This window comes from Janthinobacterium sp. FT14W, from assembly GCF_009208755.1.
Classification (GTDB): Bacteria; Pseudomonadota; Gammaproteobacteria; order Burkholderiales; family Burkholderiaceae_D; genus Janthinobacterium; species Janthinobacterium violaceinigrum.
On the sequence record NZ_WFLL01000003.1, the window covers coordinates 170,701 to 213,563 of the forward strand.

43 protein-coding genes and 1 tRNA gene (1 of these 44 running past the window's edge) are annotated in these 42,863 nt (G+C 65.1%); 13 read left to right on the forward strand and 31 right to left on the reverse strand.

The genetic code is table 11. The features are described 5' to 3' along the window. The 5 genes from GCN74_RS04310 to GCN74_RS04330 all read left to right on the forward strand — a co-directional run. A protein-coding gene (locus GCN74_RS04310; protein WP_152255482.1) for a cytochrome c1 crosses the window boundary here: on the forward strand, positions 1-27 show its end. Its footprint begins 738 nt before the window's first position; the window shows 27 of its 765 coding nt (coding positions 739-765); its start codon lies off the left edge, out of view; it ends in the stop codon at positions 25-27. A gap of 120 nt (positions 28-147) precedes the next feature. Then, positions 148-759 (forward strand): glutathione S-transferase N-terminal domain-containing protein, encoded by a 612-nt coding sequence (locus GCN74_RS04315; RefSeq protein WP_010394154.1) that lies wholly within the window; start codon positions 148-150, stop codon positions 757-759. Positions 760-994: 235 nt separating this feature from the next. Beyond that, positions 995-1,507 carry a ClpXP protease specificity-enhancing factor gene (locus tag GCN74_RS04320; RefSeq protein WP_152255483.1) on the forward strand — a complete coding sequence of 171 codons (513 nt, stop codon included), beginning with the start codon at positions 995-997 and terminating at the stop codon, positions 1,505-1,507. Positions 1,508-1,533: 26 nt separating this feature from the next. Then, positions 1,534-1,609: transfer RNA gene (locus GCN74_RS04325), tRNA-Thr, on the forward strand. 224 nt (positions 1,610-1,833) lie between these two features. After that, the gene (locus tag GCN74_RS04330; RefSeq protein ID WP_071325761.1) at positions 1,834-2,040 is read left to right on the forward strand and encodes a dodecin; all 207 of its coding nucleotides are present in this window, start codon (positions 1,834-1,836) and stop codon (positions 2,038-2,040) included. A gap of 63 nt (positions 2,041-2,103) precedes the next feature. Here GCN74_RS04330 and GCN74_RS04335 read toward each other — a convergent pair whose 3' ends face one another. After that, entirely contained in the window at positions 2,104-2,412 is a 309-nt protein-coding gene (locus tag GCN74_RS04335; protein WP_152255484.1) for a hypothetical protein, read from the reverse strand. A 162-nt stretch (positions 2,413-2,574) separates the two neighbouring features. Between GCN74_RS04335 and GCN74_RS04340 the strand changes: the two genes are divergently transcribed. Then, positions 2,575-2,949 carry a hypothetical protein gene (locus tag GCN74_RS04340; RefSeq protein ID WP_152255485.1) on the forward strand — a complete coding sequence of 125 codons (375 nt, stop codon included), beginning with the start codon at positions 2,575-2,577 and terminating at the stop codon, positions 2,947-2,949. Positions 2,950-3,160: 211 nt separating this feature from the next. Continuing rightward, positions 3,161-4,147 carry an EDSAP-1 family PEP-CTERM protein gene (locus GCN74_RS04345; RefSeq protein ID WP_152255486.1) on the forward strand — a complete coding sequence of 329 codons (987 nt, stop codon included), beginning with the start codon at positions 3,161-3,163 and terminating at the stop codon, positions 4,145-4,147. A gap of 64 nt (positions 4,148-4,211) precedes the next feature. Here the strand turns inward: GCN74_RS04345 and GCN74_RS04350 are convergent, their stop codons facing one another. From GCN74_RS04350 to GCN74_RS04410, 14 genes are all read right to left on the reverse strand, one after another. Next, entirely contained in the window at positions 4,212-5,270 is a 1,059-nt protein-coding gene (locus GCN74_RS04350; protein ID WP_152255487.1) for a tetratricopeptide repeat protein, read from the reverse strand. 11 nt (positions 5,271-5,281) lie between these two features. Next, the gene (locus GCN74_RS04355) at positions 5,282-6,220 is read right to left on the reverse strand and encodes a type II secretion system F family protein (RefSeq protein ID WP_152255488.1); all 939 of its coding nucleotides are present in this window, start codon (positions 6,218-6,220) and stop codon (positions 5,282-5,284) included. Between the two features lie 117 nt (positions 6,221-6,337). Further along, the gene (locus tag GCN74_RS04360; protein WP_152255489.1) at positions 6,338-7,315 is read right to left on the reverse strand and encodes a type II secretion system F family protein; all 978 of its coding nucleotides are present in this window, start codon (positions 7,313-7,315) and stop codon (positions 6,338-6,340) included. 81 nt (positions 7,316-7,396) lie between these two features. Continuing rightward, positions 7,397-8,743, reverse strand: coding sequence for a CpaF family protein (locus GCN74_RS04365; protein ID WP_152255490.1), 1,347 nt, complete (start codon positions 8,741-8,743; stop codon positions 7,397-7,399). Between the two features lie 57 nt (positions 8,744-8,800). Next, complete coding sequence (locus tag GCN74_RS04370; protein WP_152255491.1) at positions 8,801-9,970, reverse strand: AAA family ATPase; 1,170 nt, start codon at positions 9,968-9,970, stop codon at positions 8,801-8,803. Positions 9,971-10,022: 52 nt separating this feature from the next. Beyond that, on the reverse strand, positions 10,023-10,628 hold the full coding sequence (locus GCN74_RS04375) for a TadE/TadG family type IV pilus assembly protein (RefSeq protein ID WP_152255492.1): 606 nt from the start codon (positions 10,626-10,628) through the stop codon (positions 10,023-10,025). Next, positions 10,618-11,088, reverse strand: a complete 471-nt coding sequence (locus GCN74_RS04380; RefSeq protein WP_152255493.1) for a TadE/TadG family type IV pilus assembly protein — start codon at positions 11,086-11,088, stop codon at positions 10,618-10,620. The genes GCN74_RS04375 and GCN74_RS04380 overlap by 11 nt, the downstream gene beginning before the upstream one ends. Beyond that, positions 11,085-12,515 carry a pilus assembly protein TadG-related protein gene (locus GCN74_RS04385; protein WP_193316959.1) on the reverse strand — a complete coding sequence of 477 codons (1,431 nt, stop codon included), beginning with the start codon at positions 12,513-12,515 and terminating at the stop codon, positions 11,085-11,087. Before GCN74_RS04385 ends, GCN74_RS04380 begins: the two co-directional genes overlap by 4 nt. Continuing rightward, on the reverse strand, positions 12,505-12,813 hold the full coding sequence (locus GCN74_RS28655) for a hypothetical protein (RefSeq protein WP_193316960.1): 309 nt from the start codon (positions 12,811-12,813) through the stop codon (positions 12,505-12,507). The genes GCN74_RS04385 and GCN74_RS28655 overlap by 11 nt, the downstream gene beginning before the upstream one ends. 16 nt (positions 12,814-12,829) lie before the next feature. After that, complete coding sequence (locus tag GCN74_RS04390) at positions 12,830-14,263, reverse strand: type II and III secretion system protein family protein (RefSeq protein ID WP_152255495.1); 1,434 nt, start codon at positions 14,261-14,263, stop codon at positions 12,830-12,832. Between the two features lie 27 nt (positions 14,264-14,290). After that, positions 14,291-15,148 (reverse strand): Flp pilus assembly protein CpaB, encoded by an 858-nt coding sequence (gene cpaB, locus GCN74_RS04395; RefSeq protein WP_152255496.1) that lies wholly within the window; start codon positions 15,146-15,148, stop codon positions 14,291-14,293. Then, positions 15,145-16,518: an ATP-binding protein gene (locus GCN74_RS04400; RefSeq protein WP_152255497.1), complete on the reverse strand. Its 1,374-nt coding sequence runs from the start codon at positions 16,516-16,518 to the stop codon at positions 15,145-15,147. The genes cpaB and GCN74_RS04400 overlap by 4 nt, the downstream gene beginning before the upstream one ends. A 93-nt stretch (positions 16,519-16,611) precedes the next feature. Beyond that, positions 16,612-17,145 (reverse strand): prepilin peptidase, encoded by a 534-nt coding sequence (locus GCN74_RS04405; protein ID WP_152255498.1) that lies wholly within the window; start codon positions 17,143-17,145, stop codon positions 16,612-16,614. Positions 17,146-17,199: 54 nt separating this feature from the next. Continuing rightward, positions 17,200-17,382 carry a Flp family type IVb pilin gene (locus GCN74_RS04410; protein WP_034752975.1) on the reverse strand — a complete coding sequence of 61 codons (183 nt, stop codon included), beginning with the start codon at positions 17,380-17,382 and terminating at the stop codon, positions 17,200-17,202. A 481-nt stretch (positions 17,383-17,863) separates the two neighbouring features. Here GCN74_RS04410 and GCN74_RS04415 point away from each other — a divergent pair, with 481 nt between their 5' ends. Next, entirely contained in the window at positions 17,864-18,910 is a 1,047-nt protein-coding gene (locus GCN74_RS04415) for a GGDEF domain-containing protein (protein ID WP_152255499.1), read from the forward strand. On the opposite strand, the gene GCN74_RS04420 is transcribed toward GCN74_RS04415, so the two are convergent. Then, entirely contained in the window at positions 18,907-20,133 is a 1,227-nt protein-coding gene (locus GCN74_RS04420) for an HD-GYP domain-containing protein (RefSeq protein WP_152255500.1), read from the reverse strand. The genes GCN74_RS04415 and GCN74_RS04420 overlap by 4 nt on opposite strands. Before the next feature lie 173 nt (positions 20,134-20,306). Here GCN74_RS04420 and GCN74_RS04425 point away from each other — a divergent pair, with 173 nt between their 5' ends. Then, positions 20,307-21,248 carry a LysR substrate-binding domain-containing protein gene (locus GCN74_RS04425; protein ID WP_152255501.1) on the forward strand — a complete coding sequence of 314 codons (942 nt, stop codon included), beginning with the start codon at positions 20,307-20,309 and terminating at the stop codon, positions 21,246-21,248. Positions 21,249-21,442: 194 nt separating this feature from the next. Next, complete coding sequence (locus GCN74_RS04430; RefSeq protein WP_152255502.1) at positions 21,443-25,039, forward strand: indolepyruvate ferredoxin oxidoreductase family protein; 3,597 nt, start codon at positions 21,443-21,445, stop codon at positions 25,037-25,039. A gap of 48 nt (positions 25,040-25,087) precedes the next feature. Here the strand turns inward: GCN74_RS04430 and GCN74_RS04435 are convergent, their stop codons facing one another. Then, on the reverse strand, positions 25,088-26,101 hold the full coding sequence (locus GCN74_RS04435) for a substrate-binding domain-containing protein (RefSeq protein WP_152255503.1): 1,014 nt from the start codon (positions 26,099-26,101) through the stop codon (positions 25,088-25,090). Between the two features lie 443 nt (positions 26,102-26,544). Here GCN74_RS04435 and GCN74_RS04440 point away from each other — a divergent pair, with 443 nt between their 5' ends. Beyond that, on the forward strand, positions 26,545-26,877 hold the full coding sequence (locus GCN74_RS04440; RefSeq protein WP_152255504.1) for a hypothetical protein: 333 nt from the start codon (positions 26,545-26,547) through the stop codon (positions 26,875-26,877). Positions 26,878-26,884: 7 nt separating this feature from the next. Here the strand turns inward: GCN74_RS04440 and GCN74_RS04445 are convergent, their stop codons facing one another. After that, positions 26,885-27,928 carry an MBL fold metallo-hydrolase gene (locus tag GCN74_RS04445; protein WP_152255505.1) on the reverse strand — a complete coding sequence of 348 codons (1,044 nt, stop codon included), beginning with the start codon at positions 27,926-27,928 and terminating at the stop codon, positions 26,885-26,887. Positions 27,929-28,097: 169 nt separating this feature from the next. Between GCN74_RS04445 and GCN74_RS04450 the strand changes: the two genes are divergently transcribed. Next, positions 28,098-28,721, forward strand: a complete 624-nt coding sequence (locus tag GCN74_RS04450) for a TetR/AcrR family transcriptional regulator (RefSeq protein ID WP_152255506.1) — start codon at positions 28,098-28,100, stop codon at positions 28,719-28,721. On the opposite strand, the gene GCN74_RS04455 is transcribed toward GCN74_RS04450, so the two are convergent. After that, entirely contained in the window at positions 28,694-29,800 is a 1,107-nt protein-coding gene (locus GCN74_RS04455) for a WD40/YVTN/BNR-like repeat-containing protein (RefSeq protein ID WP_152255507.1), read from the reverse strand. The genes GCN74_RS04450 and GCN74_RS04455 overlap by 28 nt on opposite strands. A gap of 4 nt (positions 29,801-29,804) precedes the next feature. Further along, positions 29,805-30,074, reverse strand: a complete 270-nt coding sequence (locus tag GCN74_RS04460) for a MoaD/ThiS family protein (protein ID WP_152255508.1) — start codon at positions 30,072-30,074, stop codon at positions 29,805-29,807. 92 nt (positions 30,075-30,166) lie between these two features. On the opposite strand from GCN74_RS04460, the gene GCN74_RS04465 reads away from it, so the two are divergent. Next, a complete protein-coding gene (locus GCN74_RS04465) occupies positions 30,167-30,478 on the forward strand; it encodes a hypothetical protein (protein WP_152255509.1) in 312 nt (103 codons plus the stop codon). A gap of 27 nt (positions 30,479-30,505) precedes the next feature. On the opposite strand, the gene GCN74_RS04470 is transcribed toward GCN74_RS04465, so the two are convergent. The 11 genes from GCN74_RS04470 to GCN74_RS04520 all read right to left on the reverse strand — a co-directional run bounded on the left by GCN74_RS04470 (position 30,506) and on the right by GCN74_RS04520 (position 42,740). Next, positions 30,506-32,185 carry a PQQ-binding-like beta-propeller repeat protein gene (locus GCN74_RS04470; protein ID WP_193316961.1) on the reverse strand — a complete coding sequence of 560 codons (1,680 nt, stop codon included), beginning with the start codon at positions 32,183-32,185 and terminating at the stop codon, positions 30,506-30,508. 116 nt (positions 32,186-32,301) lie between these two features. Continuing rightward, complete coding sequence (locus tag GCN74_RS04475; protein WP_152255511.1) at positions 32,302-32,589, reverse strand: 2Fe-2S iron-sulfur cluster-binding protein; 288 nt, start codon at positions 32,587-32,589, stop codon at positions 32,302-32,304. Positions 32,590-32,605: 16 nt separating this feature from the next. After that, positions 32,606-33,754, reverse strand: coding sequence for a Gfo/Idh/MocA family protein (locus GCN74_RS04480; RefSeq protein ID WP_226938859.1), 1,149 nt, complete (start codon positions 33,752-33,754; stop codon positions 32,606-32,608). 9 nt (positions 33,755-33,763) lie between these two features. Further along, entirely contained in the window at positions 33,764-34,816 is a 1,053-nt protein-coding gene (locus tag GCN74_RS04485; protein WP_152255512.1) for a sugar phosphate isomerase/epimerase family protein, read from the reverse strand. Between the two features lie 93 nt (positions 34,817-34,909). After that, on the reverse strand, positions 34,910-35,845 hold the full coding sequence (locus GCN74_RS04490; protein ID WP_226938862.1) for a substrate-binding domain-containing protein: 936 nt from the start codon (positions 35,843-35,845) through the stop codon (positions 34,910-34,912). Positions 35,846-35,933: 88 nt separating this feature from the next. Further along, entirely contained in the window at positions 35,934-36,959 is a 1,026-nt protein-coding gene (locus tag GCN74_RS04495; RefSeq protein WP_152255514.1) for an ABC transporter permease, read from the reverse strand. Continuing rightward, entirely contained in the window at positions 36,940-38,427 is a 1,488-nt protein-coding gene (locus GCN74_RS04500; RefSeq protein WP_152255515.1) for a sugar ABC transporter ATP-binding protein, read from the reverse strand. The genes GCN74_RS04495 and GCN74_RS04500 overlap by 20 nt, the downstream gene beginning before the upstream one ends. Then, positions 38,427-39,452, reverse strand: coding sequence for a LacI family DNA-binding transcriptional regulator (locus tag GCN74_RS04505; RefSeq protein WP_152255516.1), 1,026 nt, complete (start codon positions 39,450-39,452; stop codon positions 38,427-38,429). The genes GCN74_RS04500 and GCN74_RS04505 overlap by 1 nt, the downstream gene beginning before the upstream one ends. Before the next feature lie 149 nt (positions 39,453-39,601). Continuing rightward, a complete protein-coding gene (locus GCN74_RS04510; RefSeq protein WP_152255517.1) occupies positions 39,602-40,189 on the reverse strand; it encodes a hypothetical protein in 588 nt (195 codons plus the stop codon). Between the two features lie 24 nt (positions 40,190-40,213). After that, entirely contained in the window at positions 40,214-41,125 is a 912-nt protein-coding gene (locus GCN74_RS04515) for a glycerophosphodiester phosphodiesterase (RefSeq protein ID WP_152255518.1), read from the reverse strand. Further along, positions 41,100-42,740 carry a hypothetical protein gene (locus tag GCN74_RS04520; protein ID WP_226938860.1) on the reverse strand — a complete coding sequence of 547 codons (1,641 nt, stop codon included), beginning with the start codon at positions 42,738-42,740 and terminating at the stop codon, positions 41,100-41,102. The genes GCN74_RS04515 and GCN74_RS04520 overlap by 26 nt, the downstream gene beginning before the upstream one ends. Positions 42,741-42,863 lie beyond the last annotated feature (123 nt).

Genomic DNA, 42,863 nt, shown 5'->3' on the forward strand with positions numbered 1-42,863 from the left:
GCGTCGTTCTGGAAGGAAGTCAAATAAGTGAGGCGCCGGCCGCAGGCCGGCTGGTGCCTGTTTCTGCGTTGTCCGCATGAGTGGACAAGCGACCTGGGGTGAGCCGTTCGCGGCTTCACCCCCTTTGTTTCTAAGGAACTATAAAAAATGATGGTTCTCTATTCGGGTACAACCTGCCCATTTTCGCAACGCTGCCGCCTGGTCCTGTTTGAAAAAGGCATGGACTTCGAAGTGCGCGACGTCGACCTGTTCAACAAACCGGAAGATATTTCGACCATGAACCCGTATGGCCAGGTGCCTATCCTGGTCGAACGCGAACTGATCCTGTATGAATCGAACATCATCAACGAGTACATCGATGAGCGCTTCCCGCATCCGCAACTGATGCCGGCCGATCCGCTGATGCGTGCCCGCGCGCGCCTGATGCTGTTCAACTTCGAAAAAGAACTGTTCGTGCACGTGCACGTGCTGGAAAGCGAACGCGCCAAGAGCAACGACAAGGCCCACGACAAGGCACGCGCGGAAATCCGCGACCGCCTGACGACCCTGGCGCCGCTGTTCCTGAAAAACAAGTACATGCTGGGCGACGAATTCTCGATGCTCGACGTGGCTGTCGCGCCGCTGCTGTGGCGCCTGGACCACTACGGCATCGAACTGTCGAAGACGGCTGCACCGCTGATGAAATACGCCGAACGCATCTTCTCGCGTCCGGCGTATATCGAAGCGCTGACGCCTTCGGAAAAGGTCATGCGCCGCTAAAAGATATCCCCATAAAGCTACTGCGCAGCCCGCTCTCGACTTGGCGTTACTCGCCGTACTCAAGTACGGCTGCGTTACTGAAGCCGATATCGGGCTTGCTCGCTACGCTTTCTGGGGCATCTTGGGCCAGCTGTCATGCTTGGTTCCTGTATTGATAGTTGTCCCATCGTTTCATTGAACTACCGGTGCGCCCGCCTCATGCTGACGGGGGCGCTCCCGCCTCACCGTGCCTACCATGTCTGAAATCTCAACCAAACCTTATATGCTGCGCGCCATCTACGAGTGGTGCACCGACAGCGGCTACACGCCTTATCTCGCGGTCAAAGTCGATTCGCGCACCACGGTACCGATGGAATACGTGAAAAAGGGCGAAATCGTGCTCAACATCAGCTTCGGCGCCACCAGCGGCCTGAAGATGGACAACGACGCCATCCGCTTCCACGCCCGCTTTGGCGGCGTCTCGCGCGAAATCTACGTACCGGTCGACAACGTGATGGCCATCTACGCCAACGAAAACGGCCAGGGCATGGCCTTCGAGCCCGTGCTGGGCAACGATGACCCGGATGCGCAACCGACGGACAGCCCCGCATCCGCCGACGTCCCGCCGCCAGTGCTCGCCCCCGCCGCCAGCGGTCCCACCCTGTCGTCCGTGCCCACCGGTTCCCCCGAACAGCGCGATGCCGCCACGCCAGGCGACGACGAGCCACCAAAAAAAGGCGGCCGCCCGACCCTGACACGCATTAAATAGCGTATAATTCGCAACGCGCAGTTTTTGCCGACTTAGCTCATTTGGTAGAGCAGTTGATTTGTAATCATCAGGTGGCCAGTTCGAAACCGGCAGTCGGCACCAGAATTCAGCAGTAAATCAAAGGGTTACCCGCTCCGGCTGGTAGCCCTTTTTTCTTTTCCCCCGCCTGCATGGCACTCCCGTGAGCATGCAAACGCGTCACCATCCAGATCGGCCGCTGGCGTGCTGCGCCGCGCCATGACGTCCGGCACATTTAGGCGCAAGATGAGTACGTGCTTGCGCAAAGCAGGCTCCCGATGTCTGGCTTATCTACCTGGGGGAACATCATGTCCGCACACACTTACAAGCTGATCGAACTGGTCGGCACGTCGACCGAGAGCAGCGATCAGGCGATACGCGATGCCATTGCCAAGGCGGCGCTGACGGTCAAGCATATGGACTGGTATGAAGTGACCGATTCGCGCGGGCATATCGTCGATGGCAAGGTGGCGCACTTCCAGGTCACGCTCAAGGTCGGCTTCCGGCTCGAATAAAGCCATGCGGCATGGGCGGCACCGGCGTGCCAGCTGCGCGCCTTGCACTACCTTGCCCTTGCGCTACCGCCTGGCGGCTGACCTGCCCTGCAGCCACTCCCTGCCCCCCGCCTCCAGCGCGGTGTCAATGACCTTTTCCGGCAAGCTGTAGACGGTCGCCCAGCTGGCGCGTCCATCCTGCGTGTTGGCGGGGAAACTGTGGGTTTCAATCGGCCAGTGGTATTTGCGCTTCAAGGCCTTGACGATGGCGGCCAGCGAGACGCGGCCTTGCAGCGGTTCGGCGCCGGACTGGTCGCGGTTCGACAGCAGCACGGCCAGGACCTGGCCGCGGCCCGTGCGCGCGCCGGGGAAGGTGGGGGTTTTGTTTGCCATGGCCTATTTTACCGGGCAATGATCGGGCGAGCGGCGACGTGCCGCACCTTTGATATGCCGCAAGCACCGCACCGGCGTTGCGGCCACCATGAGCATTTCGCCAGGCGTGCCAGCGCCCCTCTGGCTGCCTGGGCCTATGATCAAGGGGCGCAGGAGCCTATCATGCACAGCCTGAACATCCACGCCATGCAATGGCAGCCCGTAGCCAATATTTCCGCCGTCGATCCGCTGCTGCCCGAGGATCTGGCCTGCTTTCGCGAAGTGCGCGACGTGCTGCAACGCTATGGCGCGCTCGACCGCTTCAGCATTTCCCTGATCCACCGCCATTTCGACATCGCCGACGACGAGGAGCTGATGGAGTACACGGATGTGGAACAGCGCACCTTGACGGTGAAACCTGTCAAGAAAAGCGACATCGACTGGAATCACACGACGATTACCAACTGGAAATTAACGCAAGACGAGGAAGTGGCGCGCATCGCTTGCGGTTGCGCACGCAATTCCGGTGGGCACCTGGGCTATCACCGCGGTACCTGAGGCCGGCCGACGCCGCCCGCCAGGCGGCGTCGGCCTTTCTTACACTGTCCCCTATCCAGCGCAGTTCGCTTTGCGCAAGTGCTTGATTCAATGTAATTTTTTTGTGTGGCATGCAAGCTGCTTATCTGTGTCTACGAGATGAATCCAGGCAATTCCTTCTGGATTCTTTGTCCCCCGGATTTTCCGAGACTGACCACGACAAGAGGCTGCGATGAACGTCGATCACACACGAAACAAGACTCTGGGCTGGCTGGGCGCACTGGCGGCGGCCAGCCTGCTGGCCAGCGGCCAGGCGCAGGCCGGCGCGTACGGCCTGGCCGTCAATGAGTTGAACAATTTCCGCATCACCACCAGCGCCGGCACGCTGTCGCTGGCCGGCGCCAACCGCAATGCCAGCGACAGCGCCTTTTTCGAAGGCGGCGTGGCCGTCAATCCCCGCGCCGTCAATACGGGCCCGGCCGCCAACGCGGACGTGCTGCAAGTGTGTTCGGGCGGCGGCTGCAACGGCTTGCCGCAGAACCATTACGCGCCCACCACCGCGCTGGAATTCGCGCGCGGCGACGCGCATGCCTTCGGCAACATGCTCAATGGCGGCGCCAGCGTGAGCGCCGTGGCGGAAGCGCAGCGCAACACCATCGGCGCCGCCACGGCCACGGCCGGCGACACGCTGACCGGTTCCGTCAACCTGACCCTGTCGAGCGCCGGCTTCATCACCTTCAGCTTCATGGGACGGCGCGACCTGCGCACCAGCGTGACGACCATGGGCGACAAGTCGAATGTGTCGATCATGGATATCTTCAATATCTCGTGCAACAGTTCCAGCCCCGTCGGCTGCCTGTCGCACGCGAACGCGGATGGCGTGATCTTCCAGTTCGCCCCCGATGGCGACCCGAACAATGGCAGCGACGTCAACGGCAACCATGGCGCAGGCAGCCTGGACCCGTTCAGCCTGAACATGACGGCCGGCACCAACGACCCCGCCACCTCGCGCGCGTTCACGAACGGCTTCGCGATGTTTTCCCTGACCTCGAATTTCGCCCTGCCCGCCGGCAGCTACACCTTGAACTTTTCCAAGTCCACGCGCACCGACATCGTCGTCATCGATCCGCCGCTGGCCGTACCGGAACCGGGCACCTTGTTCCTGCTGGGCACGGGACTGGCGGCCCTGGCTGTGACGCGGCGGCGGCGGCCGCAATAATCGGCGGCATGAAAAAACGCGGCGCCCATGAGGCGCCGCGTTTTTTTGCATCAGCAGCGGCGTTTTACCCCAGCCGCGCCAGCGCCTGGCGCGCCAGCTGCAATTGCTGCACATAGTAACGGTGCAGCATGGCCGGGTCGCTCAAGTCGCGCCCCAGTATCAGGCGCAGCTCGCTGGCAGGACAGTCGGCGGCCAGGGTCTGCACCTGGGCGCCCAGCTGGCGGGCCAGCCGGCGCGCCGCCTGCTCCTGCGCAGGCCGGTATTCGACACGCGTGCGCGCCACCTGGTAGCTGCTTTCATTGGCCAGGCGCACCACCTGCACGGCATTGCCGGCCAGGCTGCGCGCCAGCGCGGCGGCCAGGCCAGGCACGCCGTTGCCATTCACAATTTCCAGGCGCGGCGGCGTACTGGCCGCAGGCGCCGATTGCACCAAAACGCTAACCGGCCCGTTGCGCGCCGCCGGCACGCGCCGCAGCCGGGCCATGCCATCGCCCTGCGTGATTTCCACGCGCGCCATGGCGGGCGCATCCGGCACTGCCTCGACGGGCTGGGGCGGCGCCTCGGGCGGCGCGGCGCGCAGCAAGGCCAGGTCGCGCCGCAAGTCGTGCTCCTGCAGGCTGGCCGCCTGGCGCCGCATGACGGCGGCCCGTTCATGCTGCCCCAGCCGTTCCAGCACTTGCGCCAGGTGCAGCCAGGCCAAGGCATTGAGCGGGTCGAGCAGACACGCCTGTTCCAGCGCCGTCAACGCTTGCGCGTCGCGCCCGCTCAGATAATAAGCACGGCCAAGATTGCTGAACAGATAGGCCTGCTGCGGCCGCGCCATGCCCGCCTCCTGCGTCAGCGCCTGCCACTGGGCAATGGCGGCGTCGTGTTCTCCCCGCTGCGCATGCAGCACGGCCAGGCCGTTGCGCGCGTTCACGTGGCGCGGCGCATGGCGCAGGGCGTGTTCATAGGCCGCCTGCGCAGCGGCCAGGTCGCCCGCGTCAAAATACCGGCGCCCCGCCACGTAGGCGGCATCGGCGTCGGGCAACAGCGGCAGCGGCGCGTGGGCCGGCGGTGCGGTACAGGCGGCCAGGCCAAGGCAGGCACAGGCGGTGGCCAGGCGGGAGAGCGTCAAGCGCATGGTGACTCCTTTCAGCGGCTGGCCATGGCCGGCACGAGCACGCGATAGACTTCGATCACGGCCGGCCCCATGAGCACCAGCATCAGGGTGGGAAAGACGCAAAAAATCAGGGGGAACAGCAGTTTCAGGGCGATCTTCGCTGCCGCCTCTTCGGCCAGCAGGCTGCGCTTGCTGCGCAGGTTTTCCGAATGCACGCGCAGCGAATCGCCCATGCTCGTGCCGAAGCGTTCCGACTGGATCAGCATGGCGACGAGGGTGTCGACATCTTCCACGCCGCTGCGCAGGGCCAGGTTGCGCAGCGCCTTTTCCTTGGAAAAGCCGGTGCGCATTTCCATCAGCACCAGCTGCAATTCCTGCGCCAGCACCACGCTCTTGATGTGGATCTCGCCCGACACCTTCACCAGCGCGCGCTCCAGGCTCAGGCCCGCTTCCACGCACACGGTCAGCAGGTCGAGCGCGTCGGGGATGTTTTCAAAGATGTCGCGCTGGCGCCGCTTGGCCGTGCTGGCCAGCACCAGGTTCGGCAGGTAATAGCCGACGGTGGCGCTGACGCACAGCAGCAACAGCAGCACGCTGCGCAGCTGCGCCGCCATGGCGCTGGCCGCGTACAACCCCAGCACGGTGGGAAACAGCAGAGCCAGCACGGTTTTCGCCGCAAAGTACAGGGCCGGCGCGCTGGCTTGGCGCCAGCCCGCATTCATGAAGCGCGTGCGCAGCGGCGAGCGCTCCCAGCCCTCTTCCGGCAGCGACAGCTTGCTGAACGGCTGCGCCACGCGCGCCACGCGCTCCACCCAGCCCGTGTCGGCCACCGCATCGCTGGCCACCGGCGCCGTGGCGCCGAACAGGCGCTGGCGCAAGGTGCCGGGAAAGAAGATCAGCCACGCCAGCAGGGCCAGCGCCACCACCACGGCAAAGACGATCAGCAGGAACAGCAGTTGCGGGCCAGTCATGGCATTTCTCCCTTGGATCGACTGACAAAACATGCAGGGCCAGGCGTGTCGCCGAAGGCAGTACGAAAGTACGACGAGGCGGCGCAACAACGCCATGGAGGTTTTTCAGACGATTCCCTAAATACGGATGCGGATGACCTTGCGCATCCAGACGACACCCAGTGCCACCATGCCGGCCGCGTACCACAGCAGTTTGATGCCGCTGGGGTCCGTCCACAGCAGGCGGATGTATTGCGGATTGACCAGCGCCATGACGCCGATCATCACCACCGGCATCAGTCCCAGCACCCAGGCCGACATGCGCCCCTCGGCCGACAGCACGCGCACCTGCCCCAGCAGTTTCAAGCGGGCGCGGATGATGCGCGCGATGCTGACCAGCACTTCGGCCAGGTTGCCCCCCGATTCGCGCTGCACCAGCACGGCGATGACGAGATAGCGCAAGTCCGTCAGCGGAATGCGCGCGGCCAGGTTTTGCAGCGCTTCGTTCATCGGCACGCCGTAATTGATCTCTTCGTGCGCCATCTTGAATTCGCCGCTGATCGGCTCATTGAGTTCATCGCCCACCATTTGCAGCACGTTGGAAAACGAGTGGCCGGCGCGCAGCGCGCGGGCCAGGAAATCGGCCGCTTCCGGCAGTTGCGCCTCGATTTTTTTCAGCCGCGCGGCGCGCGCGCGCAGCACGCACAGGCACGGTCCGCTCGCGGCCGTGGACAACAGCAGCAAGGCGCCGGGCAAGGGCATGGACCACGCCGCCAGCAGCAGCAAGGCCGCCAGCAGCAAGGCGCCGGTGCCGCCCAGGAATTGCGCCACCGACCAGGACAAGCCCGATTGCAGCAGCAGGTGATCGAGCTTTGCCGCCTGCGGCGCGCGCCGCAGCAAGCGCTCCAGGCCGGGCGAGCGCGCATAGCGGCGCTGCTTGAGGATGGAAACCCGCTCGCCGCCCGCCTCGCCGCGCGCCGCCATCAGCCGCAAGCGCCGGTTGATGCGCCGCGCCGCGCTGCCGTGCGTGCCCGCCCACCACAGCCAGGCACCCTCCACCATCAGGATGCAGGCAGCGAACAGCAGCACGGCAAAGCCGTAGAACACCAGGTCCATGATGCGCTCCTTACACAGCAAATAGAACCGTCGCGGGCGGGCGTGACGCGTGGCCGCCAAGCGCGCCGCACGGCCGGTTTTTCATTCGTAGATGCGGTCGGGATCGAACACGCTGTCCGGCACGGGCGCGCCGAACATGCGCAGGCGCTCCGTGAAGCGGGGCCGCACGCCGGTGGCGCAAAAGTGGCCCTGCACCTTGCCCCCCGCATCGACGCCCGTCTGCTCGAAGCGGAAGATTTCATGCATGGCGATGATGTCGCCTTCCATGCCCGTTACTTCCTGCAGGCTGACCAGCTTGCGCGCGCCATCCGTCAGGCGCGACACCTGCATCACCACCGTCACGGCCGAACAGATCTGCTGGCGCGTGGCGCGCGGCGTCAGGTTCACGCTGGCCATGCCGACCATGTTTTCCAGCCGCGCCAGCGCGTCGCGCGCCGTGTTCGAGTGGATGGTCGCCAGCGACCCTTCATGGCCCGTGTTCATCGCCTGCAGCATGTCGAGCGCCTCGGCGCCGCGCACCTCGCCCAGGATGATGCGGTCGGGCCGCATGCGCAGCGCGTTGCGCACCAGCGCGCGCTGGCTCACTTCGCCCTTGCCCTCGATATTCGGCGGGCGCGTTTCCAGGCGCACCACGTGCGGCTGGCGCAGCGCCAGTTCGGCCGCATCTTCGATGGTGACGATGCGCTCGCTGCCGGGAATGAAGCCGGACAACACGTTGAGCAGGGTCGTCTTGCCGCTGCCCGTGCCGCCCGAGATCAGGATGTTGACCTTGGCCTGGCCCAGCGCCTGCAGCACCTGCACCATGGGCGGCGTCAGGCTTTTGTAGTCGAGCAGGTTGGCGATGCTCAAGGGCTGCACGGCAAAGCGCCGGATCGACAGGATCGGGCCGTCGACGGCCAGCGGCGGAATGATGGCGTTCACGCGCGAGCCGTCCGGCAGGCGCGCGTCGACCATCGGGCTCGATTCGTCGACGCGCCGTCCCACGCGCGAAACGATCTTTTCGATGATCTTCATCAGGTGCGCATTGTCGTGGAAAGTCACGTCCGTCAGCTGCAGCCGCCCGCCCCGCTCCACATATACCTTGTCGCAGGTATTGACGAGGATATCGGACACGCTGGCGTCGGCCAGCAAGGGTTCCAACGGGCCAAAGCCCAGCATCTCGTGCTGGATGTCGAGCACCAGGCTATGCCGCTCGTGCTGGTTCAGCACGATGCGCTCTTCCTCGATCACGCGCTGCACCAGCAGCGCCAGCTCGTGCTTGAACTGCTCCGCCGTCAGGCGCTTCAAGCGCTCCAGGTCGATACGGTCGAGTATCGTCTGGTGCATGGTCTTTTTCAGTTCCTGGTAGGCGTGCAGCGCCAGCGCGCCTTGTCCATTGCTGGCGGGGCGCACCGTTTCATTTGCCGCCAGGCGTTCGCGTAAAGTCATCTCGGCTCCCATGATGGCCCCCGGCGGGAGCCTTGTCGTACTCCACCTGCCGCCCCGTCACGCCTCGCTGCGGCTGAACAGGCGGTCGAACAGGCCGCGGCTTTCCGTCACGCGGCGCGCCGTCACCAGTTCCACCAGTTCGGCCAGGCTGCGCGCCACGGCGCTGGTGCGCGACAGCTGCAGCAGCGGGATGCCCTGGTTGACGGAATCCGTGGCGGCCGTGTAGTCGTTGGGCACCGTGTGCACCACTTCCGCGCCCAGCGCCTGCTCCAGGTCCGCCAGGCGCAGCCGCCCGCCCTTTTCATAGCGGTTGACGATCAGGCGCAGGCGCTCGCCCGGATAGCCGAGCGAACGGAAGATGTCGAGCAGGCGGCGCCCGTCGCGGATGTCGGGCAAGGCCAGCTGCAGCACCGGGTAGATGGCGTCGGCGTTGTCGAGCGCGCGCAGCGACAGCGCATCGATCTGGCGCCCCACGTCGAGCACGATGTAGTCGTAGTGCTGGCGCGCCACGGCCAGGATGCGGTCCATGTGCTCTGGCTGCATGTCGACCTTGTGCGCGGGGTCGTCGGCGGCCGCCAGCACGCCGAAATTCGGCGTGATGTGCACCAGGCACGAGGCGAGGAAGGCGCCATCCATGCGCGCGATCTGGGCGCAGATATCGGACAGGGTCATGGCCGGCTTCTGGTCCGAGACATACAGGGTGGCGTCGCCGAACTGGCCGTGCAGGTCGATCAGCAGCACCTTGCAGCCGGCCAGGCTGGCCAGCGCATACGAAAAATTCGTCGACAAAAAGGTGGCGCCGCTGCCGCCCTTGCACGAGATGAAGGCAAGCACTTTGCCGTCGCGCATCTGCGTCACGCCGGCCTGGATGTCGACCCGGTCCATCGCTTCATGGAAGGCCTTGTGCACCAGCGGCAGCTGCAGCACTTCGCGCATGCCGGCGCGCATGGCGCGGATCAGCACATCCTGCTGCTGGCCGCGCGTGAGCAGCATCAGCACGGCCAGCGGATACTGGCGCGCCAGCCGCTCGAACAGGTCGGCTTCCTCCGCATCGATGCCGCTGGCGTCGACGATCACCAGCTCGGGCAACTCGGGCAGCATGCGCTCGACGGCGTCGCGCAGGCCGCTGCGCCGCTCCAGCAGGCGCAGCACGGGCATGCGGGCCGCGCCCTGCGCCGCGATTTCATCGTGCAGGCTGGCGTCGCGGGTAATCATCAAGGCTTTCATCGCCGCTCCTTCAATCTATGCAATACATTCGGCTGCGCCAGCGGATCGGCGCTCATGGACAAAAACCGGAATTGTCCGGATAGCCCAGCGACTCGGCCACCGCCATGGTGGCCCCGTTGGGCAAACGCACTGCCCCTGCGCCGGAGGGAAACATCACCCCCAGCAGGGGCAGGATGGGGCGGTACGGCACGCTCTCGCAGCGCGCGCCTTCGCTGGGCACGCACAGGCGCGCGCGCACGAAGCGGATACAGCTGGCGCCATGCGGATCGTCCAGGCAATTGATGCGGTTGCGTTGCGGGCAGCCCGGCATCGCCGTCACGGGCACGGCCGCCAGCACGGCGCCGCCGGCCTGCGACAGATAATCGATGCGCACATACGCATCGCTGATGCCGCCGCCCAGCGGCAGCGCGCCCGGCGCCGTGCGCAGCACCGCCTGCGTGCGCACGGCCTGCATGGCGCCGGCATTGCTGAAATCGGTGACGGCGGCGGCGCGCGCGGCGCGCCGGGTGATCTCGTGCACCAGGTTCCACATGTACACGGCGCGCGCCACTTCCAGCATGGCAAACAGGAAGAGGAAGAACAGCAGCGCCAGCATGGCGAACTCGACAGCGAAAACGCCGCCCTGGCGCTGCCGGCGGGGGCGCAGGTTAATTGACATAGCGCAATGTTGCGTTGGCACGCAACGGAATCGGTTCCAGCTGCGGCAGCCACTTGCGCGTCAGCTCGGGCAGGAAATCCACGGGCATGTCCACGGTCACCTTGATGCGCACCTGCAGCGGTGCCGTCGGATAGCTGCCGCAGCTGAAGGATTCGTCCAGATACACGCAATCCACGCTGACCCGGGCGGCCTCCATTTGCGGCCAGCTTTCCGCCATCGCATCGACCACCATCTGCCGGGAAAACACGGCGCCCTCGGTGGCCGTGGCGATGCTGCCCATCTGCGGCAGCGGCATGGTCGCCATGTAGCGCGCCGCGTCATGCGCGCTTTTTTGCAGGGCCGTGTACACCAGCAGCGCGCGGCCGAACAGCAGCACGAAGGGCAGCAGTCCCATGAAAAACAGCAGGACCAGCGCCAGTTCGATGGCGGCGACACCGCCCTGGCGGCGCGGCGGCTTCATCGCAGCAGCTCCGCCGGGCCGGCCAGCGATCCCTCGCTGGCCAGGCCCGCGAATTCGGCGCTCAGCACGCCATTGCTGGCGGGTGCCGTCATGAAGAAACGGCCGATGCCGCGCACCCGGGCCAGCACGTCGCTGCCGGCAGGCAAGGGGCAGGCCAGCAGCGCAATGTGCAGCAGGCGCCGCTGCGCCACGCCCGTGTTGCCGGTGGGCGCCGTCTGATAGGCCAGCGTCAGGTAGGGCGACTTGTCGGTGGGATAGCTGGACTTGGCGGCCGGGGCGGCCGGCGCAGCGGGATACAGCCTGGGCCAGTCGCTGGTGGCAAACGGCAGGTAGCCGCCGGCCGGCCTCGGGTTGCTGTACCTGACCGCCCGGGAAAACGACCACAGCGGCCCATAACTGCCGACGCCGGGCGGTGTCGCGTTCGCTTCCGGATCGGCCACGGACAGCAGCGGGTTGCCGGTGCTCAGCGCGCTGGGCGCATCGGGCGCATTCGTCATCCACCAGTTCGCCGCCGTATTCGGATACGCGCGGATGTTCGTGTCGGGCGGCGCCGTGACGGGATGGCAGCCGCTGCCCCCATGCTGGTTGAAGCGCGCATTGAAGGCGGGCCACAGCGCGGCGGGAAAGGGCCGGTGCACATGCACCCGGGCGCTGCCGATATGCGGGTACTGCACCGTGCCGCTGCAGACAAACGGCAGCACGCTCGACTCGCCGACCTGCAGCGGCGAGCCCAGCATGCCGGGCCGGCCCAGCGGATTGAGCACGAAATGCTCGGCTGCCGGGCCGTGCGGATTGAGCTTCAGCAGGTTATAGGCCACGCCGCGGCGAAAGCCATATTCCAGCAGCTCGGCGGCCGGCAGCAGCGCCGCATTCGTGCGCGGGCTGGCCGCACTGGCCGACAGCGCGCAGATGGCCAGCGGCGTCAGGTACAAGCTGGTCCGTCCCGCCACGGCGCGCGCGCCCGTGTCCAGGGTGCGCAGCGCCGGCGACCAGGCGCCCAGGAACGCCGTCGCCACCCGCCCCAGCGCCGGATCGTTGGCCTGCGTATCGACGCGCACGAACAGCGCCGTGGCAGGATCGGGCACGGCGCCCGCCGCATGCCAGTCGCTGGCGGGCGCGTCGGGCGCACTGGCGAAGCGGATGCTGGCATCCGACAGGATGGCGCCCTCCATGCGGCGCCGCCATACGCTGCGGTCGGCCGCACTGCTCTTGGCTTTCATCACGGCCGCCGCCAGGCCGTCGGACGTGCCCACCAGCTCCGCGGCGGCCGCCAGCGCCGCGTTGTCGGCCAGGTTCTGCAGCTCCGTCTTGCGGCCGATGACCTGCCCCACGTCCAGCGCCAGGCCGATAAAGCCCAGCACCACGATGAGCAGGATGGAAAAGGCGATCAGCATCGCTCCCCGCTGGCGCCGGCGTCTATTTGCCATTGCCGCCTCCCAGCATGAATTGCACGGGCTGGGGCGCCTGGCCGTTCGGTTCGGCAAACGAGGCGCGGTAGCGCTGCATGACGGCGTGCGCGCTGGGGCCGTCGAGGCCGTCGGCCGGGGTGCGGTTGGCGGCGCCGGCCGGATCGCGCACCTGCTGCGCCATGGCCACGCGCACGGCATCGCCGAAGCGCCGGTCCAGCTGCGGCGTGCTGCTGCCGCCGTGCGCGCAGGCGGCCAGCTGCAGCGCCAGCATCGGCGCCGCCAGGCGCCGCAGCCATATCAGGAGCGAATTCGGCATGGCGTATCTCCCCGTTTCATTTCAGCTCGAAACCGTTGGCCGCACGCGGCGGCGGCACGGACGGCGGCGTCGGCCTGCCTTCCATCTTGCCGCCCAACATCAACTCCGTGCGCGACGGGGACGCCAGCTGCGCCGTCGGCAGCACGGCGTCGGCCGGCAAGGGTTTCACCAGGTGTGCGGTAATGACGAACAGCAATTCCGTGCGGTCATGCTGGAAATCCGTGCTGCGAAACAGCGCGCCGAGGATGGGCACTTCGCTGAGCCAGGGCAGGCCCGTGATGTTGCTCACCTGGTTGTTCTTGATCAAGCCGCCGATGGCGTAGCTCTGGCCGTCGTACAGCTGCACCGTGGTCGAGGCGCGCCGCGTGGTGATCACGGGCAATATCGAGCGGGCGCTGACGCCGGCGGCGGAAATGCCCACCCCCTCGCGCGACAGTTCCGACACTTCCGGCGCCACCTTCAGGTTGATGCGCCCGCCCGACAGCACGGTGGGCGTGAAGCGCAGGCCGACGCCGTACTCGCGCTCTTCCAGGGTGATCTTGTTGTTGTCCTGGCCGACGGGAATGAAAATCTTGCCGCCGGCCAGAAAGCTGCCCTCCTGTCCGCTGATCGCCATCACCGTCGGCTCGGCCAGGATACGCACCAGGCCATCCTGTTTCTGCGCCTCGATGGTCAGCTGCTGGCCATTCGACTTGCGCACGTCGAGCAAGCCGTTGGCCGTGCCGCTGAGGAAATTCGACAGCAAGGTGGTGGCCCAGCTGCCGGACGCGAAGCGCAGGGTGGCGCCCACTTCCAGGCGCTCCAGCAGCGACTTCGACACCTCGGCGATCTGCACGGCCAGCATCACTTGCTGCGGCGCGCCGACATCGAGCATATTGATGATGCGGCTGTTCGCGCTGTTTGCGCCGCCAGCGGGTGCCGCGGCCGCCGCCGGCGCGGCAGCACCGTCGGCGGGCTTGGGCAGCGCCAGCGGCGGCGTTGCACGGCGCACATAGGCGTGCGCCAGCTCGACGGCGCGCAGCACGGCGCCCGCATCCTGCACCGTGCCCGACAGCACCAGGGTATCGGCCACGGCCGTCACGCGGATGGCTTTTTCTTCCGGCATCAGGGCCGCCAGGGTCGCCTGCAAGCCGGCCGGGTCCATGCTGACGCTGACGTTCACCACGCTGCACGTGCCGCCGCGTCCCTGGATGATCATGTTCGTGCTGCCCACGTCGACACCCACCACATACAGGGTGTCGGGCGCCACCAGCATGGCTTGCAGCACGGCCGGATTGCCCACGCTGCGCGCCCGCACCGCTTCGGGCAGGCGCAGCATGCTCGACTTGCCCACCTGCAGCTGCAAGTTGCCGGGCGAGGCCGCTTCGCCGCCGCAGCGCGGGCCAGGATCGGCGACCGCGCCGGCAAGCGGCAACAGCAGGCAGCACAGTGTCAGCAGGGCGCGGTTCATGAGCGTGTCCATGGTTGGTCGAGGCAGCTAAAAACATTCGCGCGACTGGCGCGTTCCGTCGATGACGCCGCTGCACTGGCGCGGCGCTTCCAGCGGCGCCTTCGCCACGCGCACGGGGCGGGGCGCCGCGGCAGGCACGGGCGCCGCGGGAGCAGGCGCGGGCTCGGCGTCGTGCGGTCCACCCAGCAGGGTCAGCTTGGTGGCGCCCGCCGTCACGCCCGGCTGCGGGTCGACCTGGTTGCGCAGCACCAGCGACAGGCTGCCCACGCTGCGCGCCAGGTCCAGGTTTTCCGCCTGTTCCGGCGTCACTTCCAGGGTCACGGCATTGACCACGCGGGGCTTGGTTTCGTCGCGTCCCACTTCCTGCGCCACGGCCAGCACCAGGATGCGTTCGAGGACGATCTTGGAAATGTTGCGACTTTGGGGAAACGCGCGGTCGCCCGCATCCTGCTGGGTGCTCACGATGATGTCGACATAGTTGCCCGGCAAGGCGAAGCCGGCCACGCCGATCACATCGTTGACGCGCACGGTGATGGCGCGCCGCCCTTCCGTGATCAGGGCCGACAGGCCGCCCAGGGTGCCGGCGGGTGCCAGCTTGGATTCGCTCAGCGGTTCGCCGCGCAGCACGCTGGTTTTCAGCACCCGTCCCGCCAGCTTGGCCGGATCTTGCAGCGCGCCCTGCGGCAGGCTTTCCGCCGGCCATTCGGCCAGGCGCAGCATCTCGGGCGTCAGGCGCTGGCCCAGGTTGACGTCGCTGGCGGCCACGACGATCTTGCCCTTGCCGGCCGGCGTCTGGCGCAGCAGCCAGTGCGAGGCCAGCAGCACGGCCAGCAGGCCCAGCACGACTGCCAGGCCCATCATCAGCAGGGCGCGCCGGTTCTTCATGCGATACGCTCGCTGAGGCTGGCGGCCGGCATGTCGCAGCTGGCAAACAGGCTGCCCCAGGCCTGCTCCAGGGCGGCCACCGTCAGGCGCGCTTCGCTGCCGGCAAAGCCGGCAAAGTCGCCTATGCGCGCCAGCAATTCCTGCGGATGGCTGGCCAGCAGGGGCCGCCCCTGCGCGCCGTGCAGCTGCAGCAGATGGTTCAGGGCCAGCTCATCGATGGCCATGCCGGCCAGGCGGCACTGCTGGCGGAACAGGGCGCGGTACGCGCTCTCGGCCAGCGGCCCCACCTGCACCTTGTAGCCGATGCGGCGCAGCAAGGCAGGATCGAACAGCTCGCCCGGCGATACATTCGTGACCAGCACGAGGGCGTTGTCGAAAGGCACGCTGACCTGTACGCCGCCGGGCAGGCCCAGCTGGTCGCTGCCGCGCGCCAGCGGCTGCATCAGCCGCGTCAGCAAGTCTTGCGCGCCCAGGCGCTGGCGCCCCAGGTCGTCGATGATCAGCATGCCGTTATTCGCCCGCACATGGGGCGGCGCCTGGTAGCAGCCGCCGCTGGCGTCATGGCGCAGTTCCAGCATGCCGGCGTCGAGCTCGGCGCCCACATGGATCACGGGACGCTGGCACAGCACCCAGCGGATGTCCGTGCTGCGCCGCTCCAGCGCCTGGCGCGCATGGCTGACGTGCTGCGGCGCGGGCGGCAGGTGCTGCGCCGGATCGTACAATTGGATGATGTCGTGGCCGACCACGATGGCGTACGGCACGGCAACCAATCCGTGCAGCAATTGTCCCAGTTGCAGCGCCAGGGTCGACTTGCCGCTGCCGGGCGGACCGTACAGCAGCAGCGAACGCCCCGAATGCAGGGCCGCGCCCACCACGTCGAGCATGCCCGGCCCCGCATGGGCGCTGCCCAGCACGGCGGCCAGGTCGTCGCTGCCCACGCGCTGTTCCTGTACCAGCCACGACTGGCGCGCCACCATGGCGCGGTACGCTTCCAGGGTGACGGGGGCGGCGCCGATATACGCGCAGCGTTCGAGGAAGGCGCCGGCGCGCTGCTTGCCCGCGCTCGTCAGCTGGTACTGCACGTCGATCTCGGATTCGCCGCGCCAGGCCACTTCGGCCATCTGCTCGGCCACCATGAAATCGAGCACTTCACGCAGGACATTGATCGACAAACGCAAGCGCGTCGTCAGTGCGGACAGGTGCGTCTTGCCCCCCACAAACATCAGCTTGGCGATCAGTTCGACCACCAGTGGCCGCTCCAGCCCCGTTTCACGCAAGCTCTTCGGTTGCGGCGGCAAGGGCGGCATCAGGTTCGCGTCGGCGGGGCGCGGCGCGCTCTCGGTGCTCAGGGAATAATCGACCTCCGTCATGCTGCGTCTCCAAGCCGGTTAAGACTGCATTGAACAGAATTCATTCTAGCGAGCGGGGACGGGCGCCCATTGATCAAGAGCAATGAATACCAATCAGAAATAATGCCGCCCTTGCACCGCCAGGCAGCCCAGGGCAATGGCCAGTCCGTACGGCATGTTGCCCACGCTGGCCTGGCTGCCCAGTGGGGCGGGCGCCAGGGGAATGCCCGCCATGCGCGCGATCATCGGCCACAGCAGCTGGCGCAGATTGTCCAGGCAGGCGCGCCACTTGCCCTGCCAGGTGATCATCAGCACGGCCATCAGGCCGCCCAGCACGAAGGTGGCAAAACAGATCAGCAGCACGGGCCACGGTCCCGCAAACGCGCCCGCCATGGCGATCAGCTTGACGTCGCCGGCGGCCATGCCGCGCAGCACGTAGAGCGGCAGGAACAGAAAGAAGCCCGTCGCCATGCCGCCCAGCCACACCGGCAGCACGTTATGCGGCCACAGCCACAAATGCAGGACGAGGGCGGCGAGGATGCCGGACAACACCAAACCATTTGGAATCTTGCGGCGGATCAAATCACTGACGGCGGCCCCCGTCACAAAGCACAACAACAGCAGGTCGCACAAGGCATACGCTGGCATGGCACACCTCCCGAAAAAAAACCCGCCGCTGGCCGGCCAGCGGCGGGCACCCGCTTAGGGCGTCAACACCAGGTTCGACGAAATGTCGGTGAGGACGGCCAGCAAGTTGGTCTTGATCAGCAAGAAACCGGCCGTGATGGCGGTAGCCATCAACGCCGCAATCAAGCCGTATTCGATTGCCGTAATGCCATCCTCATCCTTGACAAACTGCTGTACTGCCGACAGGAAGGTATGCATGACAAGCTCCCAAAAGTGAATCACAAGTCCCTGGCGCAATCGGGTGTGAAACATTGCCCATTCCTGCTAATATGTTTCCTGCCGTAAATTTCTGCGCCATTACATTGACTATAAAGCGCCCACGTTTTGGCAAATTGACGCGCCACAAGTTTCCACATGGAAATTATCAAACCTTGTTGAAATGACGGCTGGCGCAAACAAATGTTGCGATCAGGATTGAAAGTCTTCGCCAGGGCAAGTTTTTTGCAACGCGGTGCCTGAATCTCATGTATTTACATGAAATATTGCATACGTTAATTGCCTATTAGGCAAAAAGACATTATCCTGCTTAGCTCTTCTTTGGAAAGGCCTCTCGCCCGGCGGTAAAGAGCGTCATGCCACCAAATAAATCTTGGCTTCTTGTAGACGGACGCGAACATGCTCTTGCTTGATGCAATGCTGCTATGACGACACTTGTGTGACTACTTTCCAGAGAACGACAATGGATTCCCTACTGAAACACATGGTGGACATGACCGGGCACCGCGACCATACGATGCTCGACATCTCCGTGATCTCGGCGGTCCAGGAGCTCGCTGCCGCGTCGCAGACCCGTGTGCTGGCCCTGACCACCGTGCGGGGCCAGGTGTTCGTGCGGTCGCGGGCCATCATCGTGGCGGGCAGCGTGGCCCGCATGGAAGAGCATACCGATCCTACCCTGCCGGGCGAACCGCTGTCGGACTACCCGGCGCTGGCCGCCTGCATCGCGCGCCATGAGGCGAGCGCCGACACCCTGTGCGCCGACGGCCGCCACCTGCTGTGGCTGCCCATCTGGATCGGCGACCAGGTCACCACCTGCCTGGAAATCACCAACCCCACGCCATACACGGGCGCCACCATCCAGGTGATCGGCGGCATCGTCAGCGTGTACCGCAATTTCCAGAACCTGCTCGACTACAGCGAACGCGATTCGCTCACCGGCTTATTGAACCGCAAGACCTTCGACGACCAGCTGGCGAAAATCCTGCAAAGCCGCGGCGAACCGGAAGCGGACAAGCCGCGCCCCGTCGATGAAGAGCGGCGCCACCATACGGACACGGAACGGCAATGGCTGGCCGTGATCGACGTCGATCATTTCAAACTGGTCAACGACAAGTTCGGCCACCTGTATGGCGATGAAGTGCTGATCCTGATCGCCAACCAGCTGCAATCGTCGTTCCGCTCGCAAGACCGCATCTTCCGCTTCGGCGGCGAGGAATTCGTCGTGCTGCTGCGCTCGATCACGCTGGAAAATGCGCAGAAAATCATCGACCGCTTCCGCACCAATGTCGAAGCGCACGACTTCCCGCAAGTGGGCAGGGTGACTGTCAGCGTGGGCTTCGTCAGCATCAACGCCTACGAAGCGCCCGTGATCATCCTGGGCCGCGCCGACCAGGCGCTGTACTACGCGAAAAGCCATGGCCGCAACCTGGCCTGCCACTACGACGAGCTGGTGGCCAAGGGCTTGCTGACGACCATCACCTCGAACGATACGGCGGAGTTCTTCTAAGCATCCGCGAGGGAGAGAAAACGCATGGGATCGACCTGCCACTTGGCCGCCGACTCATGGCCGACGATCTTGTCGGCGCCGCCGAAGCCGAAGCCGCGCGACAGGTCGACTGTTTCCGGCTTGATGTAGGTCTTGCTCTTCGTACTGAAAAACACATTCACTTTCGGCGCCAGCAGGTTGCTCTCGTGCGCCTCGATGACAACGGCCAGGCGGCCCGATTCCAGCATCACCATGGTGCCTACCGGATAGATACCCACGCAGCGCATGAAATCCTGCGCAAACACGGGATTGAAGTGGAATTTGCTCCACTCATAGATCTTGCGCAAGGCTTCGGCCGCGGGAATGCCCTTGTGATAGCTGCGGTCCGACGTCAGCGCGTCGTACACATCGACGATGGCGGCCATCTGCGCCAGTTCGCCGATGGCGTCGCCGGCCAGCTGGTCCGGGTAGCCGCTGCCGTCGCGCCGTTCGTGGTGGTGCAGGGCGATGTCGAGCGGAATGGCGCCCACCTCGGGCGAGCGGCGCAGGATGTCGTAGCCATCGCGCGGATGGCACTTGATCAGGGCAAATTCTTCCGGCGTCAAAGGGCCGGGCTTGTTCAGCACGCTATCGGGCACCAGCGCCTTGCCCGTGTCGTGCAGCAAGCCGCCCAGGCCCGCCTGGTGCGTAGTGGCCGCATCGATGCCCCGCGAGCGGCAAAACGCCACCAGCAGCGCGCACACGCTGACGGAATGCAAAAAGGTGTAATCATCCTTGCTCTTGATGCGCAACAAGCCGACGAGGGCGCCGGGATTGCGCAGGATCGATTCGGTGATATCTTGCACCGTGTGCTGCACGCGGTCGATCTCGACAGCCTTGCCCAGGCGCACGTCGGCCATCACCGAGCGCACCAGGCTCGACGCCTGGCGCCGCACCTGCGTGGCGCGCGCCAGCTCCATGCCCAGCGACACGCGCGCGACCACTGGCGGCGCCGTGACGATCTGCACCAGTTCGCGCTCGGTGGCGGCCTGCGCCTGCGCCACGGTGGGCGCGTCCTGCACGTCGAGACCCCTGCCGCTGTCGATCACCACGTCATGGATGCCGGCCTGCACGATCTTGCGGATTTCATCGTCGCTGCGCAACAGGAAACGGTTGCGTACGAACGGATGCGTCATCCAGTCGCAACTGAGGTCATGGATGTACATGCCCACTTTTAATTGAGACGAATCAACTTTCTTGAGCATGCTGTCATCCCACAAATACCCGGCTGGAGCACCGAAGGCGCTAGAATGAGTATAACAAAATTGTTATTCTGCTGGCCGCGTTCGGCACTGCGGCGCAACACCCTGTTTTTTCCGCTCACCGCGCTGTTGCCGGCCCTTGCCGGGCAATGGCGCACGCACCGCTTCCGGGATCCATGGAACTACGCCAATTACGCTACTTTGTTGCCATCGTCGACCACGGCTCGCTGTCGCGCGCGGCCCTGGTCCTGCACGTGGCGCAGCCGGCCCTGACGCAGCAGCTGCGCCAGCTGGAAGAGGAACTGGGCGTGCAGCTGCTGCACCGCTCGGCCCAGGGCGTGCTCAGCACCGATGCGGGCAAGGTGTTTTACGAACACGCGCAAGCGATCCTGAAACAGGTGGCCGACGCCCGCTCGGCCGTCACGCAAAGCGCTACGCGGCCGTCCGGCAATGTCACCCTGGGCTTGCCGCACAGCATCTCCGGCGCCCTGGCCCTGCCCCTGCTGCTGGCCGCACGCGAACGCTATCCCGAAATCATCCTGCAGCTGACGGAAGAAATCACGGGCAACCTGAACGAACAATTGAAATCGGGCCGCATCAACCTGGCCGTGCTGTTCGACGATGGCCAGCTCGCGCCCTTTGCCTGCAGCCCCCTGGTGGAAGAGGAGATGCGCTTTATCTGCCGCAGCGATTCGCCGTTCGCGCCCCTGGGTGCCGCACTGTCGTTCCCGCAGGCATTGAGCGCCACCCTGATCCTGCCGGGCCTGCAGCACGGCGTGCGCCCGCGCATCGACAGCCGCGCCCGCGAACTGGGCCTGGAGACGGCGAACGTGATCGAGATCAACTCGATCGCCATCCTGAAATCGGCCATCCTGGCCGGCATGGGCGCCACCATCCTGCCGGCCGCCCCCCTGCTGGCGGAACTGGACAGCGGCGCCATGCGCAGCTATGCCATCCACAGCCCCGTGCTGTCGCGCACGGTAGCCCTGTGCGCCTCGAAAAACATTCCCCTGACGAACGCGGGCAACGCCGTGAAAAACCTCGTGCTGCAAGTGGCCGCCGAGCTGTGCGGCAGCGGGCGCTGGGTGGGGGCGCATGTGCTCTCGCCTATAACATAAGTATTTCTTATACCCCCATCGGCAAAGCGTATTTGCCCACGCTCCTGACTCGTTCTACACTGACCACATTAACTATTTTAAATTTAAAATAGTTATGTGCCGCCCACACGCGGCCGTCCCGTCTGCACAGCGCGCGCCTTACCGGGCACGCCCCTTGTACAGCCGTCATCTGAAACACCCTTTTGGAGACAGCCATGTCCGTGACCACGGAAAACGGCTCCGCAGCGTTCGCTAGAAACGCCGGTGCCGCGCCATCTACACCGCTTGAACCTTCCCGTTTGACCACCGTCAGCCTCGACGACAAATACACCGCCACTTCCGGCACCATCTTCCTGTCCGGCATCCAGGCCCTCGTGCGCCTGCCCATGATACAGCGTTTGCGCGACCAGGCAGCCGGACTGAACACGGCCGGCTTCATTTCCGGCTACCGCGGTTCGCCCCTGGGCGGCCTCGATGAAAACCTGTGGAAAGCCAAGAAACAGCTGGAAGCGCACCACGTGCAGTTCGTGCCCGGCGTCAACGAAGACTTGGCCGCCACGGCCGTCTGGGGTTCGCAGCAGGTGGACCTGATCGGCCCGGCCAAGTACGACGGCGTGTTCGCCATGTGGTACGGCAAGGGCCCGGGCGTGGACCGCTGCGGCGATGTCTTCAAGCACATGAACCATGCGGGCACGGCCAAGCTGGGCGGCGTGCTGCTGGTGGCCGGCGACGACCATGGCGCGTATTCATCGACCCTGCCGCACCAGTCCGACCATCTGTTTTCCGCCTCGATGATCCCCGTCCTGTATCCGTGCAATGTGCAGGAATACCTGGACTTGGGCATCCACGGCTGGGCCATGTCGCGTTTTTCCGGCTGCACGGTGGCCTTCAAGGCGCTGGCCGACACGGTCGAATCGTCGGCCTCCATCGATGCCGACCCGTTCCGCGTGGAAGTCAGGATTCCGCAGGACTTCGTCATGCCCGAAGGCGGCCTGAACGCGCGCCTGTCGAGCATCCCGCTGGGCCAGCAGGCGCGCAACCAGGAAGCGCTGATGCAGGACTACAAGATCTATGCGGCCCTGGCCTACGCGCGCGAAAACAAGCTCAACCACACGACCATCGACAGCCCGAATGCCAAGCTGGGCATCATCGCCTCCGGCAAGTCCTACCTCGATGTGCTGGAAGCGCTGGAAGAACTGGGCATCGACGAGCAGATGGCGGCCGACGTGGGCATGCGCCTGTTCAAGGTGGCCATGCCGTGGCCGCTGGAACCGGACAGCGTGCGCGAATTCGCGCAAGGCCTCGATGAAATCCTGGTCGTGGAAGAAAAACGCCAGATCGTCGAATACCAGCTCAAGGAACAGCTGTACAACTGGCGCGACGACGTGCGCCCCCGCGTGATCGGCAAGTTCGACGAAAAAGGCGAATGGGTGGCGCCGCGCGGCGAATGGCTGCTCACGTCGAAGGCGGATTTTTCCGTCTCGCAAGTGGCGCGGGTCATCGCCAGCCGCATCGCGCGCCTGATTTCCGATCCCCTCACCTGCGACCTGATCAAGGCGCGATTGAGCTTCCTCGACGCCAAGGATGCGGTCCTGAAAAAGGCCGTGAACACGCCGTTCCGCCCCGCGTTCTACTGCTCCGGCTGTCCGCACAACACGTCGACCAAGGTGCCGGACGGCAGCCTGGCCCTGGCCGGCATCGGCTGCCACGTGATGGCCACCTCGATCTACCCGGAAATGAACAAGCTGACCACGCACATGGGCGGCGAAGGCGCGCCGTGGATCGGCCAAGCGGCGTTCTCGGAACTGCCGCACGTATTCCAGAACCTGGGCGACGGCACGTATTTCCACTCGGGCTACCTGGCCATCCGCGCCGCGCAGGCCGCCAAGGTCAACATCACCTACAAGATCCTCTACAACGACGCCGTCGCCATGACGGGCGGCCAGCCCGTGGACGGATTGATTACCGTGCCGATGATGGCGCAGCAGGTGGCGGCCGAAGGCATCGCCCGCATCGCGCTGGTGACGGAAGATTTATCGCGCTACAGCGACCGCTCGAACCTGCCCGCCCACCTGACCTTGCACGACCGCAAGGACATGGATGCCGTGCAGCGCGAATTGCGCGAGGTACCGGGCGTGTCCGTGCTGATCTACGACCAGACCTGTGCGGCCGAGAAACGCCGGCGCAGGAAAAAAGGCGAGTATCCGGATTTGCCTAAGCGCATGGTCATCAACGACGCCGTCTGCGAAGGCTGCGGCGACTGCGGCGTGCAGTCGAACTGCGTATCGATCTTGCCGAAGGAAACGGAATTTGGCCGCAAGCGCACCATCGACCAATCCTCGTGCAACAAGGATTATTCGTGCGCCAAGGGCTTTTGCCCCAGCTTCGTCACCGTCGAGGGCGGCAACCTGAAGAAAACCAAGACGGGCGCCAGCAAGACGGGCGAGACGGACAACTTCGGTCCGTTGCCGGAACCGGTCCTGCCCGGCTGCGACGCGCCGTACAACATCCTCATCAACGGCATCGGCGGCACGGGCGTCATCACCGTGGGCGCGCTGATGGGCATGGCGGCCCACCTGGAAGGCAAGGGCGCGTCCGTGCTGGACATGACGGGCATGTCGCAAAAGAACGGTTCCGTCACCTCGCACGTGAAAATCGCCCGCTCCCCCGCGCACATCCGCGCCCAGCGCATTGCCACGGGCGAAGCGGACCTGATCCTGGGCTGCGACATGCTGACGGCCGGCGCGCAGGATGCCGTATCGAAAATGCGTCCAGGCCGCAGCCTGGCCGTCGTCAACCTGCACGAACAGCCGCCAGGCACGTTCGCGCAAAATGCCGACTGGCAATATCCAACGGCGGAAGTGCGCCAGCTGATCGAGGAATCCGTGGGCGGCGCGGACGCGGCCGACTTCATCGACGCGACAAAACTGGCCACGGCGCTGATGGGCGACTCGATTGCCGCCAACCTGTTCATGCTCGGCTACGCGTGGCAAAAAGGCCGCATCCCGTTGACGGAAGCGGCCCTGCTGCGCGCCATCGAACTCAATGGCGTGGGCATCGAGTCGAACAAGAAAAGCTTCCTGTGGGGCCGCCGCGCCGCCGTCGACGTGCGCCGTGTCACGCAGATCGCCACGCCGTCGCAAGCCATCGTCGTGCAGATGCCGCAAAGCCTCGATAGCGTCATCAAGAAGCGCGTGGAGTTCCTCACCGCGTATCAAAATGCCGCGTATGCGGATGGTTACTTGACCCTGGTCAAGCAGGTGCGCGACCGCGAAAATACCCTGGGACTGGGCCAGAAGCTGTCGACGGCCGTGGCGAAGAACTACTTCAAGTTGCTGGCCTACAAGGACGAATACGAAGTGGCGCGTTTGTACACGGATGGGCGTTTCGTGGAACAGTTGCAGCAGCAGTTCGAAGGCAATTTTTCCGTGAAATTCAACCTGGCGCCGCCGCTGTTCGCCAAGAAGGATGCGAAAGGCCACCTCGTGAAAGCGGAGTTCGGTTCCTGGATGTGGCGCGCCTTCAAGCTGCTGGCGAAAGCCAAGGGGCTCAGGGGCGGCACCTTCGACGTCTTCGGCTATACGGCCGAGCGCAAGATGGAGCGCGCGCTGATCGTCGAATACCGCGAATTGCTGGCGGGAATGCTGGTCAATCTGACGGCAGACAATCTCGGCACCTGCGTGGAACTGGCAGCGCTGCCCGAGAAGATCCGCGGCTTCGGCCACGTCAAGGAAGCGGCCGTCGCCACGTATCGCCAGGACAAGGCGAGATTGCTGGCCAAGCTGGCGGACGGCAGCAAGCACGCGGCGTAAGCCAGCGCAGCTTGAAATGAAAACGCAGAGCCTTGGCTCTGCGTTTTTTTATGCGTCCGGGCAGCGCCCCACCGTCGCTCCCGGCAACAGCACCGGTTGCCAGATTTCCTGCAGGCGTTCCGGTGGCGTGCCGGCCAGCAAGGATTGCAGCATCTCGACCATCTTCGCGCCCGCGCGGCGCAGGTCGGGCTGGTCGATGGTGGTGACGTTGATGCCGATCAAGGTGTCTTCCACATTGCCCCAGACGATGACAGAGATTTCCTTGCCGATTTCAATGCCCGCATCCATCAGCGCGCGCACCACGCCCACGCCGGACAGATGGTTGTCGACGATGACGGCCGTGGGACGGGGCGAGCAAGCCAGCAATTGCTGCATGGCCTGGTAGCCGCTGCGGCGATCGAAGGTATTGTCGAGCAGATAGCGGGGGTCCAGCTGCAAGCCCGCCTGGGCCATGCAGCGGATAAAGCTTTCCTTGCGCTCGAAGGCAAAGTGCAGATCCAGCGGTGCGCTCAGCAGCGCGATGCGCTGGTGGCCATGGGCCGCCAGGAACGATACGGCCAGGTCGATGCCCGTGTCATTGTCGTAGTCAAAATACGCATACGGCGCGTCGATGCGCGTGCGGCCATTCGCGACAAAGGGAAACTCCACCTTCGTCAGGTAGGCGATACGCTCATCAACCACCTTGGTGCGGCCCACCACCAGGCCATCGACCTGGCGCCCGCGCACCATGGTTTCATACGAGGGCTGTTCGTTCTGCGGCGACACGGGAGCGATGATCAAACTCATCTTCGACGCTTCGACGGCATCGGACATGCCATTCACGACGGAAAGAAAGACGCTGTCGCCCAGGTCGCTGGGCAGCAGGGGATAAATCATGCCCAGCACATTGGTGCGGCCGACGGCCAGGCTGCGCGCCAGCGGGTTGGGCCGGTAGCCGACTTTCTTGGCGGCGGCCAGGACGATTTCACGGGTGCGGGAATTGACTTCCGGATAGCCGTTCAACGCCCTGCTGACTGTCGTTTTCGACATGCCGAGGGCAATTGCGAGGCTCTTGAGATTCATGTTAACTACCTGTCTGTATGGCAAAAGAAACCAACTCTGACCGTCAATTATAGCCCAGAGCGCCATACAGGCCGCGCATTCGCGTGCGCCACAATGGTAAAAAAACAACAACACATTGACTATTTAAAAAGCAATGTTTTTAATGCGGCCATTGTGCTGCCTCCGCAGCATGGCATCGTCCATGGCAGACAGACAAGGACAGGCAAGCGAAGCGTGTACTCACTTTGACAATGGCGGCGCCAGGCTCGGCATGCCAGTTCGGCAACATGGGGCGCGCACGATAAGATTATCAAGAAAGCATAATTAACTGGAACTGTGCGAGAATTTGTCCTACTCTTGATTCAGGTAAAGATTACTGACTGGCATGTTGCGCCAGACACAACACATCAACCCGGGCCTCTCCCGTTACGCGCGCGCTGGGCATACTTTCAAAGGTGAACAATGTGGTCTCGCTAACGTCCGTCAACAATCTGCAAGCCTCGCTGGCCACGGCGCAACGCCGGGTCGAGCAAGGCCAGAACCAGGTACGGCGCGACAGCGAACAACTGGCGCAAAGCCGCCAGCTGCTGGCGCGGGAACAGGAATCGCTGAGCCAGACGCAGCGCAGCAGCCAGCAAGCCCAGGCCGATGCCCCCGCCGCCGTCAAGGCGCCACAGCTGGACCAGGCGATCAAGGTGGCCGTGCCGCAACAAGCCATCCCCGCCGCACCGAAAAGCACGCCCCAGCTGAACAGCTATGGCCAGACCGTGGGACGCCTGATCGACGTGACGGCGTAGCGCAAGCTTACTTCGCCATTTCCTCTTCCAGCATCGCCAGCCACCACTTCTCCCCCTTCTTCGGCTGCGTCAGGTCGACCGTCTCGCCCATCTGCGGCGTGGCCAGGTTGACGCCCCGCTTCGCCGCCAGCCCCGCGATGCGGTCGAACGGTTCATGCCACGCGTGCAAGCCCAGGTCGAAGGTGCCGTTATGCACGGGCATCAGCCACTTGCCGCGCAAGTCCAGGTGGGCTTGCAGGGTTTCTTCCGGCTGCATGTGCACGTCGGGCCACAGCTTGTCGTAGGCGCCCGTCTCGATCATGGTCACGTCGAACGGGCCGTACTTGTCGCCGATCTGCTTGAAGCCGCCGAAATAACCGGAGTCGCCGCTGAAAAACACGCGCACGTCCGGCGCATCGATGACCCACGATGCCCACAGGGTCTGATTGCCGTCAAACAAGCCGCGTCCCGAGAAATGCTGCGAGGGCGTGGCCACCAGTTTCACACCGGCAATCGTCGTGCCCTGCCACCAGTCGAATTGCTGCACCTTGTCCTTGGGCACGCCCCATTCAACCAGGGTATCGCCCACGCCCAGCGGCGTCACGAAGTGCTCCGTCTTGGCGGCCAGCTGCAGCACGGCGGCATGGTCGAGGTGGTCGTAATGGTCGTGCGACAGGATGACGGCCTTGATCGGTGGCAAGTCAGCGATGCTGATGGGCGGCTGGTGGAAACGCTTCGGCCCTGCCCACTGCACGGGCGAGGCGCGCTCGGAAAACACGGGGTCCGTCAGAAAGAATGCGTTATTGAGTTTCAACAGCAGGGTCGAATGGCCGAGGCGGAACAGGCTGTTGTCGGGCGCGGCCAGCAGCTGCGCCCGGGTCAGCGCCTGCACGGGCACGGCTGCGGCCGGCACCGTGCTGTCCGGCTTGTCGAAGAAGAATGTCCACATCAGCTTGAGCGTTGCTGCCGTGCCCAGCTTGTGCATGTGCACGGGATTGCGGAACTTGCCTTCGTGGCGTTGCGGCGATTCAGCTAGCGCCGCAGGCTCGGCGCGCAAGGTGCAAGAACTCATGATGATCAGGACTCCCAGGAAGAAGAGACGACGTGCGACTCGGTGCAAGTGCATATGCGGCCCGGCAAAGAATTAACAAGGATTAAATTACACTACACAGTGTAGTTCCTATTTCTGGCAAAGTAAACCAAGAGGTGTAAAATATTGTTTTCAAAGGAGATTTCCCGCCATGGCCGCACCGCAACGCCTCACCGACCGCAAGCGCGTCGCCATCGTCGATGCCGCCATCGCCGAGTTCCGCGAGCACGGTTTTGATGCGACCAGCATGGACAAGATCGCCGCCACGGCTGCCGTATCCAAGCGCACCGTGTACAACCATTTCCCCAGCAAGGACGAGCTGTTTGCGGAAATCCTGCAGCGCATGTGGGAAAGCAGCATGGCCCAGCCTGCCGTGCCCTATGTTGCCGACCAGCCCCTGCGGCCCCAGGTGCTGGCCCTGGTCGAGCAAAAGATGGACCTGCTGTGCGATCCGGCCTTCATCGACCTGGCGCGCGTGATCTTTGGCGAAACCATCCACTCGCCCGAGCGCGCGCAAGCGATGGTGACGCGCCTGAATGAAAAGGAAACGGGCCTGAATATCTGGATCCGCGCGGCGCAGCAGGACGGGCGCATCAAGGCGGGCGAGACCGTGGAAGTGGCGCACCTGCTGATGTCGCCCTTAAAGACCTTTGCCTTCTGGCCGCAGATCACCCTGGGCGAACCGCTGCTGAGCCCGGCACGCCGGCGCGAAGTGACGGCACTGGCCGTCGATATCTTCCTGTGCTATTACGGCGTGACAAAACAGACGGCATAAACGGGCGGCAAGTGGGCGGACAAGGTCTGCCAATGTTCGCCCCCATCGCCGGAATACCAGGCGCCCCCCGTCGTCGACGCCATCACCAAACTGCGCCCATCGTCGGCCAACGCCAGCCCGTGGCGGTACACGAGGTCGTAGCAATGCTGCTGCGGCAAGCCCTCGCGCAAGACCTCGAAACTCTTCCCGCCGTCGCGCGTGCGCGTCACGGCCAGCGCGCCGTCTATGGGGATGCGCAGCACGTCCGCCTGCGCGGGCACGAACCAGGCCGTATCGCCATCGCGCGGGTGCACGGCCACGGCAAAGCCGAAATGCGACAGGGACGCCGTCGTCACTTCCTGCCAGTGCCAGCCCGCATCTTCCGAACGCCAGATGCCGTTATGGTGCTGGCACCACAGCGCGTCCGGCGTGCCGGCGCTGCGCACGATGCGGTGCGGGTCTTGCACGGCTTCGTTTTCATCGAGCTCGGGCGGCATGTAGTCGGCGCGCATGCCCGTCGCGCTCAAGGCCCAGCTGGCGCCGCCGTCCAGCGTTTGCCAGACGCCGCCGCAGGACACGCCTACCAGCACCTTGCTGCTGTCGCGCGGGTCGACGCAGATGCTGTGGATGCCGGGCACGTCGTAGCCGCCGCCAAACCACTGCGCCCGCTGCGGCACGTTCCACAGGGATTCGACCAGCTGCCAGCTGTCGCCGCGGTCGCCGGAACGGAACAGGCCGCCAGGCAGGGTGCCCGCCCACAGCACGCCGGGCTGGTCCGCGCCGCCGGCCGCCAGCGACCAGATCTGCCGCAAGGTCCAGTCCACCGTATCGCTGCTGTCCTCGGGCTTGGCGGGATAGGCGGGCACGGCGACTTCCCGCCACGCGCTGGCGCCCCCGTCGAGCCGGTGCAGCTTGGCGCCGAAGTGGCCCAGGTTCAGGGCCGCGTACAAGGTGCCGTCGCGGCCGTCGTGCAGCAGCATGGACACGGGATCGCCGGCAAACTGCACCAGCGCCAGCTGCCAGGCGCCGGCCGCATCGACATCGAACTGGAACAGCCCCTTGCGGGTGCCGAGATACGCGCGCTGCGGGGCTGCTGTCATGGCGTCAACCTCCTGAAAGGGCCTGCAAGATATACACCTGGCTGTCGGGCCGCAAGGCGTCGTCGAGCACGCGCCGCTCGCGGCAGCGCGCGCCATCGATGAAGATCACCACATTGGGGCGCAGCGCGCCCTGCTCGTCGAGCACGTAGCCGCGCAGGCGCGGCTGCCGGGCAAACGCGGCATCGAGGGCGGCGCGCAAACGTGGCGCGTCCACGGCCACGGTAGGGACGTCGAGGAAACGTGCCAGTTGCTGGGTAAAGTGCAAGTGCGCCATGCTGCCTTCGACGTCATCGGCCTGATCCTCATTCTAGTCCCCTTTGCGGCCAATACAATTAAAATAGAGGCAAGCACACAAGGAGGCCAGGCATGACGATTACCCCGGAAGAACTAGCGGTGCTGATGCAGGAAGTGGAAGTGGCCGACCCCATCGATTTTGCCGACCTGCCCTTCGACGAGCAGGAATTGCGGGGACTGATCGCCAACCACCTGTGCGAGATGGCCGACGCCATGGAAAGCTTCACGCCGGAAGACCGCAACCTGGCGCTGCTGGCCGTGGCGGCCAAGCTGGTGCTGGAAAACCTGGTGCTGCACGTGCAGCTGCTGCGCCGCCACGGCCTGCCCGTCAGCGACAGCGTGGACGCGCTGCTGCAGCGCCTCAAGGGCGGCAAGCCCACCTGAGTCAGGCGCCGTGCAAGCGGCAAGCGGCTACTGCAGGTTGATGGCCGTCAAGGCCATGACGCCACCGGGTAGATCCGTGCCCTGGCGGATGTACAGCACGCCATGGCGCGACAACGCCAGGCTGCCCCCCATGCGGTAAGTCCAGACGGTCTTGTGGCTGGCCAGGTCGATCGCATAGGTATTGTTGCGCCCGCCAACAAACAGCAGATTGCCGGTAACGATCAGATCGCCGCCGAAGTACGCATCGAGGACCGTATCCAGGGGCCAGCTCCACAGGACCGCGCCGTCGCCGAGCCTGCGCGCTTCGAGCGCCTGGTTGGCCTGGTTGCCCACATACACGACGCCCCGCGCCACCACCGGCTGCGTGCTGAACTGTCCCTGCACGGTCCAGCGCACGGCGCGGCTATGCACGTCAACCAGACTCAGGCTGTTATTCGCCGCCTCGCCGGCCAGCGGCCGCTGATTGAGCAGCAGCACGCTGTCCGCATCGGCCAGCACGGGTGCCTGGCGCAGGCTGCTCTTGTTCAGCCCGCCCAGCACCTGCCCCGGCACCGCCACGCCGAAGCGGGCCTTGCCATCTGCGATATTAAACGCCGTCAATGTCCCTGCCGCATGGCTGTACACCGTGTCCCCATTGACGGCGGGCGTCCAGTCATTGACGTTGCCCAGCTTGGGCAAGCCGAGGCTGGCAGACCAGCGTGTCTGCCCCGCCGCCGTATCGATGCCGCTGATATCGTTATTGCCACCCACGTAGACATTGCCGCCAAAAAAGGTGGGCGCCGTCGCCAGGGAAACCCCCAGCAGCGTGCCATTCGTATTCGGCGGACGCACGCCGAGCGGCACACCGCCGGCATGCGCATCGAAGACATGCACGGTATCGTAGCCAGCCATGGCCAGCTTGCCGCCCGAAACGGCCGGCGCGCCCAGATAGCCATCGGACGTGAGCGACTGCGTCCAGCGCGCCTGGCTGTCGCTCTCGTTGAGCGCCGTCACGGTCGAGGTGGTGACGTATTTGGTGCTGCTGCCGTCCACCGGCGCGGCCGATTGCTGGCTGACATATACGAGGCCGTTGGCAGCCACCACGGGACTGCCGACGACCGCGCGCGGGGAACTGGGGCCTAGCCAGGTCCAGCGCCGCGTGAAGCGGCGGCTGTCGAAGGTGGCCGGCACCAGGCCCGTATGCGCGGCATTGCCATTCACGCCTTCCCAGTCACCCACGCCGGGCAAGGCCTGCAGTGCGCCCATGCTGCCGGCGAGCGGCGCGACAGTGACCTGGTAATCCATGCTTTCCGTCTTGTACACCCCCACCGTGAGCGGCAAGGATAGCTCGATCTTGCCCGCGTACACCCCGGGAGCCAGGCCAGGCACCGCCTTGAACGTCAGCAGCCAGCTGCCGTCTGCCTGCTTCTGGCGGTCGGCCTGCTGCAGCACGCCGGCCGTGCCGCTGGCCGGCTTTTCATGCGACTGGGGACGCGTATCGGTCACGCCATCGGCCAGGCGCACAGTTACGTGGATGTCATCGCAGATGGCGCCGGGCTGGGCCGTGCAGCTGCTACTGACTGCCGACAAGGTCATGCCGGGTTTTTCCTGCAAGCCAGGCGGTACGCCAACAGCACCGCCGGCACCGCCGCCACAGGCGGACAAGGTCGTCGTGATAGCCAGCGGCAATGCGGCGGCCCGCCACAACAAAGGGAATAATGTACGCATGCGATATCCATGTTGAGGTTTCATTTCCTCCCCAATGGAGGCGTGCTGGAAACCTGAATCAAATGTTATAGCATGGGAAACATTGCTAAAATCTAACAAATACTCACGCCGGTGCTTTACTTGCGCACGGCCCGCGCCTGGATGGTGATATCGCTTTCGGCCACGGCCACGCAGGGCAGGATGTAGCCGTCCAGCCGCTCGTCGGGGCTGATGCCGGGCCAGTCCACCGTGTAGCGTATCGTTCCTTCGGGCATGTGGCAGATGCACGTGCGGCACGTGCCGTTGCGGCAGGAACTGAGCAAACGGATGCCGGCCAGCTCGGCGGCGACCAGCAGCGTGGTACCGGCCTCGGCCGGAAATTGCCAGCCTTGGGGAAGGATAGTGATGGTAAAGGGCGCGCGCATACGCCCAGTGTAACAGTCAGCTTGCCAAGGTCGTCCAGCTAGCGCCATCCGCGTGGCTGCGCAGCACGGCTTCCGCAAAGGCCAGGCCCGCCACGCCATCGACCACCGTCGGCAGCCAGCGCGCCGCCTCCGGCACGGGCTCCCCCGCCTGCAGGGCGCGGATGCGCAAGGCCGCATCCAGGTACAGTTGGGCAAACGCTTCCAGATACCCTTCCGGATGGCCGGCCGGCACGCGCGTGGCATGGCGCGCCGCGGCGCTGTCGACCCGGCCCGGGCGCAGCAGCTGGCGGTTGCCGCCCTGCGGCGTGAACCATAATTCGTTCGGCTGCTCCTGGTCAAAGTCCAGCTGCGCCTTGCTGCCGAACAGGCGCAGGCGCACCGTGTTTTCGCAACCGGTCGCCACCTGGCTGGCCCACAGGGTGCCCTTCGCCCCGTTCGCATAGCGCAGCATCACCTGCACGTGGTCGTCCAGGGTACGGTGCGGAACAAAGGTGGACAATTCCGCCAGCACGGCATGCGGCGTCAGTCCGCTGACGAATTGCGCCAGGTGATACGCGTGCAAACCCACGTCGAGCAGCACGCCGCCGGGCCCCGCCTTGCGCGGGTCGTTATGCCAGTTGCCTTCGCTCATGCCACCCGCCCCAATCGCATCGGCCAGCCAGTCCTGCGAATACTCCACTTGCACGAGGCGCAGCTCGCCGATGTCGCCTGCCTCGACCATGGCTTTCGCGTGGCGCAGCAGCGGATAGCCGCTGTAGGTATGCGTGAGCGCAAACAGCAGCTTTTTCTGCCCGGCCAGCGCCGCCAGCGCCTGGCCTTCCGCCAAAGATATTCCCAGCGGCTTGTCGCAGATCACGTGGATGCCCGCTTCCAGGAATGCCGTGGCGACGGGCGCATGCAAGTGATTCGGCGTGACGATGGCCACCGCTTCGATGCCGTCCGCGCGCGCGGCCTCCGCCTGCGCCATGGCGCGGTAATCGCTGTAGCAGCGCTCCGGTGACAGGTGCAGCGCGGCGCCGCTTGCCTGCGCGCGCGCCGGGTCGGACGACAGGGCGCCCGCCACCAGCTCGTACTGGTCGTCGATGCGCGCCGCAATGCGGTGCACGGCGCCGATGAACGCGCCCTGCCCGCCCCCTACCATGCCCAAGCGTATCCGTCGCTGCATGTCGTCTCCTTAATTCAAGCCAAGCAAGTGATGAATTTGATCCTGGTCAACCGCGCTGCCCGCAAAATCGTCGAATGCGTGTTCGGCCACGTGGATGATGTGTTCGCGGATGAAGCGCGCCCCTTCGGCCGCCCCGTCCTCGGGATGCTTCAGGCAGCATTCCCACTCCAGCACGGCCCAGCCGGGAAAGTCGTACTGCGCCATCTTCGAGAAAATCGCCTTGAAATCGATCTGCCCGTCGCCCAGCGAGCGGAAGCGCCCGGCCCGGTCCTGCCAGTCGCCATAGCCGCCGTACACGCCCTGGCGCCCGTTGGGCCGGAATTCCGCATCCTTGACGTGGAAAGCCTTGATGCGCGCATGATAGATGTCGATGAAGGCCAGGTAGTCGAGCTGCTGCAGCACGAAGTGGCTGGGGTCGTACAGGATGGACGCGCGCGGGTGGTCGTTGACGGCGGCCAGGAAGCGCTCGAAGGTCACGCCATCGTGCAAGTCCTCGCCCGGATGCAGTTCATAGCAGAGGTCCACGCCCGCCGCGTCGAAGGCGTCGAGGATGGGCAGCCAGCGTTTCGCCAGTTCCGCGAATGCCGTCTCCACCAGGCCGGCGGGGCGCTGCGGCCACGGGTACAGGTAAGGCCAGGCCAGGGCACCGGAAAACGTCACGTGCGCCTTCAATCCCAGGCGCTGCGAGGCGGTGGCCGCCCACAGCAGCTGCTGCGTGGCCCAGGCCGTGCGGGCGGCGGGATCGCCGCGCACGTGCTCGGGTGCAAAGCCGTCGAACAGGGCGTCATAGGCGGGATGCACGGCGATCAGCTGGCCCTGCAAATGCGTGGACAATTCCGTCACCTGCAAGCCGTGGCGCGCCAGCAGAGCGACGACGTCATCGCAATACTGCTGGCTGCTGGCCGCCTGTTCCAGGTCGAACAGGCGCGGCGCCGTGGGCAGCTGCAAGCCCTTGTAGCCCAGGCCGGCCGCCCATTGCGCCAGGTGCTCGAGCGAGTCGAACGGCGGCGCGGCGCCGAGAAACTGGGCCAGGAAGATGGCCGGGCCCTGGATGGTTTTCATATCGATGTCCTGTTAGATAAAGCCGGGGTCAGACCCTCAATGCCGCTAACGCAAAGGTCATTGCTAGCGGGCGAGGGGGTCTGACCCCAGATTTTAAAAAGGCGAGTTCGGAAAGTAGAACTGCTTGGCGTTCTCGCGCGTGATCAGCACCGAGGGAATGATCGTATTGGCCGGCAATTTATCACCTTTCAGGCGCGCTTCCGTCGTCAGCTTGATGGCGTCGTACATGAACTTGGGCGAGTACGACACGTCGGCCACGATCAGCGGGTCGGAACCATCCATGATCTTCTTCACGGCGCCCTTCGCGCCCGCGCCGCCGAACACTTGCTTGATGTCCGTGCGCTTGGCTTGCGCGATGGCCTTTTGCACGCCGATGGCCATGTCGTCATCGGCGGCCCAGACGGCGTCGATGTGCTTGAAGCGGGTCAGGTAATCCTGCATGACCTTGAAGGCATCGTCGCGGTTCCAGTTGCCGTACTTGGCGTCCAGCACCTTGATGTCGGGATGACCCTTCATGACGGCGGAAAACGCGTCGTAGCGCTCGTTGTCCAGGGTGGTCGGCATGCCCCGCAGCACGACGATGTTGCCCTTGCCATTCAGGCTTTTCGCCAGGTATTCGGCCGGCAGCTTGCCGAAGGCCGTGTTGTCGCCCGCGATGTACGCATCCTGCGACTGCGTGTTCGTCAAGCCGCGGTCCACCACGGTCACGTACACGCCCTTGTTCTTCACCTGCGCCACGGGCTGCGTCAGGGACGCCGATTCGATGGGGAAGATCACCAGGGTGTTGATCTTGTTCACCGTCAACATGTCCTGCAGCTGGTTCGCCTGCTCGGGCGCCGTGGCGGCCGTCTTGACGATGATCTTCAGCCCCGGATGGGCCTTTTCCAGCTCCGCCTTGGCCTGGTTGGCCCACCAGACGATGCCCGAAGTAAAGCTGTGCGTGGCCGTGGGGATGGCCACGCCCACCACCAGCTTCTCAGCCGCCTGCGCACTCGGCAGCGCCCACGCCTGCATCACCAGCACTGCCATCCCTGCTACCCGTATAAAGCTCTTCATGCTGCTCTCCTCCAAGGTTGTGGGCGCCCGGCGGCCGCCCTTTCAGAACGCCGCTCTTGTTTTATTTGCGGCCTCGCTGCAGGAAGGCGACGGCGATGATCACCACGCCTTGCACTGCGGCATTCAGATAGACACTGATGATGCTGGTCAAATTCAGGATGTTGCTGATCACGGACAGCAGGATGGCGCCGATCACGGTGCCGACGATGCGCCCTTCTCCCCCCTTGAGGGCCGTGCCGCCCACGACGACGGCGGCAATCGCTTCCAGTTCCCACAGCAAGCCCGTCGTGGGCGTGGCCGAGCCCAGGCGCGGCACGTACAGCACGGTGGCGATGCCCACGCATACGCCCAGCAGCATGTAGGTGGCGATCTTCACCTTGTCGACATTGATGGCCGCATAGCGCGCCACTTGCTCGTTGGAACCAATCGCCTGTACATGGCGGCCAAAGGTCGTGCGGTTGAGGATGACGGCGCCCCCCGCCGCGACGAAGAGGAAGATCCAGATGGGGATAGGCGCGCCCAGCACGCTCGTGTAGTAGACGGGGCTGTACAGATCGGACAGGGTGGCGTCCAGGGTCAGCGCGCCGCCGTCGGCCAGGTACGTCAAGACGGCGCGGAAGATGCCCAAGGTGCCCAGGGTGACGATGAAGGGTTCGATATTGCCCTTGCTGATCAACAGGCCATGCATCAGGCCGAAGCCGGCGCCCAGTACCAGGGCCATGGCAATGCCCAGCACCAGCATGGTGATCGGCGCCAGGTTGCCGCCCGCCCCTTGCGCCAGCGCATTCATGAAATAGATCATGCAGCCCGCAATCAGGGCCGCCATCGAGCCCACCGACAGATCGATGCCGCCCGAGATGATGACGAAGCTCATGCCCACGGCGATGATGCCGATGAAGGCCGTGCGCGTGAGCACGTTCATCAGGTTGTCCAGGGTGGCGAAGTCGCCATTGAGCAAGGTGCCCGCGATGCACAGAGATAACAGGCCCAGCACGGGGCCAAAGCCCTTGATGCGCGCGCCCAGTCTGGCGATGCTGGCACCGGTGGCGCCGGTGGATACGGTGGTGTCAGTGCGTGCCGGTTGCATGGGCAATCAACTCCTCTTCGGTCAGGTGGTCAGCAGACAGGGTGGCTTGCAAGGTGCCGGCGCGCATCACGGCGACCCGGTGGCACAGGCCGATCAATTCGATCAGTTCGGATGAAATCACGATCACGGCGCGCCCTTCGGCGGCCAGGCGGTGGATCAGAAAATAAATGTCGCGCTTGGCGCCCACGTCCACGCCGCGGCTCGGTTCATCGAGCACGACGACACGGGGGTCCGAATGCAGGTATTTCGCCAGCGCCAGCTTTTGCTGGTTGCCGCCGGACAGCATGCGCGCGCGGCTATCGCGGTCGCCCGTGCGGATATTGAAGTCCTCGACGGCCTTGGCCAGCGCCGCCTTTTCCGCTGTCACGTCCAGCCACGGCCGCGCATAGCGCTCCATCGTCATCAGGGTGAGGTTTTCGCGCAAGCCCAGGTTCACGTGCAAGCCCTTGCCCTTGCGGTCTTCGCTCAAATACGTCATGCCGTGCTGCATCGCTTGCCTGGGCGTGCGGATGTCCACGGGCTGGCCATTGAGATGGATCAACCCCGCGCTGCGCGGACGCAAGCCCAGCAGCGCCTCGAACGATTCCGTGCGCCCTGCCCCCACGAGGCCCGCAAAGCCCAGCACTTCGCCCGCGCGCACCTCGAAGGACAAGTCCCTGGACCAACCCGGCACCGTCAGCCCCTCGACTTTCAGCAACACAGGAGCTTCTTTCGCCAGCGCCACTTTCGCCGGGAACATGTCCGACAGTTCGCGCCCCACCATCAGGTTCGCCATCTGCTGGCGCGTGAGGCTGGCCGTCGGCTCGCGCGTGACGAAACGCCCGTCGCGCATGACGATGACCTCGTCCGTGTTGCGCTCCACTTCGTCGAGCTTGTGGGAAATGTAGAGGATGGTGACGCCGTCCGCTTTCAGCTGCGCCATCACGGCAAACAAACGCTGGGTTTCCGACGACGTCAGGGTGGCAGTGGGCTCATCCATGATCAGGAAGCGGGCGCGGCGCGACAAGGCCTTGGCGATTTCCACCAGCTGTTTCTCGGCGACAATCAGGTCGCGGATCTTCGTGTCGGGCGACACGTCCAGGCCCACCTGTTTCAGATAGCGCGACGCTTCCTCGCGCATGGCGGCCTCGTCCAGCAGCCAGCCCCGCGTCTTTTCGTGGCCGAGGAACATGTTTTGCGCCACCGTCAGGTGCTCGGCCAGGTTGAATTCCTGGTGGATCAGCACGATGCCGGCGCTTTCCGCCGCGCGCGAACTGCTGAAACGCCGGGGCTGGCCATCGATCAGCAACTGCCCTTCGCTCACGCCTTCATAGCCGGCGAGGATTTTCATCAGGGTCGACTTGCCGGCGCCGTTTTCTCCCAGCAAACCATACACGCGCCCGGGCGCCAGGGTAAAACTGACGCCATGCAAGACGCGCACGGGGCCGAAATCCTTGCAGACCCCCTCGAAACCGACGGCAACGCTCACTATGCACTCCCTCGCAAGACCAAATGATGATTCAGCAGCACGCCCGGCACCTGCGCCGCCGGGTCCGCCAAGCGCTGCAAGAGCAGACGGGCCGCCGTCTCGCCCAGCTCGCGCATCGGTTGCGCGATGGTGGTGAGGCCGGGGTCGATCTGCGCGGCAATGGCGATATCGTCAAAGCCGATCACGGCCACGTCTTCGGGCACGCGCTTGTTCAGCTGGCGCAGCGCGCTCAGCACGCCGATGGCCAGGGTGTCGGAGACGGCAAAGATGGCCGTGGGCGCATCGGCTCCCGCCATCATCTGCAACGCGGCGGCCGTGCCGGCTTCGTAATCGAGGCTTTGCACCGTGTGCACCCACTGCGGCTGCACGGGCAGGCCGGCGGCCGCCAGGGTGTCCAGATAGCCTTGCTGGCGTTGCCGCGCGTACAGATAGCGTTCATCCGAGTTGATCAGGCCAATGCGCGTGTGGCCGCGCGCCAGCAGATGCGCGACGGCGTCGGACGCGGCCCGGTGATTGTCGATGCCGACATAGGGCACGGCCACGGCGGGGTCGAATTCGCAGCAGGCCACCCAGGGCAGGCTGACGGATTCATGCGACAGGGCATGCTGCACCGTGTCCGGGTCCAGGCAGATGGCGCCATCGGCGCGGTGCATGCGCAGCAAGTCGAAATACGAGCGCTCGCGGCCCGCATCGGCGCCCGTGTCGCACAGCAAGACAAAATAGCCGTGTTCGCGCGCCACCGTGTCGATGCCGCGCACGATCTGCGCATAGAACGGGTTGCCCACGTCGGGCACCATGGTCAGCAGCATGCGGCTCTCGGCCGTGCGCAGGCTGCGCGCCAGATGGTTCATGCGGTAGCCCAGCGCCGCCACGGACGCGAGCACCTTGTCGCGCGTGGGCGCCCGCACCCCCGCCTGCTCGTTCATCACGCGCGAGACGGTGGCCACCGACACGCCCGCATGCGCGGCGACGGCGCTGATGGAGACGGTTTCTGCGGGCAAGGACGACGGAAGGGCTGGCGGCATGTAAGTGCTCAACAAAATGTAATCGATTACATTTATAGGCCAGTCACGCGTGCGATGCAAACATTATCGATGCTGCAATGCGCAAAAAACAGGCAGGGAATCGGCAGAAAACGGGGAAAAGACGGCCCTGCGCGGGCCGCCGGCGGCAGCTATTCCTGGACTTGCAAGACGTTCTGCTGCACGGCAAAACCGGCACGCACGGCGGCCAGGGCCGCCACCCACAGGATCAGGCCGGCACCGAGGCAGCCGACGGGATGCAAGGGGCCGTGGCGCACGGTCAGCGGATAGCCGATCGCCCACACGCACAGCGCCATGCCGATCGCCACGTGGCGGCGCGCCTTGAACAGCCAGGCCAGCGGAAAGAAATGCAGGCCCACGATGAAAATGACGGCGGGAATGAACCACGCCTGCAGGCCCAGGTTTTTCAGGACGTTGCCGACGATAAAGATGGCGATCCATTGCCCCGCATTCACGATATTGAACAGCCGCCCCACGCGTTTGGCCTGCGGCGTTTGTTCCGCCGCCGCATGCGCGGCCCGGTGGCGGCGGAACTGGCGCCACGCCAGCATGAACAGCAGGACGGTGATGCCGGCAACCGGCAGCAAGCGCAAGGGATGCGCGCCATACGTCTGCACGCACCAGGCGGCCACCCACAGGCCGCCAAACAGGGAAAAGAACATGGCGCCGATGGCGCTGCGGGCCAGCGCGGCGGCGGGGTCGGGTTGCGGCAAGGTCATGGCGTGTTCTCGCAGTGAAAGAGCTTACTGCATCATCGCACAAAACGTCTCGGGATTGCCGTCAAGAATGACGCCGCTGGGCCAGCGGTGGCTGCGCTGCTGGGCCCGCAGCAGGGAAGCGGCCAGGGCCGAATCCCCATCGACGGCGTACACGAAGACAGGCATGTTCAGGCTGGCGGCATCGGCCAGCAAGGCCGGATTGGCGTCCAGGCTGCGGGCATCCACGTGCACGCCCGCCGGCATGCCGATCTGCTGCTGCACGCGCTGCAGCCACGGCTTGTCCAGCTTGGGCGGGCGGGCATTTTTCGCGATATAGCGGCTGACCCGGTTGGCGCCGGCCGCCTGCGCATTGCGCGCGTCAAACACGAGCAAGCCCAGATAACCCTGCGGGTCGGCGCGGCGCGCGCACGCGAGGTTGTTCGGCACGCCCGAAGTCAAGAACCAGTTGCCGTGCTTGATGTTCGTACGCAACTGCCCCACCAGGGCCGCGATGGGCGCGCACGACGCCACCACATCCTTGATTTCCGCATTCAGGGTCTTGGTCGGGAATGCCGTCGCCAGGTCGGCGACATCGCTGACGAACGGCGGCGTTTCCGGCGTGGCCACGCCGCGGTTCTTCATGCTGGCGGCGCGCCAGTCGTCGGCCGTCAGCTGTTTCACGGTGCGGGGCGAGCCCGTGTCGACCACTCTCCCCGTCAGCAGGTCGTGGTGCACCACCCAGCTGCCGTCGCCCAGCAGCTGCAAATCCGTCTCGACGCCGTCCCAGGTGCCGAAATACGTGTTGCGCAGCGCGCTCAGCGAGTTTTCCGGCGCATTGCCCGCGCCCCGGTGGGCATGCACCTTCATGCCCAGGCAATCGGCCTGGACGGCCGTACTGGCCATGCTGAGCAGCAAGGCCAGTACGGCCGCCTTATTTTTGTTGCGGGTGATAGCCATAGTGAATTCCCTGCAAAACGTGGATGCGGATCGCTTCGTTGACGGGGTAGCTGTAGCCCTGCCCCACCGCCACGACGTGCGTGATATTGGCCAGCAAGCCCTTGCCGGCGATTTGCCAGCGCGTGCTGTCGCCGTCGGCCTGGCGGTTCCAGTCCAGCATCTGGCGGAACAACTCGCTTTTCGTGACATGATTGTCCGACAGGCTGAAGATGCCCCAGGTTCCCAGGAAGGCGCCGGCCAGCACGCCCGTGGCGATCCAGGCGGAACGGCGGCTCAGCTGGCCGTCGGCGCCCGCCTGCTCGCCGCGGCGCGCCGCCAGCACCAGCAAGCCCACCGTGGCGACCAGGTACAGCAGCTTCGAAAAGTGGCCGATGGCGCCCAAGAGCGAAAAGAACAGGGCCACGGGCGGCACGATGGCCGCGCGCGCCGCTTCCTTGCCCTCCTCAAAATACTTGCCGCCCACTTCGAAGTCGTTGCGGCTGGCGCGGTATTCCACCAGCTTTTCCGCCGTCTGGCGCGCGGCGAACTGGTCGAACAGACGGCTGAACTCGGCGGGACTCGCATACGCATCCTGCACCACGGCGCCCTTGGGCAAGCGCAAGCCCTTGCTCGCTTCGCTGCCATCGCCGCCATCGGGCCCGTCGCGCAGCACGGCCTGGATGCCGGGGCGCGCCACGAAAGCGGCGAAGGACAAGCCCGGCGGAATGCGGTCGCCCTTGACGTGCAAGCCCTTGCCGGCCGCTTCCGACGCATAGCGGCGCTTGACGGCCAGACGGAACGATAACTGGTCGGCAGGATGCCAGTTGGCGGAGACGGGCACTTTCTTGCGCACATTGCTGACCACGGCCGCCTTGCGCCGCGCCGGCACGGAATGGGGCTGCCAGCCGTGGCGCGACAGGCTTTGCCGATAATCGTTCCAGGCCGATTCCTGCTGCTGGCGCAAGCCCGCGTCGTCGTCGGGAATGATACCCGAATACAATTTCCACTTCTCGTGCACTTCGCCGATCGCCTGCTGGTACTTGTCGTAGTAACCGGCCGCGCCGCCCGCGATCTTGCGGACATTGAAATTGATCAACTGCTCCTTGGCCGGCTCCATGCGCTCATCGAGGTGGCCGACCGAGACGGCCAGGAACGGGAACAGCGCGAGAAAAGCCTTGCCTTCGGGCTTGGCGAACAGGGTGGGGTCGTCGACCAGGCCCTGCAATTGCAGGCTGCCGCCCACCAGCGAGCGCTGCATCAGGGTGGTGTTGAAGGCCAGGCGGCGAAATTGCGCATCGCGCGTTTCGACCAGCACCGTGACCGTGGTCTTCAAAATGCCGAACACGACCGCCGCCGTGGCGACGCAGCAAAAGATGATTTTTTTCCAGCTTGGGCCGCTGCCATTGTTCTTCAGCCGCCGGCGCCACATCAGTTGCAGCACCACCAGCGCGGCGGCGATGCCCGACAGGCTGCGGCCATAGAATTCCACGCCCTCCACGTCGTGCGGCTTGACGTCGCCGCCCACCACGTCGAGCAGGCGGGCATTGAAGCCCAGCTCGAAGCACAGGTACATCATCGTCAGGACGATCAGGATCAGGGTCTGCCGGATCTGCAGACTGCGCAAACTCGCGGCCATCTTATTTCCTCAGATCGATGACGACGGGCTTGATCTCCTCAGCCTGGAAAACCATGGGCGCCGCCGGCGCGGCAGCGGCGGCACGCGGCGCGGGCAGGCTGATGACGGCGGGCGCCGCCGCCT

Excerpts from the sequence above, each read along its gene's own strand:
- GCN74_RS04475 (WP_152255511.1), bottom strand. The coding sequence starts at position 32,589 with ATGCGCGCGCCCTTTACCATCACTATCCTTCCCCAAGGCTGGCAATTT.
- GCN74_RS04320 (WP_152255483.1), top strand. The coding sequence starts at position 995 with ATGTCTGAAATCTCAACCAAACCTTATATGCTGCGCGCCATCTACGAG.
- GCN74_RS04360 (WP_152255489.1), bottom strand. The coding sequence starts at position 7,315 with ATGGACCTGGTGTTCTACGGCTTTGCCGTGCTGCTGTTCGCTGCCTGC.
- GCN74_RS04415 (WP_152255499.1), top strand. The coding sequence starts at position 17,864 with ATGGATTCCCTACTGAAACACATGGTGGACATGACCGGGCACCGCGAC.
- GCN74_RS04375 (WP_152255492.1), bottom strand. The coding sequence starts at position 10,628 with ATGTCAATTAACCTGCGCCCCCGCCGGCAGCGCCAGGGCGGCGTTTTC.
- GCN74_RS04480 (WP_226938859.1), bottom strand. The coding sequence starts at position 33,754 with ATGCAGCGACGGATACGCTTGGGCATGGTAGGGGGCGGGCAGGGCGCG.
- GCN74_RS04365 (WP_152255490.1), bottom strand. The coding sequence starts at position 8,743 with ATGACTTTACGCGAACGCCTGGCGGCAAATGAAACGGTGCGCCCCGCC.
- cpaB (WP_152255496.1), bottom strand. The coding sequence starts at position 15,148 with ATGAAGAACCGGCGCGCCCTGCTGATGATGGGCCTGGCAGTCGTGCTG.
- GCN74_RS04435 (WP_152255503.1), bottom strand. The coding sequence starts at position 26,101 with ATGAATCTCAAGAGCCTCGCAATTGCCCTCGGCATGTCGAAAACGACA.
- GCN74_RS04495 (WP_152255514.1), bottom strand. The coding sequence starts at position 36,959 with ATGCAACCGGCACGCACTGACACCACCGTATCCACCGGCGCCACCGGT.
- GCN74_RS04515 (WP_152255518.1), bottom strand. The coding sequence starts at position 41,125 with ATGGCTATCACCCGCAACAAAAATAAGGCGGCCGTACTGGCCTTGCTG.
- GCN74_RS04370 (WP_152255491.1), bottom strand. The coding sequence starts at position 9,970 with ATGAAAGCCTTGATGATTACCCGCGACGCCAGCCTGCACGATGAAATC.
- GCN74_RS04425 (WP_152255501.1), top strand. The coding sequence starts at position 20,307 with ATGGAACTACGCCAATTACGCTACTTTGTTGCCATCGTCGACCACGGC.
- GCN74_RS04490 (WP_226938862.1), bottom strand. The coding sequence starts at position 35,845 with ATGGCAGTGCTGGTGATGCAGGCGTGGGCGCTGCCGAGTGCGCAGGCG.
- GCN74_RS04315 (WP_010394154.1), top strand. The coding sequence starts at position 148 with ATGATGGTTCTCTATTCGGGTACAACCTGCCCATTTTCGCAACGCTGC.
- GCN74_RS04385 (WP_193316959.1), bottom strand. The coding sequence starts at position 12,515 with ATGGCAAATAGACGCCGGCGCCAGCGGGGAGCGATGCTGATCGCCTTT.
- GCN74_RS04445 (WP_152255505.1), bottom strand. The coding sequence starts at position 27,928 with ATGAGTTCTTGCACCTTGCGCGCCGAGCCTGCGGCGCTAGCTGAATCG.
- GCN74_RS04400 (WP_152255497.1), bottom strand. The coding sequence starts at position 16,518 with ATGACGGAGGTCGATTATTCCCTGAGCACCGAGAGCGCGCCGCGCCCC.
- GCN74_RS04330 (WP_071325761.1), top strand. The coding sequence starts at position 1,834 with ATGTCCGCACACACTTACAAGCTGATCGAACTGGTCGGCACGTCGACC.
- GCN74_RS04380 (WP_152255493.1), bottom strand. The coding sequence starts at position 11,088 with ATGAAGCCGCCGCGCCGCCAGGGCGGTGTCGCCGCCATCGAACTGGCG.
- GCN74_RS04390 (WP_152255495.1), bottom strand. The coding sequence starts at position 14,263 with ATGAACCGCGCCCTGCTGACACTGTGCTGCCTGCTGTTGCCGCTTGCC.
- GCN74_RS04455 (WP_152255507.1), bottom strand. The coding sequence starts at position 29,800 with ATGACAGCAGCCCCGCAGCGCGCGTATCTCGGCACCCGCAAGGGGCTG.
- GCN74_RS04430 (WP_152255502.1), top strand. The coding sequence starts at position 21,443 with ATGTCCGTGACCACGGAAAACGGCTCCGCAGCGTTCGCTAGAAACGCC.
- GCN74_RS04470 (WP_193316961.1), bottom strand. The coding sequence starts at position 32,185 with ATGCGTACATTATTCCCTTTGTTGTGGCGGGCCGCCGCATTGCCGCTG.
- GCN74_RS04410 (WP_034752975.1), bottom strand. The coding sequence starts at position 17,382 with ATGCATACCTTCCTGTCGGCAGTACAGCAGTTTGTCAAGGATGAGGAT.
- GCN74_RS04465 (WP_152255509.1), top strand. The coding sequence starts at position 30,167 with ATGACGATTACCCCGGAAGAACTAGCGGTGCTGATGCAGGAAGTGGAA.
- GCN74_RS04485 (WP_152255512.1), bottom strand. The coding sequence starts at position 34,816 with ATGAAAACCATCCAGGGCCCGGCCATCTTCCTGGCCCAGTTTCTCGGC.
- GCN74_RS04505 (WP_152255516.1), bottom strand. The coding sequence starts at position 39,452 with ATGCCGCCAGCCCTTCCGTCGTCCTTGCCCGCAGAAACCGTCTCCATC.
- GCN74_RS04450 (WP_152255506.1), top strand. The coding sequence starts at position 28,098 with ATGGCCGCACCGCAACGCCTCACCGACCGCAAGCGCGTCGCCATCGTC.
- GCN74_RS04340 (WP_152255485.1), top strand. The coding sequence starts at position 2,575 with ATGCACAGCCTGAACATCCACGCCATGCAATGGCAGCCCGTAGCCAAT.
- GCN74_RS04460 (WP_152255508.1), bottom strand. The coding sequence starts at position 30,074 with ATGGCGCACTTGCACTTTACCCAGCAACTGGCACGTTTCCTCGACGTC.
- GCN74_RS28655 (WP_193316960.1), bottom strand. The coding sequence starts at position 12,813 with ATGCCGAATTCGCTCCTGATATGGCTGCGGCGCCTGGCGGCGCCGATG.
- GCN74_RS04350 (WP_152255487.1), bottom strand. The coding sequence starts at position 5,270 with ATGCGCTTGACGCTCTCCCGCCTGGCCACCGCCTGTGCCTGCCTTGGC.
- GCN74_RS04420 (WP_152255500.1), bottom strand. The coding sequence starts at position 20,133 with ATGCTCAAGAAAGTTGATTCGTCTCAATTAAAAGTGGGCATGTACATC.
- GCN74_RS04520 (WP_226938860.1), bottom strand. The coding sequence starts at position 42,740 with ATGGCCGCGAGTTTGCGCAGTCTGCAGATCCGGCAGACCCTGATCCTG.
- GCN74_RS04405 (WP_152255498.1), bottom strand. The coding sequence starts at position 17,145 with ATGCCAGCGTATGCCTTGTGCGACCTGCTGTTGTTGTGCTTTGTGACG.
- GCN74_RS04345 (WP_152255486.1), top strand. The coding sequence starts at position 3,161 with ATGAACGTCGATCACACACGAAACAAGACTCTGGGCTGGCTGGGCGCA.
- GCN74_RS04510 (WP_152255517.1), bottom strand. The coding sequence starts at position 40,189 with ATGACCTTGCCGCAACCCGACCCCGCCGCCGCGCTGGCCCGCAGCGCC.
- GCN74_RS04355 (WP_152255488.1), bottom strand. The coding sequence starts at position 6,220 with ATGACTGGCCCGCAACTGCTGTTCCTGCTGATCGTCTTTGCCGTGGTG.
- GCN74_RS04335 (WP_152255484.1), bottom strand. The coding sequence starts at position 2,412 with ATGGCAAACAAAACCCCCACCTTCCCCGGCGCGCGCACGGGCCGCGGC.